This is a genomic window from Caulobacter sp. GW821-FHT12F03, assembly GCF_058806855.1.
In genome coordinates, this window is the sequence record NZ_JBXAQC010000005.1 from 1 (window position 1) to 54,325 (window position 54,325).

The 54,325-nt window shown below is 70.9% G+C and carries 58 protein-coding genes and 1 tRNA gene (1 of these 59 cut by a window edge); 31 read left to right on the plus strand and 28 right to left on the minus strand.

Annotated elements, in window-relative coordinates:
- Window positions 1-257: 257 nt before the first annotated feature.
- On the minus strand, window positions 258-3,149 hold the full coding sequence (gene polA / locus AC1RN0_RS12745; RefSeq protein WP_492787819.1) for a DNA polymerase I: 2,892 nt from the start codon (window positions 3,147-3,149) through the stop codon (window positions 258-260).
- Between the two features lie 111 nt (window positions 3,150-3,260).
- On the opposite strand from polA, the gene AC1RN0_RS12750 reads away from it, so the two are divergent.
- Together AC1RN0_RS12750 and AC1RN0_RS12755 are read left to right on the plus strand one after the other, a co-directional pair.
- Window positions 3,261-4,265, plus strand: coding sequence for a TonB family protein (locus tag AC1RN0_RS12750; RefSeq protein ID WP_492787820.1), 1,005 nt, complete (start codon window positions 3,261-3,263; stop codon window positions 4,263-4,265).
- Window position 4,266: 1 nt separating this feature from the next.
- On the plus strand, window positions 4,267-5,076 hold the full coding sequence (locus AC1RN0_RS12755) for a hypothetical protein (RefSeq protein ID WP_492787821.1): 810 nt from the start codon (window positions 4,267-4,269) through the stop codon (window positions 5,074-5,076).
- Here AC1RN0_RS12755 and AC1RN0_RS12760 read toward each other — a convergent pair whose 3' ends face one another.
- Window positions 5,077-6,480, minus strand: coding sequence for a UDP-N-acetylmuramate--L-alanine ligase (locus tag AC1RN0_RS12760; protein WP_492787822.1), 1,404 nt, complete (start codon window positions 6,478-6,480; stop codon window positions 5,077-5,079).
- Between the two features lie 59 nt (window positions 6,481-6,539).
- Here AC1RN0_RS12760 and AC1RN0_RS12765 point away from each other — a divergent pair, with 59 nt between their 5' ends.
- Window positions 6,540-7,376: an LD-carboxypeptidase gene (locus AC1RN0_RS12765; protein WP_492787823.1), complete on the plus strand. Its 837-nt coding sequence runs from the start codon at window positions 6,540-6,542 to the stop codon at window positions 7,374-7,376.
- Here AC1RN0_RS12765 and AC1RN0_RS12770 read toward each other — a convergent pair.
- The gene (locus AC1RN0_RS12770) at window positions 7,369-8,169 is read right to left on the minus strand and encodes an isocitrate lyase/PEP mutase family protein (RefSeq protein ID WP_492787824.1); all 801 of its coding nucleotides are present in this window, start codon (window positions 8,167-8,169) and stop codon (window positions 7,369-7,371) included. The genes AC1RN0_RS12765 and AC1RN0_RS12770 overlap by 8 nt on opposite strands.
- Before the next feature lie 60 nt (window positions 8,170-8,229).
- Window positions 8,230-8,517, minus strand: a complete 288-nt coding sequence (locus AC1RN0_RS12775; protein ID WP_492787825.1) for a zinc-finger domain-containing protein — start codon at window positions 8,515-8,517, stop codon at window positions 8,230-8,232.
- A 102-nt stretch (window positions 8,518-8,619) separates the two neighbouring features.
- On the opposite strand from AC1RN0_RS12775, the gene AC1RN0_RS12780 reads away from it, so the two are divergent.
- From AC1RN0_RS12780 to AC1RN0_RS12790, 3 genes are read left to right on the plus strand one after another with little or no spacing between them, the layout of a single operon-like run.
- Window positions 8,620-9,582 carry an ABC transporter ATP-binding protein gene (locus AC1RN0_RS12780; RefSeq protein WP_492787826.1) on the plus strand — a complete coding sequence of 321 codons (963 nt, stop codon included), beginning with the start codon at window positions 8,620-8,622 and terminating at the stop codon, window positions 9,580-9,582.
- Window positions 9,583-9,608: 26 nt separating this feature from the next.
- Window positions 9,609-10,202 carry a DUF1214 domain-containing protein gene (locus tag AC1RN0_RS12785; protein WP_492787827.1) on the plus strand — a complete coding sequence of 198 codons (594 nt, stop codon included), beginning with the start codon at window positions 9,609-9,611 and terminating at the stop codon, window positions 10,200-10,202.
- On the plus strand, window positions 10,199-10,735 hold the full coding sequence (locus AC1RN0_RS12790) for a DUF1254 domain-containing protein (RefSeq protein WP_492787828.1): 537 nt from the start codon (window positions 10,199-10,201) through the stop codon (window positions 10,733-10,735). Before AC1RN0_RS12785 ends, AC1RN0_RS12790 begins: the two co-directional genes overlap by 4 nt.
- On the opposite strand, the gene AC1RN0_RS12795 is transcribed toward AC1RN0_RS12790, so the two are convergent.
- Complete coding sequence (locus tag AC1RN0_RS12795; RefSeq protein ID WP_492787829.1) at window positions 10,732-10,914, minus strand: rubredoxin; 183 nt, start codon at window positions 10,912-10,914, stop codon at window positions 10,732-10,734. The genes AC1RN0_RS12790 and AC1RN0_RS12795 overlap by 4 nt on opposite strands.
- Window positions 10,915-10,917: 3 nt before the next feature.
- Complete coding sequence (locus AC1RN0_RS12800) at window positions 10,918-11,562, minus strand: TetR/AcrR family transcriptional regulator (RefSeq protein ID WP_492787830.1); 645 nt, start codon at window positions 11,560-11,562, stop codon at window positions 10,918-10,920.
- Between the two features lie 104 nt (window positions 11,563-11,666).
- On the opposite strand from AC1RN0_RS12800, the gene AC1RN0_RS12805 reads away from it, so the two are divergent.
- The 10 genes from AC1RN0_RS12805 (at window position 11,667) to AC1RN0_RS12850 (ending at window position 21,545) form a co-directional block, all read left to right on the plus strand.
- A complete protein-coding gene (locus AC1RN0_RS12805; protein ID WP_492787831.1) occupies window positions 11,667-12,941 on the plus strand; it encodes a cytochrome P450 in 1,275 nt (424 codons plus the stop codon).
- 79 nt (window positions 12,942-13,020) lie between these two features.
- Window positions 13,021-14,340: an NCS2 family permease gene (locus AC1RN0_RS12810; protein ID WP_492787832.1), complete on the plus strand. Its 1,320-nt coding sequence runs from the start codon at window positions 13,021-13,023 to the stop codon at window positions 14,338-14,340.
- A gap of 46 nt (window positions 14,341-14,386) precedes the next feature.
- Window positions 14,387-14,463, plus strand: a tRNA-Arg gene (locus AC1RN0_RS12815).
- Between the two features lie 188 nt (window positions 14,464-14,651).
- A complete protein-coding gene (locus AC1RN0_RS12820; RefSeq protein ID WP_492787833.1) occupies window positions 14,652-15,467 on the plus strand; it encodes an acyl-CoA thioesterase in 816 nt (271 codons plus the stop codon).
- 84 nt (window positions 15,468-15,551) lie between these two features.
- A complete protein-coding gene (locus tag AC1RN0_RS12825; RefSeq protein ID WP_492787834.1) occupies window positions 15,552-16,202 on the plus strand; it encodes a hypothetical protein in 651 nt (216 codons plus the stop codon).
- Window positions 16,199-17,425 carry a hypothetical protein gene (locus AC1RN0_RS12830; protein WP_492787835.1) on the plus strand — a complete coding sequence of 409 codons (1,227 nt, stop codon included), beginning with the start codon at window positions 16,199-16,201 and terminating at the stop codon, window positions 17,423-17,425. Before AC1RN0_RS12825 ends, AC1RN0_RS12830 begins: the two co-directional genes overlap by 4 nt.
- Entirely contained in the window at window positions 17,412-18,368 is a 957-nt protein-coding gene (locus AC1RN0_RS12835; RefSeq protein ID WP_492787836.1) for an AAA family ATPase, read from the plus strand. Before AC1RN0_RS12830 ends, AC1RN0_RS12835 begins: the two co-directional genes overlap by 14 nt.
- A complete protein-coding gene (locus AC1RN0_RS12840; protein ID WP_492787837.1) occupies window positions 18,365-19,678 on the plus strand; it encodes a DUF58 domain-containing protein in 1,314 nt (437 codons plus the stop codon). The genes AC1RN0_RS12835 and AC1RN0_RS12840 overlap by 4 nt, the downstream gene beginning before the upstream one ends.
- A gap of 9 nt (window positions 19,679-19,687) precedes the next feature.
- Entirely contained in the window at window positions 19,688-20,689 is a 1,002-nt protein-coding gene (locus AC1RN0_RS12845; protein WP_492787838.1) for a stage II sporulation protein M, read from the plus strand.
- The gene (locus tag AC1RN0_RS12850; RefSeq protein WP_492787839.1) at window positions 20,676-21,545 is read left to right on the plus strand and encodes an RDD family protein; all 870 of its coding nucleotides are present in this window, start codon (window positions 20,676-20,678) and stop codon (window positions 21,543-21,545) included. Before AC1RN0_RS12845 ends, AC1RN0_RS12850 begins: the two co-directional genes overlap by 14 nt.
- On the opposite strand, the gene AC1RN0_RS12855 is transcribed toward AC1RN0_RS12850, so the two are convergent.
- On the minus strand, window positions 21,542-22,321 hold the full coding sequence (locus tag AC1RN0_RS12855) for a DUF7847 domain-containing protein (protein WP_492787840.1): 780 nt from the start codon (window positions 22,319-22,321) through the stop codon (window positions 21,542-21,544). The two genes, AC1RN0_RS12850 and AC1RN0_RS12855, sit on opposite strands and share 4 nt — an antisense overlap.
- 60 nt (window positions 22,322-22,381) lie before the next feature.
- Window positions 22,382-24,352 carry an AsmA family protein gene (locus tag AC1RN0_RS12860; RefSeq protein ID WP_492787841.1) on the minus strand — a complete coding sequence of 657 codons (1,971 nt, stop codon included), beginning with the start codon at window positions 24,350-24,352 and terminating at the stop codon, window positions 22,382-22,384.
- Window positions 24,353-24,673: 321 nt separating this feature from the next.
- Here AC1RN0_RS12860 and modA point away from each other — a divergent pair, with 321 nt between their 5' ends.
- A complete protein-coding gene (modA, locus tag AC1RN0_RS12865) occupies window positions 24,674-25,447 on the plus strand; it encodes a molybdate ABC transporter substrate-binding protein (RefSeq protein ID WP_492787842.1) in 774 nt (257 codons plus the stop codon).
- Here modA and AC1RN0_RS12870 read toward each other — a convergent pair.
- Together AC1RN0_RS12870 and AC1RN0_RS12875 are read right to left on the minus strand one after the other, a co-directional pair.
- Complete coding sequence (locus tag AC1RN0_RS12870; RefSeq protein ID WP_492787843.1) at window positions 25,444-25,974, minus strand: hypothetical protein; 531 nt, start codon at window positions 25,972-25,974, stop codon at window positions 25,444-25,446. The genes modA and AC1RN0_RS12870 overlap by 4 nt on opposite strands.
- Before the next feature lie 60 nt (window positions 25,975-26,034).
- Window positions 26,035-26,400, minus strand: a complete 366-nt coding sequence (locus AC1RN0_RS12875; protein WP_492787844.1) for a VanZ family protein — start codon at window positions 26,398-26,400, stop codon at window positions 26,035-26,037.
- Between the two features lie 107 nt (window positions 26,401-26,507).
- On the opposite strand from AC1RN0_RS12875, the gene AC1RN0_RS12880 reads away from it, so the two are divergent.
- Window positions 26,508-27,149: an HAD-IA family hydrolase gene (locus AC1RN0_RS12880; RefSeq protein WP_492787845.1), complete on the plus strand. Its 642-nt coding sequence runs from the start codon at window positions 26,508-26,510 to the stop codon at window positions 27,147-27,149.
- Window positions 27,150-27,288: 139 nt separating this feature from the next.
- On the opposite strand, the gene AC1RN0_RS12885 is transcribed toward AC1RN0_RS12880, so the two are convergent.
- Window positions 27,289-27,684, minus strand: coding sequence for a hypothetical protein (locus AC1RN0_RS12885; RefSeq protein WP_492787846.1), 396 nt, complete (start codon window positions 27,682-27,684; stop codon window positions 27,289-27,291).
- Between the two features lie 104 nt (window positions 27,685-27,788).
- Between AC1RN0_RS12885 and pseB the strand changes: the two genes are divergently transcribed.
- On the plus strand, window positions 27,789-28,826 hold the full coding sequence (pseB, locus tag AC1RN0_RS12890; protein WP_492787847.1) for a UDP-N-acetylglucosamine 4,6-dehydratase (inverting): 1,038 nt from the start codon (window positions 27,789-27,791) through the stop codon (window positions 28,824-28,826).
- Complete coding sequence (gene pseC / locus AC1RN0_RS12895) at window positions 28,823-29,983, plus strand: UDP-4-amino-4,6-dideoxy-N-acetyl-beta-L-altrosamine transaminase (protein ID WP_492787848.1); 1,161 nt, start codon at window positions 28,823-28,825, stop codon at window positions 29,981-29,983. Before pseB ends, pseC begins: the two co-directional genes overlap by 4 nt.
- Here the strand turns inward: pseC and AC1RN0_RS12900 are convergent.
- Window positions 29,980-31,692, minus strand: a complete 1,713-nt coding sequence (locus tag AC1RN0_RS12900) for a hypothetical protein (protein WP_492787849.1) — start codon at window positions 31,690-31,692, stop codon at window positions 29,980-29,982. The genes pseC and AC1RN0_RS12900 overlap by 4 nt on opposite strands.
- A 146-nt stretch (window positions 31,693-31,838) precedes the next feature.
- On the opposite strand from AC1RN0_RS12900, the gene chvI reads away from it, so the two are divergent.
- From chvI to AC1RN0_RS12925, 5 genes are all read left to right on the plus strand, one after another.
- A complete protein-coding gene (chvI, locus tag AC1RN0_RS12905; protein WP_492787850.1) occupies window positions 31,839-32,546 on the plus strand; it encodes a two-component response regulator ChvI in 708 nt (235 codons plus the stop codon).
- Complete coding sequence (chvG, locus tag AC1RN0_RS12910) at window positions 32,515-34,095, plus strand: two-component sensor histidine kinase ChvG (RefSeq protein WP_492787851.1); 1,581 nt, start codon at window positions 32,515-32,517, stop codon at window positions 34,093-34,095. Before chvI ends, chvG begins: the two co-directional genes overlap by 32 nt.
- Window positions 34,092-34,526 (plus strand): HPr kinase/phosphorylase, encoded by a 435-nt coding sequence (locus AC1RN0_RS12915; RefSeq protein ID WP_492787852.1) that lies wholly within the window; start codon window positions 34,092-34,094, stop codon window positions 34,524-34,526. Before chvG ends, AC1RN0_RS12915 begins: the two co-directional genes overlap by 4 nt.
- Window positions 34,527-34,614: 88 nt before the next feature.
- Window positions 34,615-35,019: a PTS sugar transporter subunit IIA gene (locus AC1RN0_RS12920; protein WP_492787853.1), complete on the plus strand. Its 405-nt coding sequence runs from the start codon at window positions 34,615-34,617 to the stop codon at window positions 35,017-35,019.
- Window positions 35,016-35,288 (plus strand): HPr family phosphocarrier protein, encoded by a 273-nt coding sequence (locus AC1RN0_RS12925; RefSeq protein ID WP_492787854.1) that lies wholly within the window; start codon window positions 35,016-35,018, stop codon window positions 35,286-35,288. The genes AC1RN0_RS12920 and AC1RN0_RS12925 overlap by 4 nt, the downstream gene beginning before the upstream one ends.
- On the opposite strand, the gene bioB is transcribed toward AC1RN0_RS12925, so the two are convergent.
- Entirely contained in the window at window positions 35,285-36,286 is a 1,002-nt protein-coding gene (gene bioB / locus AC1RN0_RS12930) for a biotin synthase BioB (protein WP_492787855.1), read from the minus strand. The genes AC1RN0_RS12925 and bioB overlap by 4 nt on opposite strands.
- Before the next feature lie 83 nt (window positions 36,287-36,369).
- Here bioB and AC1RN0_RS12935 point away from each other — a divergent pair, with 83 nt between their 5' ends.
- On the plus strand, window positions 36,370-37,869 hold the full coding sequence (locus AC1RN0_RS12935; protein WP_492787856.1) for a CYTH and CHAD domain-containing protein: 1,500 nt from the start codon (window positions 36,370-36,372) through the stop codon (window positions 37,867-37,869).
- Window positions 37,870-37,957: 88 nt separating this feature from the next.
- Window positions 37,958-39,349, plus strand: a complete 1,392-nt coding sequence (gene ahcY, locus AC1RN0_RS12940) for an adenosylhomocysteinase (protein WP_492787857.1) — start codon at window positions 37,958-37,960, stop codon at window positions 39,347-39,349.
- On the opposite strand, the gene AC1RN0_RS12945 is transcribed toward ahcY, so the two are convergent.
- On the minus strand, window positions 39,346-40,068 hold the full coding sequence (locus AC1RN0_RS12945; protein WP_492787858.1) for an SH3 domain-containing protein: 723 nt from the start codon (window positions 40,066-40,068) through the stop codon (window positions 39,346-39,348). The genes ahcY and AC1RN0_RS12945 overlap by 4 nt on opposite strands.
- A 9-nt stretch (window positions 40,069-40,077) precedes the next feature.
- A complete protein-coding gene (locus tag AC1RN0_RS12950; RefSeq protein ID WP_492787859.1) occupies window positions 40,078-41,334 on the minus strand; it encodes a hypothetical protein in 1,257 nt (418 codons plus the stop codon).
- 122 nt (window positions 41,335-41,456) lie between these two features.
- Between AC1RN0_RS12950 and AC1RN0_RS12955 the strand changes: the two genes are divergently transcribed.
- The gene (locus tag AC1RN0_RS12955; protein WP_492787860.1) at window positions 41,457-42,308 is read left to right on the plus strand and encodes a PfkB family carbohydrate kinase; all 852 of its coding nucleotides are present in this window, start codon (window positions 41,457-41,459) and stop codon (window positions 42,306-42,308) included.
- On the plus strand, window positions 42,305-43,432 hold the full coding sequence (locus tag AC1RN0_RS12960) for a serine hydrolase domain-containing protein (RefSeq protein WP_492787861.1): 1,128 nt from the start codon (window positions 42,305-42,307) through the stop codon (window positions 43,430-43,432). Before AC1RN0_RS12955 ends, AC1RN0_RS12960 begins: the two co-directional genes overlap by 4 nt.
- A 34-nt stretch (window positions 43,433-43,466) precedes the next feature.
- Here AC1RN0_RS12960 and AC1RN0_RS12965 read toward each other — a convergent pair whose 3' ends face one another.
- From AC1RN0_RS12965 to AC1RN0_RS12990, 6 genes are all read right to left on the minus strand, one after another.
- Complete coding sequence (locus tag AC1RN0_RS12965; RefSeq protein WP_492787862.1) at window positions 43,467-44,753, minus strand: serine hydrolase domain-containing protein; 1,287 nt, start codon at window positions 44,751-44,753, stop codon at window positions 43,467-43,469.
- A gap of 22 nt (window positions 44,754-44,775) precedes the next feature.
- Entirely contained in the window at window positions 44,776-45,675 is a 900-nt protein-coding gene (gene rarD, locus AC1RN0_RS12970) for an EamA family transporter RarD (protein WP_492787863.1), read from the minus strand.
- 80 nt (window positions 45,676-45,755) lie between these two features.
- The gene (locus AC1RN0_RS12975; protein WP_492787864.1) at window positions 45,756-46,793 is read right to left on the minus strand and encodes an aspartate-semialdehyde dehydrogenase; all 1,038 of its coding nucleotides are present in this window, start codon (window positions 46,791-46,793) and stop codon (window positions 45,756-45,758) included.
- Window positions 46,794-46,948: 155 nt separating this feature from the next.
- Entirely contained in the window at window positions 46,949-47,479 is a 531-nt protein-coding gene (locus tag AC1RN0_RS12980) for a hypothetical protein (RefSeq protein WP_492787865.1), read from the minus strand.
- Window positions 47,479-47,679, minus strand: coding sequence for a hypothetical protein (locus AC1RN0_RS12985; RefSeq protein WP_492787866.1), 201 nt, complete (start codon window positions 47,677-47,679; stop codon window positions 47,479-47,481). Before AC1RN0_RS12985 ends, AC1RN0_RS12980 begins: the two co-directional genes overlap by 1 nt.
- A 52-nt stretch (window positions 47,680-47,731) precedes the next feature.
- The gene (locus AC1RN0_RS12990; RefSeq protein ID WP_492787867.1) at window positions 47,732-48,643 is read right to left on the minus strand and encodes a LysR family transcriptional regulator; all 912 of its coding nucleotides are present in this window, start codon (window positions 48,641-48,643) and stop codon (window positions 47,732-47,734) included.
- Between the two features lie 96 nt (window positions 48,644-48,739).
- On the opposite strand from AC1RN0_RS12990, the gene AC1RN0_RS12995 reads away from it, so the two are divergent.
- On the plus strand, window positions 48,740-49,741 hold the full coding sequence (locus tag AC1RN0_RS12995) for an aldo/keto reductase (protein ID WP_492787868.1): 1,002 nt from the start codon (window positions 48,740-48,742) through the stop codon (window positions 49,739-49,741).
- A 5-nt stretch (window positions 49,742-49,746) separates the two neighbouring features.
- Here AC1RN0_RS12995 and AC1RN0_RS13000 read toward each other — a convergent pair whose 3' ends face one another.
- On the minus strand, window positions 49,747-50,094 hold the full coding sequence (locus tag AC1RN0_RS13000; RefSeq protein ID WP_492787869.1) for an antibiotic biosynthesis monooxygenase family protein: 348 nt from the start codon (window positions 50,092-50,094) through the stop codon (window positions 49,747-49,749).
- The gene (locus AC1RN0_RS13005; RefSeq protein WP_492787870.1) at window positions 50,091-50,399 is read right to left on the minus strand and encodes an NIPSNAP family protein; all 309 of its coding nucleotides are present in this window, start codon (window positions 50,397-50,399) and stop codon (window positions 50,091-50,093) included. Before AC1RN0_RS13005 ends, AC1RN0_RS13000 begins: the two co-directional genes overlap by 4 nt.
- Before the next feature lie 78 nt (window positions 50,400-50,477).
- Between AC1RN0_RS13005 and AC1RN0_RS13010 the strand changes: the two genes are divergently transcribed.
- Complete coding sequence (locus AC1RN0_RS13010; RefSeq protein WP_492787871.1) at window positions 50,478-51,149, plus strand: ArsR/SmtB family transcription factor; 672 nt, start codon at window positions 50,478-50,480, stop codon at window positions 51,147-51,149.
- Here AC1RN0_RS13010 and AC1RN0_RS13015 read toward each other — a convergent pair.
- The 5 genes from AC1RN0_RS13015 to AC1RN0_RS13035 all read right to left on the minus strand — a co-directional run.
- The gene (locus AC1RN0_RS13015) at window positions 51,146-51,865 is read right to left on the minus strand and encodes an EcsC family protein (RefSeq protein ID WP_492787872.1); all 720 of its coding nucleotides are present in this window, start codon (window positions 51,863-51,865) and stop codon (window positions 51,146-51,148) included. The two genes, AC1RN0_RS13010 and AC1RN0_RS13015, sit on opposite strands and share 4 nt — an antisense overlap.
- Before the next feature lie 79 nt (window positions 51,866-51,944).
- Window positions 51,945-53,000: a 3-isopropylmalate dehydrogenase gene (gene leuB / locus AC1RN0_RS13020; RefSeq protein ID WP_492787873.1), complete on the minus strand. Its 1,056-nt coding sequence runs from the start codon at window positions 52,998-53,000 to the stop codon at window positions 51,945-51,947.
- Window positions 53,001-53,007: 7 nt separating this feature from the next.
- Complete coding sequence (locus AC1RN0_RS13025; RefSeq protein WP_492787874.1) at window positions 53,008-53,307, minus strand: putative quinol monooxygenase; 300 nt, start codon at window positions 53,305-53,307, stop codon at window positions 53,008-53,010.
- Window positions 53,304-53,915: a 3-isopropylmalate dehydratase small subunit gene (gene leuD / locus AC1RN0_RS13030; protein ID WP_492787875.1), complete on the minus strand. Its 612-nt coding sequence runs from the start codon at window positions 53,913-53,915 to the stop codon at window positions 53,304-53,306. The genes AC1RN0_RS13025 and leuD overlap by 4 nt, the downstream gene beginning before the upstream one ends.
- Window positions 53,912-54,325: the final stretch of a VOC family protein gene (locus AC1RN0_RS13035; RefSeq protein WP_492787876.1), read on the minus strand. It continues 435 nt past the right edge of the window; 414 of the gene's 849 nt are visible here — the last part of the coding sequence; its start codon lies off the right edge, out of view — the gene reads right to left on this strand; it ends in the stop codon at window positions 53,912-53,914. Before AC1RN0_RS13035 ends, leuD begins: the two co-directional genes overlap by 4 nt.

Sequence of the window (54,325 nt, forward strand, 5' to 3'; positions counted from 1 at the left end):
GAGACGGTCCAGGACGATGAAAAGGGATCGTTGGAAGACCGTGAAACCATCAGCCGGTCCTCCCCTCGGCTCCACCAGGAGGTGGAGGTTCCCCTAGATTCCGACCTGCATGAATTTCAGCAGGACCAGCGCGGCGATGGCCGTGAGCGGGACGGCGAGCGTCCAGTACAGCACCTGTTTCATTGTCAGCCCTCTACGCTACAGCCCGATGAGCGAACGTGACGGCGAGGGGGAGGTTCCGGTCGTGGCGGACGAGGTCAGTGCGCCTCGTCCCAGTTGGCGGCGGCGCGGGCCTCGACCACCAGCGGCACGGACAGGTCCACCGCCGGCAGGGCGGCCTTTTCCATCACCGCCTTGGCCACGCGCATGGTCTCATCGGCCTGTTCGACCGTGGTCTCGAAGACCAGTTCGTCGTGCACCTGCAGCAGCATGCGCGAGCTGAGGCCCGCGTCGGCCAGGGCCGAGGGCATGCGGGCCATGGCCCGGCGGATGATGTCGGCGGCGGCGCCTTGCAGCGGCGCGTTGATCGCCGCGCGCTCGGCGAACTGGCGCATGCCGACGGCCTTGCCGCGGATGTCGGGGATGTTGATCCGGCGGCCGAAGATCGTCGTGACGTAGGCGTTCTCGCGCACCTCGGCGCGCATCCGGTCCATGTATTCGCGGATGCCGGGGAAGCGCTCGAAGTAGGTCTTGATGTAGGCCCCGGCCTCGGACTGGTCGATGCCCAGCTGGTTGGCCAGGCCGAAGGCGCTGATGCCGTAGACGATGCCGAAGTTGATCGCCTTGGCCCGGCGGCGGATGTCTGACGGCATGCCCTCGATCGGGGTGTTGAACATCTCCGAGGCGGTCATGGCGTGGATGTCGAGGCCCTCGCGGAAGGCCCGCTTGAGCTGGGGAATGTCGCCCACATGGGCCAGCAGCCGCAGCTCAATCTGGCTGTAGTCGGCGCTGATCAGCACATGGCCCGGCTCGGCGATGAAGGCCTTGCGGATCTTGCGGCCTTCCTCGGTGCGGATGGGGATGTTCTGCAGGTTCGGATCGGTCGAGGCGAGACGGCCGGTGTTGGCGGCGGCCAGGCTGTAGGAGGTGTGCACCCGGCCGGTGTCCGGATTGATCGCGGCGATCAGGTTGTCGGTGTAGGTGCCCTTGAGCTTGGACAGCTGGCGCCAGTCGAGCAGGGTGCGCGGCAGGTCGTGGCTGGCGGCCAGCCGTTCGAGCACGTCCACGTCGGTGGCCCACTGGCCGGAGGCGGTCTTCTTGCCGCCCTCGAGGCCCAGTTCGCCGAACAGGATGTCGCCGATCTGCTTGGGGCTGCCCAGGTTGAACGGCCGGCCGGCCAGCTCATGGGCCTTCGCCTCGAGATCGACCATGCGCATCGAGAATTCGTGGCTCAGGCCGCGCAGCAGGTCGGGGTCGACCTTGATGCCGTGGTTCTCCATCTGCGCCACCACCGGCGGCAGGGGGCGCTCGGTGGTCTCGTAGATGGTCAGCAGGCCTTCGCGCGCCAGCCGCGGCCGCAGGATCCGCCAGAGCCGCAGGGTGACATCGGCGTCCTCGGCCGCGTAGGCCGTGGCCGGCTCCAGGGCGACGTGCTTGAAGCTGATCTCGCTCTTGCCGACGCCGCAGACCTGCTTGAACGGGATCGGCTTGTGGCCCAGCCAGAGCTCGCTGAGCTCGTCCATGCCGTGACCGTGCAGGCCGGCCTCCAGCGAGGCGCTGATCAGCATGGTGTCGTCGATCGGCGCGACCTGGATGCCGTAGCGGCTGAGCACGCCGAGGTCGTACTTGGCGTTCTGGGCCACCTTCAGCACCGAGGGGTCCTCGAGCAGCGGCTTCAGCGCCGCGAGCGCCTGGTCGAGCGGGATCTGGGTCAGGTCGGCGCCGCCGTCGCCGCCGAACAGGCCCTCGTCCTTCCCGCAGTGGCCCAGCGGGATGTAGCAGGCCTCGCCCGGGGCGACGGCCAGGGACACGCCGCACAGGCCGGCGACGGCCGAGCCCAGCGCGTCGGTCTCGGTGTCGAAGGCGACCACGCCGGCCTCGCCGGCCCGTTTCACCCAGGATTCCAGGGTCGCGAGGTCGCGCACGCAGACGTACTTCGCTGTGTCGATCTGTACGGCCTCGACCGGCGCGGCGGGTTCCCGCTCGCCGGCGCTGTAGCCGCCCCCGGGGGCGGGCCGGGGCGCGCCCATCTTCGGCATCGGGGCGCCGGGCATGCCGTTGCCCGCCGCCGCGTCGCCGACGCGCCGGGCCAGGCCGCGGAACTCCATCTGCTCGAGGAAGGCCGCCAGCGTCGGGCCGTCCGGCTCGCGCACGGCCAGCGCCTCGACGGGCTCGGGCAGCGGCGTGTCGCAGTCCAGCTGCACCAGCTGGCGCGACAGGCGGATCTGGTCGGCGAAATTGATCAGGGTCTCGCGGCGCTTCTCCTGCTTGATCTCGTGGGCGCGGCTGAGCAGCGTCTCCAGGTCGCCGTACTCGTTGATCAGCAGGGCGGCGGTCTTGATGCCGATGCCGGGGGCGCCGGGCACGTTGTCGACGCTGTCGCCGCACAGGGCCTGGACCTCGACCACCTTGTCGGGCGTCACGCCGAACTTCTCGAACACCTGGTCGGGGCCGATCAGCACGTTCTTCATCGTGTCGAGCATCGACACGCGATCCCCGACCAGCTGCATCAGGTCCTTGTCGGACGAGATGATCACCACCTCGCCGCCGGCGTCGCGCACCTTGCAGGCATAGGCGGCGATCAGGTCGTCGGCCTCGTAGCCGGGCAGCTGGATCGACGGCACGCCGAACGCCCGGGTCGCCTCGCGCACCAGCGGGAACTGCGGGATCAGGTCCTCCGGCGGCGGCGGGCGGTGGGCCTTGTACTGGTCGTACAGGTCGTTGCGGAACGTCTTCTCCGAATGGTCGAAGATCACCGCCAGGTGGGTCGGCCCGCCCTCCTTCATGTCCCGCAGCAGCTTGAACAGCATGTTGCAGAAGCCCTGCACCGCGCCGACGGGCAGGCCGTCCGACTTGCGCGTCAGCGGCGGCAGCGCGTGGTAGGCGCGGAAGATGTAGCCCGAGCCGTCGACCAGGTAGAGGCGCACGGGCGGGCCGTCCTGGGTGTGGGCGCGGACGTCGGGCAGGGCGGGGGCGTCGGTGTCGGTCATGGACGCAAGATAGTGTCGCCCGGCGCGCGGGTCATCCGGCGTTTGGCGCCTTTGCAGCGCGGCGTCGGGATGCGACTATGGCGCGAGTGACAGGGGGCGGTGATGCGAAGCGTGGCGTTGGGTATCGGGCTGGCCGCCGTTCTGCTGGGACCGGCGTCGGCGCAGACCGTGACCGATCCCGACTGGGCGGCGATACCGTCCGCCGAGGAGATGACCCGCTATTTCCCCGAGGAAGCTACCGACAAGAGCGTCAGCGGCATGGTGACGCTCGTCTGCCAGGTCGCGATCACCGGCCGGCTCAGGGACTGCGTCGCCGATCGCGAATCGCCGGCCGGCATGGGCTTCGGGGCCGCCGTGGTGAAGATGGCCGAAGCCATCTTCCGGATGAAGCCGGGGACGGTCGATGGAAAGCCCGTCGACGGCGCGACCATCCGCATTCCGATCCGGCTGGTGTCGCCGACCGTCTCCGCCCGCACGGTGGTCACCGAGGCGGTCTGGGCCCAGGCGCCGAGCTTCGAGGACATGGCCGCCGCCTGGCCGGCCGGGGTCGGGGACCTGGCGGTCGGCACCTCCGTCCTGCGCTGCCGGGTCGGGTCGGACGCCGGGCTGCGCAACTGCACCATCGCCGGCCAGACCCCGAAGGGCGCGCCGTTCGGCGAAGCCGCCCGCGGACTGGTGGACAGGTTCCGGCTCAAGGCGACGGCCGATGACCTGAAGCGCTACGGCGGCGCCGACATCGCCGTCAGCTTCCGCTTCTACAACCCCGCCACCCCGGCGGGGCAGGCGAAGAAGGTCGAGAAGCCCGACTGGATCGTGCGCATCAACCCCGACAAGGTCGTCGCCCTCTATCCGACGGCGGCGGCCGATGCGGGGGTGAAGGAGGGCGTCGGCGTCGCCGACTGCCTGGTCGCGCCGGACGGCAGGATGACCGACTGCCGCGTCGCGCGCGAGGCGCCCGAGGGCCTCGGTTTCGGCCAGGCGGCCGTCACGGCCGTCAGCCTGATGCAGATGGACCCCTGGACGCCCGAGGGCCGCCCGGTGGCCGGGGCGCGCGTCAATGCGCCGATCAAGTTCAGCCTGTCGCCGGAGGGCGAGGCCCCGGCGGGGGGGCGCTGACATGGCCGGACGGAACCCGCGCGCGGTGATCGCGGCGCTATTCGTGCTGGCGGCGACGGGCGGCGTGACCGTCGCGGCGGCGCAGTCCAATCAGCCCAGAAGCCTTCCCACCCCATCCTGGCAGCAGCCACGGCTACCTGGCATGCCGCGACTGGTCACCCAGTCTTCGTCCTGGCCATCAAGCCGAGGGGATTCGGGTTTCTATCCGCGGGAGTCATTCGACCTGTCGATCAGCGGCGAGGCCACGATCGCCTGTCTGCTCGTGGCCGACCGGCTTCGGGACTGCACCATCGTCAGGGAAACGCCGCCGGGACTGGGCTTCGGCCGAATCGCCCTTGAGCAGGTTCAGAAGCAGTGGCGGCGCAAGCCCCGTAAAGTCAGCGGCTCCGTCACGGGCGACACAATCACCTTTTCCTATTCCATCAGCGCGGCAGCCTACGGCGAGCGCAAGGTCACCACGGCCGTCGAGTGGGCCCACACGCCGACGGGCAATGACATTCGCGCCCGCTGGCCCGCGGCCCTGTCCGGTGTTTCCGGCGGCTACGGGGCGATCCGTTGTCGGGTAGAGGCGGACGGTCGGCTTTCGCGTTGCCGCGCGGCGGGGCAGTCGCCCCTGCGCTCCGGGTTGACCCAGGAGGCCTTGAAGCTCGCCCCCGAGTTTCGCGTCGCCCTGCCGCCCGGCGGCGGCGACTTCGCCTATACCGACGTGCTGGTGAGCATCCGCTTCGCCAATCCGGGCAATGCGAGCGAGGCGGAGCTGCGCGCCGTCGATGACCAGTGGTCGCGCCCAGAGGGTCTCCCGCCGCCCTGATCAGTCCGCCAGCCGCGCCAGCACCTCGGCGGCGAAGACCGACAGGGTGTCGTCACGGGCGCCCATGATGATGATCCGGTCGCCGGGCCGGGCCAGCGCCACCAGACGGTCGCCGCAGGCGGGACGGTCAGGCAGGGCCTCGGCCGCGCGGCCGCCGGCGCGGACGTCGGCGGCGATGTCCTCGCTGGTCACCTCGCGGATGGTCGTGCCGCCGAAATAGACCGGCTCGGGCATCAGCAGCACATCGTCCGCTGACAGACCGTCGAGGAAGCCGCGCACGAACTCGCGACGCATCAGCCGCAGCGGCCCGAAGCCGTGCGGCTGGAACATCACCAGCAGCCGGCCGGGAAAGGCGTGCAGGGTGTCGAGCGTGGCGGCGATCTTGTCCGGGTTGTGGGCGAAGTCGTCGATGACGGTGACGCCGCCCTTCGAGCCCACGACTTCCAGCCGCCGCTTGACCCCCTCGTAGTCCTCGATGGCGGCGATCGCCTCGGCCAGCGGCACGTCCAGCGCCCGCACGGCCCCGAGCGCGGCCAGGGCGTTGGCGACATTGTGCCGGCCGGGGACCTTGAGCCGCACCGGAAGCATCTCGTCGCTGATCTGCTCGTGCAAACGGAAGGCGATCGAGTCGGGCGCCGGCGCGATATCGTCCGCATACAGATCGGCCGACGGATCGTTGAAGCTCCAGCTGATCTGGCGCTCGCGCGGAAGCTCGTGGGCCAGCCGCGCCGTCTCGTCGTTGTCGAGGTTCAGCACCACGGTGCGGGCCTTCAGGGCATAGTCGCGGAACAGCACCCGCAGCTCGTCCATCGTCTTGTGGTCTTCGCTGATGTTGTTGATCACCGCCACCTGCGGCCAGTAGCGGGCGATCGAGCCGTCGCTTTCGTCGACCTCGCTGACGAACAGCCCGCCCTGACCGACCAGGGCGCTGGCGAAGGGCGTGTCGTCGGTGACGAAGTTCTTCATCACCGCGCCGTTCATCACCGTCGGGTCGCGGCCCGTGCGGTGCAGGATCCAGCCAATCATCGCCGTGGTCGTCGACTTGCCGCTGGTGCCGGCGACCCCGACCGACTGCGGCGCCGCATTGAACAGGTCGGCCAGCAGTTCGGCGCGCGACAGCATCGTCGCCCCGACCCGCCGGGCCGCGACCACGTCGGGCACGGTGTCCTCGACAGCGGCGGTGGCGACGATGATCTGCTCCGGCCGTGTCACGCCGCTGCCGTCCTGGGCGAACAGACGGATGCCCCGGGCGCGCAGGAACTCGAACTTGGGCGCGGTGCGGCCCTGGTCGAGGGCCCGGTCGGAGCCTTCCACCGTGGCGCCGGTCGCCTGGACGATCAGGGCCAGGGGGAGCATGCCGCTGCCGCCAATCCCGCAGAAGAAGTAGGGTCTGTCCTGAATCATCCCCGGGAAATATACGGTCAGGGGCAGGGTGACAAACCGCCCGACGGGTTCGCGAGCAGATGGTCAAACCGGTCAGGATCGGCGTCGTCGCCCCCTCGTCGCGCATGGACCCCGCCGTGCCGGCCGAGGTCGAGGCCCTGGTCGCCCGCCTCTACCCCGACGGCCGGGTCCAGGTGGTGTTCGACCCGCAGTGCTTCCTGACCCACAACCACTTCGCCGGCGATGACGCCGCCAGGGCCGAGGGCTTCCTGCGGGTGGCCAACGACCCGGCGTTCGACGCCCTGTGGGTGGCTCGCGGCGGCTACGGCTCCAACCGTCCGGCCGAGGCGATCCTCGCCGGCCTGACCGGCGCGGCCCGCGACAAGATCTACATGGGCTACAGCGACACGGGCTTCGTGCTGGCGGGCCTGCACAGGGCCGGGATCGGCCGCCCGACCCACGGTCCCGTGGCTCACGACATCCGCCGGCCGGGCGGCGAGGCGGCCATCGCCCGGGCCCTGGCCTGGATCGCCGACGGCGACCGAGCGGCGCTCGAGCCCGGCCTGACGCCCGGCCGCAAGGCGGCGGCGTTCAACATCACCGTGCTCAGCCAGCTTGTCGGCACAGCGTTGCAGCCCGACCTGACCGACCACGAACTGCTGCTCGAGGATGTCGGCGAGTACATGTACCGCCTCGACCGGGCGCTGTTTCACATCACGGGCAATGCAGGGATCCGCAGGGTGGCCGGCATCCGGCTCGGCCGTTGCAGCGACATCCCGCCCAACGATCCGGACTTCGGCATGACCGCCGAGGAGGTCTGCCGGGAGTGGTGCCAGCGGTCGGGCATTCCCTACCTGGGCGCGGCCGATATCGGCCATGACGCCGACAACAGGGTCGTGCCGTTCGGTCTCAGCTGAACAGCGTGTTGTAGTCCTGGCTGACCGGGCTGGCGGCCGCCAGGGCGTCCGAATCCCCGGTGGCCAGGAACTCGGTTGTCGCCGCGTTCAGCGCCGCCAGCGCCGCGCGGGCGAGGCCCGTCGCCGAACTGATCCGTCGGGCGCCCAGCGCCTGCAGCTCGGGCCCCTTCGGCAGGCCCGGCCGGGCCATGACGTTCAGTGGCAGGCCGCATCCGGCCGCGATGGCGGCGATCTCGTCCGCAACGACCACGCCCGGCGCGAACAGGCCGTCGGCGCCGGCCGCACGATACAGGGCCGCCCGGCGCAGCACCTCGGCCACCGCCGCCTCGCCCTCGGCCAGCCGCCGAAGGTAGACGTCGGCGCGGGCGTTGATGAACAGGGCCACGCCCGCGCGGTCGGCCGCCTTGCGCACGGCCTCGATCTTGGCCGCCAGAAGCTCCGGCGCGCCGCCGCCGTCCTCGATGTTGATCCCGACCGCCCCGGCGTCGATGACCCTGGCGACGTTGTCGCCGACCGTCGCGGGGTCGTCGGCGTAGCCGCCCTCGAAGTCGCAGGTCAGCGGGATGGCGATGGCGCGGGTGATCTCCCGCACCGTGTTGATCAAAAATTCGACGGGCAGATGGTGGCCGTCGGCATAGCCGTGGCTCCAGCAGACGGCGGCGCTCGAGGTGGCCACGGCCTTCGCGCCGAGCGTCTCGATCAGGCGGCAGCTGCCCGCGTCCCAGCCGTTCGGCAGGATCAGCAGCTCGGGACCCGCGTGCAGGTCGCGGAAGGTGTTGGCGGTGGTGCTCATGAGGCGAGACTAGAACCGTCCCGCCGGATCGTCAGCCCCGCCGGTGGCGGGAAACGGACCTCAATGGCCGGCGGAGCCTTCGTAGACGCCCGGGGCCAGACGCTCGTCCTCGTCGCCCGGCGCGGTGGCGGCGATGAAGCGGCGGTCGCAGTAGGGGCAGTCGACGAAGCCGGCCGCGCCCATCTCCAGCCAGACGCGCGGATGGCCCAGCGCCCCGCCGACGCCCTCGCAGGCGATGCGGTGCGAACGGACGGTCACCGACTCCGGCGCGGGGAAGGCCGCCGCCGCCGCGGGCGTCGCGGTGGGGGTCGTCCCGCTGGAAGTTTTCGCCGTGGTCTTGCGGGCCATTGATCTCTTCCCAATCCCGCCCTTGGCGTGGCGGCGTCTGGCGCATACCTATGCGAGGCCCCGCCGGGGCGTCAATTGATCCGGACCGTCAAGAAAGCCCGAATGGACCTGCCCGACTACGCCATCGAGGCCACCGGCCTGGTGAAGCGCTACGCCGCGACGAAGACCACGCCTGAAAAGCTGGCCCTGAACGGCATCGACCTGAAGATTCCGCGCGGCTCGATCTTTGGCCTGCTGGGCCCGAACGGCGCCGGCAAGTCGACCTTCATCAACATCCTCGCCGGCCTGACCCGCAAGTCATCCGGGACGGTGAAGATCTGGGACCGCGACATCGACAGCCGCCCGCGCGACGCCCGCGCCGCCATCGGCGTGGTGCCCCAGGAGCTGGCCGCCGACGTGTTCTTCACGCCGCGCGAGTCGCTCGAGGTCCAGGCCGGCATGTACGGCGTGCCGAAGAAGGAGCGTCGCACCGACGAGCTGCTCGCCGCGCTCGGCCTGACCGACAAGGCGGACGCCTATGTCCGCCAGCTGTCGGGCGGCATGAAGCGCCGGCTGATGGTGGCCAAGGCCATGGTGCACAATCCGCCGGTGCTGATCCTCGACGAGCCGACCGCCGGCGTCGACGTCGAGCTGCGCCGCCAGCTGTGGAACTATGTGGTCGGCCTCAACCGGCTGGGCGTGACCATCGTCCTGACCACCCACTACCTCGAGGAAGCGCAGGAGCTCTGCGACCAGATCGCCATCGTCAACCGCGGCGAGGTGGTCGCCTGCGAGCCGACCAGCACCCTGCTGCAGCGGCTCGACACCCGCAATGTCGTGGTCACGCCCGACGAGCCGGTCGCCACGGCCCCCGACCTGACGGGCTTTGAGACCAGACTGCGCAGCGGCGGGTCCTTCTCTGTGACCTACAAGACCGGCCAGTCCAGCGTCGAGCAGGTGCTGGCGGCGGTGCGGGCCAGCGGCCTGCACATCAAGGACATCGCGACCGAAGATCCCGATCTCGAGGACGTCTTCCTGGCCCTGACCTATGATGCGCCGGACGGACGGGATCCGACGAAGGACTAGGGCGAAGACGCCGGGGGGCGGGGACCATGATATTTCGACGGATCGTCTTCGTGGCGACGGCGGCGCTGGCGGGCGGGGTGCTGGGCCTCGCCTCGCTGGCCGGGCTGATCGCCGGCGGCGGCGGGTTCAAGGGCGTGCCGCACGCCGGGTGGAGCTACAATCCGCTGGCCGGGTCGAAGGGGGCCGATCCCTACACGCGTCTGAAGGTCGCTGTCGGCGGGCTGCTCGCGCTCGACCGCTCCGAGACGATCTACTTCACCACCGCGACCGATTCGACCGGCGCCGCCCTGCGCGCCGGCTGCCGCTACCGCATCGTCGGCGGCCCCATGCCGGTGCGCTGGTGGTCGATTACCCTGTACGACAAGGGTTACCTGGCGCGGAACAACGACGGCGCGCCGTCGATTGACAAGACCCGCGCGGCGTCGGACGCGGCCGGCCGCTGGTCGGCCCAGCTGGGCGGACCCCGCCCGGCGCAGGGGCTGTGGATCTCCAGCGCGACCGCCACCGATGTCTCCCTGCTGCTGCGGTTCTACAATCCCGATCCGGCGGTGGTGAAGGATCCGGCGCTGGCGCCGATGCCCATCGTCACCCGCGAAGCCTGCGCGGGAGGCGCGTCATGAAGCCGTTCGTCCGCTGGGGCCTGCTGACCCTGGCCATCGCCGCGACCGTCCATGCCGTGGCCCTGTTCGCCGGGCCGACGGTCATCATGTCGATCGCCATGAAGCGTATCGCCGCCGCCGGCGGGGCCGGTCACTGGAACTTCGCGCCGCGCACCACGCCGGAGACGCAGCGCGTCGTCCGCTCCTCGCCCGATCTCGCCTACGCGGCCTGCGCCTGGGACGTGGGCGAGGGCCCGGTCCGCATCCGCGTCGCCGGGGCGACCGACTATGCGTCGCTGTCGCTCTACGCGGCCAACACCGACAACTTCTTCTCGCTCAACGACCGGACCATGGGACCGGACGGCGCGGAGATCGTGCTGGTCGCGAAAGGGGCCAGGCCGCCCGCCGGCGTCGATCCGGCCAGCGTCGTCGTCGCGCCCAGCCGTCGCGGCCTGGCGCTCGACCGCCGGCTGGCGCCGACGGCGGAAGCCTTCGCCAGGGTCGACGCCGCCCGTCGCGCCGGGGATGTCTGCGAGCCCCTGGTGAAGGGCTAGAGCTCGATCATGTCGAAGTCGGCCTTGGGCGTGCCGCACAGCGGGCAGACCCAGCTGTCGGGAATGTCGGACCAGCGCGTGCCGGGCGCCAGGCCCTCGCCGAGGTCGCCCTCGGCCTCGTCATAGATGAAGCCGCAGGTGCGGCACTGCCAGGTCTTGTACGGCGCGGCGTCGGCCATGGGTTATCCCTCCGGAGGGGCGACCGCGGCGAAGCTGAGCCGCAGGGTCGCGAGGCTGGTGGTGCGGATCGGTTCGAGGTCCATGTCCGGGTCGATCAGGCACTGGATCGAAAGCCCGAGCAGCAGGCTGCCGACGATCAGGGCCGCGGCGTCGGCGTCGAGGTCGCGACGGATGGCGCCCTCGGTCTGACCGCGCAGGACCATCGCCTCGAGCCGGCGCTCGACCCGTTCATGGGACACCGCGAAGGCCGCGCGCAGCGACGACAGGTCGGCGATGGCGCTGGCCAGCAGCATGAAATAGGCGCGGCCCTCGCCCTTCAGCGACAGGTCGCGCAGATACAGGTCGACATAGGTCAGCAGCGCCTCGAGGCCCGGCATGGCGTCGATGCCGATGGCGCCCAGCACCGCGTCCTGCCGGGCATGGAGGTGGGCGATGAGCGCCTCGATCATGCCCTGCTTGGAGCCGAACTTCTGGGTGGCCAGACCCCGGCTGTAGCCGGCCTGGGTGCCGATCGCCTCGAAGGTCGCCGCCGTCACGCCCCGCTCGGCGATCACGTCGCCCGCCGCCCGCAGCAGCTTCTGCTCGGATTCGTCCCGGCGTTGCGCCTGGGTCCGGCGCGTTCGGTCGAGGGGCGTGGACTGAGCCATGTCAATTCTCTAACTTACTTGTTGGCTGTATAGCAAGTGAGTGCTAGCGTTTTCGAGACAGCCGCCGGGGACAGGCGGCGAGGACTGATCAGGAAGCCAGACCCATGATGATTCCCCAGGACGTGGCCAACACCATCGTTGACCCGAAAGCCTACGCCGACGGCAAGCGCGTCGACGACGCCTTCAAGTGGCTGCGCGAGAACGCGCCGCTCGCCCAGGCCCAGCCCGAGGGGTTCGATCCCTTCTGGGTCGTGACCCGCTTCGCCGACATCCAGGAGGTCGAGAAGCAGAACGACCTGTTCCACAACGGCGACCGCGCCACCGTGGTGACGCCGATCGTCATGGACCAGAAGGTCCGGGCCATGACCGGCGGCTCGCCGCACCTGGTCCGCTCGCTGGTCCAGATGGATAACCCCGACCACATGAACTACCGGCGCCTGACCCAGGCCTGGTTCCTGCCGCAGAACATCCGCGGCCTCGAGGCGCGCATCCGCGAGATCGCCAGGGGCTTCGTCGACCGCATGGCCGCCAAGGGCGATTGCTGCGACTTCGCCCGCGACGTGGCCTTCCTCTATCCGCTGCACGTGATCATGGAGGTCCTCGGCGTGCCGGAGATCGATGAACCGCGCATGCTCAAGCTGACCCAGGAACTGTTCGGCAGCGCCGACCCGGAACTGAACCGCAGCGGCTCGGCCATCACTGACGCCGACGCCGGCCTCGCCGCCGTGCAGGCGACGGTCATGGACTTCATGACCTACTTCAACGCCATGACCGAGGACCGCCGGGCCAACCCGCGCAACGACCTCGCCAGCGTCATCGCCAACGGCCAGATCGAGGGCAAGCCGCTCGGCCACCTGGAGGCGATGAGCTACTACATCATCGCCGCCACGGCCGGCCACGACACCACCTCCAACACCACGGCCGGCGGCATGTGGGCCCTGGCCCAGAACCCCGACCAGTTCGCCAAGGTGAAGGCCGACCTGTCGCTGATCCCGGGCCTGGTCGAGGAGTCGATCCGCTGGGAGACGCCGGTGAAGCACTTCATGCGCACCGCCACCGACGACGCCGAGGTCGCCGGCCAGAAGATCGCCAAGGGCGACTGGCTGATGCTCAGCTACCCTTCCGGCAACCGCGACGAGGCGGCCTTCACCGACCCGTTCAAGTTCGACATCGAGCGCAGCCCCAACAAGCACGTGGCCTTCGGTTACGGCGCCCACGTCTGCCTCGGCCAGCACCTGGGCCGCATGGAGATGCGGGTCCTGTGGGAAGAGCTGCTGCCGCGCCTCGAAAGCGTCGAACTCGACGGCGAGCCCAAACGCATGGAAGCCAGCTTCGTCTGCGGACCCAAGTCGGTGCCGATCCGCTTCAAGATGACCTGACCGGCCTCGCGCCCCGGCCGTTTGCCGGGGCGCGTCCCGCCGGGTTAGGCTGCCCTGCTGTGGCGACAGGGGGGGTGGGATGCTGGAACGGCTGTTCAGGCTCAAGGACAACGGCACCGCCGTTCGCACCGAGGTCATGGCGGGCCTGACGACCTTCCTGACCATGGCCTACATCATCCTGGTCAACCCGACGATCCTCGCCGACGCGGGCATGCCGGCCGCGGGCGCGGCGGCGGCGACCTGCCTGGCGGCGGCCTTCGGCTCGATCATGATGGGGCTGGTGGCCAACTATCCCATCGCCCTGGCCCCCGGCATGGGGCTCAACGCCTATTTCACCTACACCGTGGTCAAGGGCATGGGCCTGCCCTGGGAGACGGCGCTCGGCTGCGTCTTCCTCTCCGGCGTGCTGTTCCTCATCCTGACCGTCACCGGCGTGCGGCGGCTGATCGTCGGGGCCATCCCGACCTCGCTCTACGCCGCGATCGCCGCCGGCATCGGCCTGTTCATCGCCTTCATCGGCCTGAAGGGCGCGGGCATCGTCGTGGCCGACCCGGCGACCACCGTGGCGCTCGGCGACCTGACCACGCCGACGGCGGCGCTGGCGCTGTTCGGCCTGGTGCTGACCGGGGCCCTGCTGGCCTGGCGCATCCGCGCGGCCATGCTGGTGGGCATCCTCGCCACCACCGCCCTGGCCTGGGCCGTCGGAGCCGTGCACTGGACCCCGGTCGACTACAGCGTCGAGGCCCTGACCTCGACCGCCTTCCGCCTCGACATCCCCACGGCCTTCGGCGTCGGCGGCCACGGCGCGGCCATGGCGATGATCGAGATCGTCGTGGTGTTCCTGTTCGTCGACCTGTTCGACAACGTCGGCACCCTGGTGGCGGTGACCCAGCGCGCGGGGCTGGCCGCGCCGGACGGCTCCATTCCGCGCATCAACCGCATCCTGCTGACCGACGCGGCGGCGGCCATCTTCGGCGCCCTCGCCGGCACGACCACCACCACCAGCTATATCGAAAGCGCCGCCGGGGTCGCCGCGGGCGGCCGCACCGGCCTGACCGCGGTGGTCGTCGGCCTGCTGTTCCTCGTCGCCCTGGTGTTCGCGCCGTTCGCCCAGATCATCCCGGCGGCGGCCACCGCCCCGGCCCTGATCCTCGTCGGCGCCCTGATGATGGCCCCGCTGGCGGCCAGCGACTGGGACGACCCGCTGGTCGCCATTCCAGGCTTCCTGACCCTGGTCGCCATCCCGCTGACCTTCTCGATCGCCAACGGCCTGGCCTTCGGCATCGTCGCCTACGCCCTGCTGAAACTGGCCCGCGGACAGGCCCGCGTGGGCGACTGGATGCTCTACCTGCTGGCGGCCCTGTTCATCGCCCGCTTTATCTGGCTGGCGGTGGGGTAGCGCCGGGCCGATCTTTCCGCTATTGACCCGCCTCCGCCAGCGATCCGCACCCGTAGCTCAGCTGGATAGAGCGTTGCCCTCCGAAGGCAAAGGTCACACGTTCGAATCGTGTCGGGTGCGCCACTTTTCCGAAAAGGCCGAACAGGATCAAACGCCCTCCGGGGCGCGCACGGTCTGTTGTGCGAGGAATGATCGACGGGGACTCGCGGACCCACGCGGGTTTCCGCTACAGGCTGGGGGCCGCGCCGGCCGGTCTTCCCGCCGCCGTCACGGCGCGCATGTCCTCGCGGCCGTCCGGAGCGCCCTGACCCTTGTCCCTGTTCGACGCCCTGAAACTCGAGCGCATCGAGGTGAACCTTTTCCGCGGTCGGAGCGTCGATCTGGCCGCGCGCCGCATCTTCGGCGGCCAGGTGATCGCCCAGGCGCTGCTCGCGGCGTACGAAACGGTCGAAGCGCGCCTGTGCCACTCCCTGCACTGCTATTTCATTCGTCCGGGCGACCCCTCGATCCCGATCCTCTTCGAGGTCGACCGCGCGCGCGACGGCGGCTCGTTCACCACGCGGCGGGTCACGGCCATCCAGCACGGGCGGCAGATCTTCAACCTGTCGGCGTCGTTCCAGGACGCCGAGACCGGCTACGAGCACCAGACGCCTATGCCGGCCGCCCGCACGCCCGACGAGGCCCTGCGGCCGCGCCGTGACCCGACAAGGCCGCCGCGCCGGCCGCGCCCCGTCGAAGTCCGCCACCTCGACAGCTTCGGCGTCGGCGGCGACATCGCGCCCCGGCCGGCGACCGCCGCGCTCTGGATGCGGGCGAACGATGCGATCGACGACGATCCCCGCGCCCATCAGGTCGCCTTGGCGTACGCCTCGGATCTCGACCTGCTGCCCGTGACCACCCGGCCCCACGGCGTCGACTGGCGCCTGCCCAACTTCCAGCCGGCCAGCCTCGACCACGCCATGTGGTTTCACCGGCCGGTGCGGTTCAGCGAGTGGCACCTGTTCTCGATGGACAGCCCGTCGGCCTCGGGCGGCCGGGGCTTCGTGCGCGGGGAGGTCTTTTCGGGAGACGGCCAGCTGGTCGCGTCGGTCGCCCAGGAAGGCCTTATCCGCATGAGGGCGCCCTAGGCCGGGCGAAATCGGCGCCGGACGGCGCGAAGGTCTCCCCTCCCGATTGTGCCCGCCCCCGGCTCGCGTGTATGCAGGCGGGGTATGGGGCGTGAACAGGGTCTGGTCGGGGCTGGCGTGACGGACGGGGCGACGCCCGACCGGATGGCCCGGGCGCATGAGCGGATGCTCGCCGACCGCACGCTGCAGTTCGACTTCCCCGCCATCACGCCGCCCCGGCCGCCGGCCTGGCTCAAGGTCGTCGGCGAGGTGCTGGAGGCGATCGCCCCCCTGCTCGGCTACCTGTTCTGGATCGCCGTGGCCGCCGGGGCCGGGCTGATCCTCTTCATGATCGTACGCGAGATCCTCACCCGCACCGGCGTGGTCGCCGCGCCGGCGCGGCGCGAAATGATCGCCGAGCTCGACCTGCGCCCGACGGCCGAACAGGCGCGGGTGCTGCTGGCCGACGCCGACGCCCTGGCCGCCGACGGCCGTTTCGCCGAGGCCGCCCACCTGCTGCTGCTGCGGGGCGTGCAGGACATCCGCGACCAGCGGCCGGGCCTGGTGCAGCCGTCCCTGACCAGCCGCGACATCGCCGCCCTGCCGGAGCTGCCGGACGGCGCGCGCGGGGCCTTCGCGGCAATCGCCGTGGTCGTCGAGCGCAGCTTCTTCGGCGGCCGCGACGTGGGGGCCGACGACTGGAGCCTCTGCCGGCGGACCTACGAGGCCTTCGCCCTTGACGGGGCGCCGGCATGAGCGCGGTCCGCGAGCGCGAGGCCTTCCGCGGCCGCACCGTGTTGATCATGATCCTCGTCGGGGTGCTGGCCTTCATCGGCCTGGCCGTGCTGTCGGTCTACGCGCCGCAGCTGAGCAGCGGCGACGACGGCGGCGGCCATCCGCTGTCCCGCTCGGCGGTCGGCTTCGGCGGCGCGGCGAAGCTGTTCCAGGCGCGCGGCGACACGGTGATCATCAGCCGGGGGCCGATCCGCACGGAAGGCCGCGGCCTGCTGCTCCTGACGCCCCGCGCCGAGATGAAGCGCAAGACGGTCGACGACGTGGTGTTCGGCGGCGCGCGGCTGATCATCCTGCCCAAGTGGGAGTTCAGGCCGCATCCGTTGCACAGGGGCTGGGTCGCCCGCGGCGGCCTGCTGTCCCCCGACGCGCTCGGCAAGGGCTTTCTGGCGGCGTTCGCGCCCGGCGCGAAGGTCGTCCGCCGGCCGGGCCGGGCGACGCGCGTGCTGTGGCGGACCTGGCCGGACGGCTCGGCCTCGCGGCTGGGCGCCAGCGGGCCGCTCGAGGACCTGCAGGTGCTGCAGTCGACCCGGCTCACGCCGGTCCTGACCGATGACGCCGGCGGCGTCCTGCTGGGCCGGATCCCCAACACCCGCACCTGCATCCTCGCCGATCCGGACCTGCTCGACACCCAGGGCCTGAAGAGCCTGGCCACGGCCCGCCTGGCCGGGGCGATGGTCGACATGATCCGCCCGCAGGGGCCGCTGATCTTCGATGTCACCCTGCACGGCTACAAGCGCAGCCGCAGCGTGCTGGCGCTGGCGCTGGAGCCGCCGTTCCTCGGCGCGACCCTGTGCGCCTTCGCCGCCGCCCTGCTGGCCGGTCTTGGCGCGGCGGTGCGGTTCGGGCCGGTGCGCCGGGCGCCGCCGCCGTTCGCGCTGGGCAAGGCCGCGCTTGTCGACAGCACCGCCGGCCTGATCCGCATGGCCGGCCGCGAGCCGCGCATGGCCGAGGGGTACGCCCGGCTGTGCCGCGCCCTGGCCGCCCGCGCCGTCGGCGCCCCGCGCCAGCTGGAGCCCGAGGCGCTGGAGCTGTTCCTCGACCGCCTCGGGGCCGGGCGGGGCGTGACCGACCGCTTTTCCGACCTGATCCAGGCCGCGCGCGAGACGCGCGACCTGCCGGCCCTGATGGCCGTCACCCGCAAGCTGTACGACTGGAGACTGGAGATGACCCGTGAACATCGCTGAGGTGAGCGCGCTCGCCGACCGTGTGCGTGGCGAGATCGGCAAGGCCGTCGTCGGCCAGGCGGACTCCGTCGACCTGTTGCTGACGGCCCTTTTCGCGGGCGGCCATGTGCTGCTCGAGGGACCGCCGGGCACGGCGAAGACCTTGCTGGCCCAGGCCTTCGCCGCGACGCTGGGGATCCGCTTCGGACGGGTGCAGTTCACCCCCGACCTGATGCCCGGCGACATCATCGGGGCCAATGTGTTCAACTTCCAGACCAGCAGCTTCAGCCTGACGCGCGGGCCGATCTTCTGCGACCTGCTGCTGGCCGACGAGATCAACCGCACCCCGCCCAAGACCCAGGCCGCGCTGCTGGAAGCCATGCAGGAGCGGCAGGTGACCCTTGACGGCGTGCGCCATCCGCTCGGCGAGCGGTTCATGGTGGTGGCGACCCAGAACCCGATCGAGCAGCAGGGCACCTATCCGCTGCCGGAAGCCCAGCTCGACCGGTTCCTGTTCAAGCAGACCCTGTCCTGGCCGAGCGCGGCCGAGGAACAGGCCATCGTGCTGATGCACGGCGCGCGCAGCGGCCTGCCGGACACGGTCGACCTCGGCGTCAGCCAGGTGGTCACCGCGGATGAGATCGCCGCCGCGGCGCAGGCGACCAGCGGCGTGCGGCTGACGCCCGAGATCGCCGACTATGTCGTGCGGCTGGTGCGGGCCACGCGCGAGACCGGCGACATCGAGGCCGGCGCCTCGCCGCGCTGCGCGGCCATGCTGGCGATCGCCGCCCGGGCCCGCGCCGCGCTCGACGGCCGCGACTACGTGATCCCCGACGACGTCAAGCTGCTGGCCCCGGCCGCCCTGCGCCACCGGATCATCCTGTCGCCCTCGGCCGAGATCGAGGGGCGGCGCGTGGACCAGGTGGTGCGCGGCCTGATCGACCAGGTCGAGGCGCCGCGGTGATCTATCCCACGCTCAGGGCGGTCGTCATCGCCGCGCTGGGCGCGCCGGTCGCGCTGGTCGTGGGGCTGCTGGCCTCGGACTACTGGCTGGCCGCGCCGGCCTGGCTGGCGTTGCTGGCCGGGGCGGTGCTGCTCGACGCGGCGCTGGCGCGCTGGAACGGCCGGGGCCTGACGGTGCGGCTCACAGCGCCGGGGGCCATCGGCGCCGGGGCCTTCGCCGACGCGGGTCTCGACCTGGCCTTCACCGGCCGGCCGGGACGCCGGGTGGAGCTGGCGCTGGACGCGGACGCGCGCGTGGCGGTCGCCCCTGACCGGTTCCGCGCGCCGGTCGAGAATGGCCGGGTGCGGGCCGAGGTGCGGCTGACTCCGCGCCGCCGCGGGCAGGCCGATCTGAAGACCCTGTGGGTGCGCTGGAGCGGTCCGCTGGGCCTGGTCTGGGCGCAGCAGCGGCGGGCGCTCGACCATGCCCTGGCGCTGACCCCCGACATCGCCGGCGTCCAGGCCGAGGCCATGCGCCTGTTCGCGCGCGACGCCCTGTTCGGGGTCAAGGCGCAGCTCGATACCGGCGAGGGCGCCGAGTACCACGCCCTGAAGGACTTCCTGCCCGGCATGGACCGCCGCTCGGTCGACTGGAAGCAGACGGCGCGGCACGGCAAGCTGCTGTCCAAGGAATACCGGACCGAGCGCAACCACCACATCCTGCTGGCGCTCGACACCGGCCGCACCATGTGCGAGCCGCTGGCCGGCCTGCCGCGCGTCGACCGGGCGATCAACGCGGCCCTGACCTTGGCCTTTGTCAGCCTCAAGATGGGCGACCGGGTCGGGCTGTTCGGCTTCGACGCCGAGCCGCGGCTGGTCACCGGCGTGACGGCGGGCGTCGGGTCGTTTCCGCTGCTCCAGCGTCAGGCCGCGTCGCTCGACTACTCGGACCTTGAGACCAACTACACGCTCGGCCTCAGCCAGCTGGCCGGCTCGCTTGAGCGGCGCTCGCTGATCGTGGTGTTCACCGAGTTCGCCGACCCGACCAGCGCCGAGCTGCTGATCGAGAACGCCGCCCGCCTGGCGCGCCGCCACCTCCTGCTGTTCGTCGTCATGCGCGACGAGGAGATGGAGACCATCGCCCAGTGCGATCCGGTCGAAAGCGTCGACGTCTCGCGCGCCGTCACGGCCGCCGCGATCCTGCGCGAGCGCGAGGTGGTCATCGCCCGCCTGCAGCGCGCCGGGGCGCTGATCGTCGACGCCCCGGCGAACGCGGTCGGCCCGAAGCTGCTGAACGCCTACCTCGACCTCAAACGCCGCGATCTTCTGTAGGAGCCGCCGGTGGCCAGTCCTCCCCTCAAGAGCCAGAGCTTCCGCGCCGAGCGCGAATGGGACTGGCGCAAGCTCGACGGTCTGCTGACCCGCGTGCAGGAGAAGTCGGTCAACAGCCTGACCGACGAGGAGCTGGTCTCCATTCCGGTGCTCTACCGTTCGACGCTGTCGTCCCTGTCGGTGGCCCGCGCCATCTCGCTCGACCAGGGCGTGACCGCCTATCTCGAGAGCCTCAGCCTGCGGGCCTACCTGTTCGTCTACGGCGTACGCTCGACGCCGCTGGAGCGGATCGGGCGGTTCTTTTCGCGCGACTGGCCGGCGGCGGTGCGCGGCCTGTGGCGCGAGACCCTGGTCTCGGCGGCCCTGTTCGCCCTGGGCGCGGTCGTCGCCTACCTGCTCGTGCGGCACGACGCCGACTGGTACTACGCCTTCATGCCGGGCGGGATGAGCGGCGGCCGGGACCCCTCGTCCTCGACGGCCGAGCTTCGCGACACCCTGTACGGCGTCGACGGCAAGGACGGCCTGTCGGCCTTCGCGGCCTTCCTGTTCACCCACAACGCCGGGATATCGATCCTCGCCTTCGCGCTGGGCTTCGCCCTGTGCCTGCCGACCGTCTTCCTGCTGGTCTACAACGGCGTGAGCCTGGGCGCCTTCCTGGCCCTGTTCACCAGCCGGCAGCTCGGCGTCGAGGTCGGCGGCTGGCTGATCATCCACGGCGTCACCGAAATCTTCGCCTGCGTGCTCGCCGGGGCGGCGGGCTTCCGCATCGGCTGGTCGGTGATCTTCCCCGGCGACCGCTCGCGGCAGGAGGCGGTCGCCGACTCCGGCCAGCTGGCCGCCACGGCCATGGTCGGGGTGGTCATCATGCTGGGCTTCGCCGGCCTGCTGGAGGGCTTCGGCCGCCAGCTGATCACCCTGGACGCGGCGCGCTACGCCATCGGCCTGACCACGGCGGTGATGTGGGGCCTGTATTTCTACCTGCCGCGGGGAGGGCGCCATGAGCGCCGTTGAGATCGATCCACGCGAGGGCGAACGGGCGCTGATCACCCCCGAGGGCATCGACCTGAAGGTCCGCATCGCCTCGGCCGGCGAGCGGGCGTCCGCCTTCATGATCGACGCCGCCCTGATCGTCGGCGCCCTGATCGTGCTCAGCCTGCTGTCGCTCGGCGGGGCGCTTCTGACCGGAACCCACGCGATGGAGTTCGTGGCGGTCATCTGGCTGCTGGGCGCCTTCCTGCTGCGCAACGCCTGGTTCATCGTCTTCGAGCTGGGCCCCTACGCCGCGACGCCGGGGAAGCGGGCCCTGGGGCTGCGCGTCGCCGCCCGCAATGGCGGCCGGTTGACGGCCGAGGCGGTGTTCGCCCGCAACGCCATGCGCGAGCTGGAGGTGTTCCTGCCGCTGTCGTTCCTGCTGTCGGGCGGCTCGGAGGGCGATGTGTCGAGCTGGACCTGGCTGCTGGGCGTGACCTGGAGCGGCATCTTCGTGCTGTTTCCGCTGTTCAACCGCGACCGCCTGCGGCCAGGCGACCTGATCGCCGGCACCTGGGTGGTGCACGCGCCGCGCCGCAACCTGCTGCGCGACCTGGCCGGCGACAGCGCCGCCGACACCCGTTTCACCTTCACCCGCGCCCAGGCCGAGGCCTATGGCGTCAAGGAGCTGCACGTTCTCGAGGATGTGCTGCGCCAGGGCGACCGGCGGGTCATGCGGGCGGTGGCCGATCGCATCCGCGCAAAGATCAAATGGGTCGAGGGACCCGACGAGGCCGACGCGGACTTCCTGTCGGCCTACTACGCCGCCCTGCGCGGCCGGCTGGAGTCCCGCCTGCTGTTCGGCAAGCGCAAGCGGGACAAGTTCGACCAGACCTAGTCGAACACCGCCGCCAGGGCCGCCGGGCCGATGCCTTCGCGGGCGACCCGCAGCTCGTAGTAGATCGCCGCCGCGCCGACCGCGCCGATCAGGCTGCTGGCGGCGGAGACCACCGGATTGATCACCACCTGCATCAGCGGGCTGGCGGCCATGCCCGTCAGGCCCCCGGAGAGCGCCCCGCCGACGCCGACGACCACGATGCCGAAGATCCAGGCGAGCACGACGTAGAGGACGAACAGTCCGAAGATCGACCAGCGCGACCCGCGCGTCAGCTCGCGGCTGCGGTCGAAGCTCTCGAAGATGCCGCGCTTCTCAACCACCTGCGCGGGGATGGTCACGCACCACATGACCATCAGGATCAGCCCGGGGATGATGAGCAGAATGAAGCCGACCATCAGGCCGAGCGCCATCAGGATCGAGATCAGGATCACCGGACCGAGCGCGCGGAAAGCGGTCGTCAGGGAGGCGCCGAGCGAGGCCTTGCGCCCGTTCAGGTCGGCCACCGCGCCGTGAATCACCGCCGCCTGCAGAATCCAGCTGAGCAGGGCGCTGATGATCCCGCCGACGAGCTTGACCGGCCAGCCGCTGAAGGGGGCGGCGCCGGCCTCGAGCGCGGGGTCCGCCAGACTGATCAGCGCGATCACCGCCTGTGGAATGGCGACGAACAGCAGCGCCAGGGCCCCGAACGGGACGATATTGCGGCCGATCGCCCCGAAGGTGGCGCTGAACACGCCGGCGATCTCGAACTGTGGCCGCTGCATGGACTCCAGTGTCATCGAACTCTCCCTCAACCCTGAGGGCAGGCTACACGGGATTCCCGCGCGCGAAAGCCCGGATCAGCGGGCGGTCGGCGTGCGGACCGGCGCGCCCTTCGCCCGGCCCTCGGCGACCAGGGCGGCGCAGTTGGCGTCCTTGGCCAGCCCCGGCTCGACGAACGGCAGGATGGCCGCCACCGGCGAGAGCAGGGTCGCCAGCACGGCCGCCACGCCCCCCTGCGCCACGGCGTCGCCGGTCTGCAGGTCAAGGCCCGGCTTTGTCAGCGGCCCCTCGACCTTGATCGGGATGAACAGCCGGAGCAGCCGGGGCTTCTTGGACTGGCCTTCGAACGTCAGGTTTAGCCGCTCGGTCTTCAGGTTCACCACGCCAGAGCCCTCGACGCGCACCACGCCGGTGTCGACGATGATGCGGTTGGCCCGCGCGATGCCGTCGGTAACCCGGAAGTCGGCCACGGCGCAGCGGATCGGCGTCTGTCGCGGGTCTTCGGACAGCAGCAGGAACAGGCCGCGGAAGACATTCACCCCGAGCAGTTCGGCGAAGGCCTGACGCATCTGGCCGCTGGGCGCGACGACGGTCAGGGCGCCGTTGGCGCTGGCGGCGGTCTTGCGCACGGAGTCGCCGTAGCCGGTCAGCTTCGCGCGGGCGACGATCTGGCCCTCGATGGCCGGCCGGCCGGCCGACTGGACGGTGATCCAGTCCTCCAGCCGCGCGCCGGTCAGGCGCAGGTCGAGGTCCGTCCGCGGGGTGTCGCCCTGGGCGTTGAGCCGCACCAGGCCGCGCACCGCGCCGCGCCGGAACGTCACCGCCACGGGGTCGGCGGTCAGCACCCCGTCCTTGAGGTCGAGATCGAGCCGCACCTGGGTCAGGGGCAGGCCGGGGGCGTTCACCGTCTCGGCGCGATAGGTAACCTTCGCGTCCATCGCCCGGATGCGGTCGACCTGCAGGGTGGCGTCCGGGAAAATCCGCCGGGCGGCCTGCATCCGGCCCGCCACGGCCGCCTGTTCCGGCGAGACGGTCTCGCCCTTGCGCGTCGAGGGCGCGCCGCCGAACAGGCTGCCGAGATCGTCGAAATCGAGCCGGTGCGAGCGCAGGTCCGCGGTCAGGAACGGCCGCTCGCCGCGCGTCTGCACCGACAGGGTTCCGGCCAGGTCGCTGTCGCCGATGCGGCCGGCGGCCTGTTCGAAGCTGTACAGCGTCCCGCGTCGGGTCAGCCGCGCCTTGAGCCGGTAGGGCGGCGTGTTGGGCAGGGCCAGCCCCGTCAGGGCGTAGAGGTCGTTCAGGTCGGCGCCGCTGACCATCACGTCGCCGTCGAAGCCGCCGAGGTCGAACGGCTTGAGGATCCGGGCGGTCGCCACGATGTGGGTCGATCCCGCGCGGACGTCGGCGCGAAACGGCCAGGGCCGGTCCGGCGAGATGTTCAGCAGCGGATCGCCGGTCACGTCAGCCAGGAAACCCGCCCCGTTCAGCCGGCCCTCGCCACGCAGGGCGAATACGCCCCGTCCCGCGCCGCCGGCGGTCTCGTCGGTGTAGACGCGCCCGGCGAAGGTCGTCTTGCGCCGCGCGTCGTTTAGGGTCAGCTGGCCGTCAATGATGGTGAAGTGGCGGATGGCCGGCAGTTTCGCGCCGCCGCCCCCGCCGTGGCCGAAACGCCAGTTGCTGCGGCCGTCGGCCAGCCGGATCAGGCTGACCCGCGGGCGGACGATCTCCAGCCGCGGCAGCACGGCCCGGCCCGTGAACAGGGGGAGAAGCTCGATCCGCACGCTGATCCGCCCGAGACGGGCCATGTCGCCGCCCGCCTTGACCCAGCCCGGCTGGGCGATGCGCACGTCATTGGCCTCGACGCGCGGCTGCAGGGACCAGGGGTGGACGTTCAGATCGCCGGCGATCACCACGGTGCGGTTCAGGCGCGCCGAGGCAAGCGCCCCCACCGGCCCGCGCAGCCAGTTCCACTGGAACACCCAGAGAAACAGGATCAGGCCGAGGATGATGACGGTGATGACGCCGAAGCCGATGCGCGCGCGGGGCGACATGGCGGTCCACCCGCGGACGGGGTGCGACAGGACGGCGGATGCGGCGCTGGGCCAGCGGATCGGCAAACTCAAACCTCCGGCGACCCCCGGGCTCTAAGCGCGGGGGCGTCGGAGGGGTTCCGTCCGGAAGGTCGGTCAGTAGACCAGCTTGAGCCCGGCCCAGGCGGCCGCGGCCGTCAGAAACGCCACGATGGCGATGATTTCGTAGGTCTTGAACAGCGGCCCGTTTGGCGAACGCATATGATCTCCCCCTTGTCCCGTTTCGATCCAGCGACCAGATGGATCGCAAGGCGCGGGCCATGGCCGGACGGGAGCGGGCGGATGCGGACGAGACGACTCTTCCTCGCGGGCGCGGCGACGCTGCTGGCGCCCGCGCTCGCCCGGGCCGGCCAGCCGATCACGGTGTTCGCCGCCGCCTCGCTGCAGGACGTCCTGACCGCCGCCGGGGCGGCCTGGACGGCCCAGGGCGGAACGCCGGTGCGCTTCAGCTTCGGCGCCTCCTCGGCCATGGCCCGCCAGATCGGCCAGGGGGCGCCGGCCGACCTGATCCTGACCGCCGATGAGGAGTGGATGGACTGGCTGGCCGGCAAGGCGCTGATCGTGCCGGCCTCGCGCCGCCGCCTGCTGTCCAACCAGCTGGTGCTGATCGCGCCGGCCGGCGCGAAGGCGACCCTCGCGATCAGGCCCGGCTTCGCCCTGGAAAAGGCCCTCGGCGGCCGGCGCCTCGCCGTGGCGGACCCCACGGCCGTGCCCGCCGGCAGGTACGCGCGGGCGTCGCTGACCAGTCTCGGCGTCTGGGACGCGGTGTCGGACCAGCTGCTGCCGGCCGAGAACGTGCGCGCCGCCCTGGCCTGGGTGGCGCGCGGCGAGGCCCCGCTGGGCATCGTCTACGCGACGGACGCGAAGGCCGAACCCCGGGTGCGCGTGGTCGGGGTGTTCCCGGAGTCGAGCCATCCGCCGATCGTCTACCCGGGCGCGGTGACGGCGGCCTCGCGCAACAGCGCGGCGGCGGGCTTCCTCGGCTTCCTGCAGACCCCGAAGGCCTCGGCGATCTTCCGGCGTTACGGCTTCGGCGTGCTGGCCAGGCCGGCCTAGTCCTCGACCTTGCCCGGCCACTCGAGCCAGCCGCCCGGGGTCGTGCTGGCCGACTTGTAGCGGACGTAGGGTTGCTGCGGCGCGCCGGTCACGGCCAGGCCGCCGCCCGACGCCGAGCCATAGGCGTAACCGCTCGACGATTCACGGTAGCTGTAGCGTTCGGAGGAGGACTCGCTCTCCTGCACCGAGACGCGGACGCCGCCGGCGGCATAGCCGTCGCCACGGCTGCCGTAGCGACCGCCGTAACCGCCCGACAGGCCCTCGTCCGACGCCTGATAGCCATAGGCGCGGGTCTCGCGCACGACGACCGGTTCGGTGCGCACGCGATACGTCCGGGCGCCGCCCGAGGCGCGCTGACGCGGGGCGGCGGCCCGGGCCGTGCGAACCGGGGCGGCGGCGGGCGGCGTCGCCGTCGCGGGCGTCGGACAGGCGCAGGCGACCTTCCGCGCGGCCGCATCGAACGGATTTCCGTCGCAGGCGGTCAGGGCGAGGCAGGAGACGGCGAGCAGGATCAGCCGAGCAGACATGGGACTCTCCGGAGGAGATCAGGAGCGTTACCCTATTCAGGTCGCGCCCCGCTCACCCGGCTATTCACCCCCGGCGGGAGCCTTAACCTTGATCAGAGCGCGCAGGGCGAGCGTCGCCAGCAGGCCCAGCGCGATGCCGAAGGTGTTGGCCAGGGCGTCGGCCGGATCGCCCTGCCGGCCCAGGGCCATCAGCGACTGGGCGATCTCGATGGCCACGCCGGCGCCGAACAGGCCGGCCGCCAGCCGCGACAGGCGATGCGGAAAGGCCCAGGCGCCGATGACGGTCAGGCCGAAATAGGCGGTCAGATGCTCGACCTTGTCCCACAGGCTGACGCTCGGCAGCGCGCTGCTCGGGACCAGCGAGGCCCAGGCCACGAAAAGGCAGGCCAGGCCGAAAACGGCGATGCGAAACGGGCGGGGAAGCATGCGGAAAGAGCCTGCGGGTTGCGTCCTGGACCACCCGTCTCTAGAGCGCGTTGATCCGGTGATGGAACAGGTTTCGCGCGCCGGGGCGCGAAAAGGGGATTGTGAACGTGGTTGCAGCAGTGATCTGGGATTTCGGCGGCGTCATCACGTCCTCGCCGTTCGAGGCCTTCAACCACTTCGAGGCCGAGCGCGGCCTGCCGCGCGATTTCATCCGCAAGGTCAACTCGACCAACCCGCATGACAATGCCTGGGCGCTGTTCGAGCGCAACGAGATCGACACGGCGACCTTCGACGTGAAGTTCCTCGAGGAGGCCACGGCGCTGGGCCATCCGGTGCGCGGTGGCGATATCCTGCCCCGGCTGTCGGGCGACGTCCGGCCCCGCATGGTCGCGGCGCTGAAGGCCTGCAAGGACGTCTTCAAGGTCGGCTGCATCACCAACAACGTCCAGACCGGCCACGGCGCGGGCATGGCGGGCACCAGCGACAAGGCCGCCCAGGTGGCCGGGATCATGGAGCTGTTCGACGCGGTGATCGAAAGCTCCAAGGCCGGGGTCCGCAAGCCGGACCCGCGCATCTACCAGATGATGTGCGAGCTGCTGGACGTCGACCCGGCCGACTGCGTCTACCTCGACGACCTGGGCATCAACTGCAAGCCGGCCGCGATGCTGGGCATGCGGGCGATCAAGGTCGGGGGCGTCGACCAGGCCCTGGCCGAGTTGTCGGCCGCGACGGACCTGATTTTCGAATAGGTGCGTCCTTCGAGACGCGGACCTGAAGGTCCGCTCCTCAGGCGGACGAGCCTTGGTGGATTGCACTTCTGTTCGTCATGGTGAGGAGCGAGCTTCAAGCGACCCCGGACTTGATCCGGGGCTCGAACCCCGCACCCACCTAGTTCACCAGGATGGTGCCCAGCAGCAGCTTCGCGCCCTTCTTGCGGAGGGTTTCGTCGGTGAGCTGCTGCAGCTGCCGCGAGATGTAGTCGGCGTCGGGGACGCCCGCCGCCGGCAGGCCGCTGGCGTAGCTCTGCACCCAGCCGGCGTAGGCCGCGCGTAGCCGCGGCTGGGATTCCGAGGCCAGGGTGCGCAGGCGCTCGTCCTGCACGTCGACGCCGCATTCGACGGTGATCACGCCGCGGCTGCCGTCGCGGTGGATGATGGTCGCGGCGATGGTCTTGATCTGCAGGAAGGTCGCGCCGCCGCCCTTTTTCTTTTCTTCGCCGCCGTTGGCGGAGGCGACGGCGGGAAGCAGGGCGAGGGCAGCGGCGAGGGCGAGGCGGCGATCCATGCGGCCAGATGACCCGAACATGGTTGACGCGGCGTTTACACATTCGCGCCAAGCGTAGGACGGGCGGAATTCAATCGGGAATCAGCGCCCGTTCTGGAATGCCCATGACCGCGTTCGCGCCCGACAACCTCGACCTCGACGGCAAGGTGATCCTGATCACCGGCGGTACCGGCTCGTTCGGCCGCCGCTTCGTCGACACCGTCCTGACCCGCTACGCCCCGCGCAAGGTGATCGTCTATTCGCGCGACGAGCTGAAGCAGAGCGAGATGCAGCAGGAGATGCGCGAGCGATTCCCGCCCGAGATCCTGTCGAAGATGCGCTTCTTCCTCGGCGACGTACGCGACCGCTCGCGCCTGACCCTGGCCCTGCGCGGCGTCGACATCGTCATCCACGCGGCGGCGCTCAAGCAGGTGCCGGCGGCGGAATACAATCCGTCCGAATGCATCCAGACCAACATCATCGGCGCCGAGAACGTGGTCTGGGCCAGCCTGTCCAACCACGTGAAGCAGGTCGTGGCCCTGTCGACCGACAAGGCCTGCAACCCGGTCAACCTGTACGGCGCGACCAAGCTGGCGTCGGACAAGACCTTCGTCGCGGCCAACAACCTGTCGGGCGACATCGGCACGCGGTTCGCCGTGGTGCGCTACGGCAACGTGGTCGGCTCGCGCGGCAGCGTGGTGCCGCTGTTCCGGCGGCTGCTGGCCCAGGGCGCGACGGAGCTGCCGGTCACCGACCCGCGCATGACCCGCTTCTGGATCACGCTCGACCAGGGCGTCGACTTCGTCCTGTCGTCGCTGGTGCTGATGCGCGGCGGCGAGATCTTCGTGCCGAAGATCCCCTCCATGACCATGCCGGACCTGGTCCACGCCATGGCGCCGGGTGCGGGCGTCAAGGTGGTCGGGATCCGGCCGGGCGAGAAGCTGCACGAGACGATGGTCGGGGCTGATGACTCCCGCCAGACGGTCGAGCTCGACGACCGCTATGTGATCGAGCCGTCGTTCGTCGAGTACATCCGCACGCCGTTCGGCCCCGCCGACGGCGGCCGGCCGGTGGCCGAGGGCTTCTCCTACGCCAGCGACAACAACGACGACTGGCTGACCGCCGACCGCCTGACCGCGATGCTGGAGGAGACCGGCGCGTGAGCGAGGGCTTCCTCCCCTACGGCCGCCAGACCATCGAGGAGGATGACATCGCGGCCGTGGCCGCCGCCCTGCGCGCCGACTTCCTGACCACCGGCCCGACGGTCGAGGCGTTCGAGACGGCCTTCCGCGCGGTCGTCGGCGCCGAGCACGCCGTCGCCTGCAGCAACGGCACCGCCGCCCTGCACATGGCCATGCTCGCCGCCGGGATCGGCCCGGGCGACGTCTGTATCGTCCCGGCGATCACCTTTCTCGCCACCGCCAACTGCGCCGTCTACGTCGGCGCCGACGTGGTGTTCGCCGATGTGGATCCGGACAGCGGCCTGATGACGCCGGACACCCTGGCCGAGGCGCTGGACCGGGCGAAGGGCCGCCGCGTGCGGGCCGTGCTGCCGGTGCATCTGCGGGGCGACGTCTGCGACCTGCCGGCGCTGGCGGCGCTGGCCGGGCAGGCGGGCGCCGTCCTCGTCGAGGACGCTCCGCATGCGCTCGGCTCGACGCTCAAGGTCGGCAATCACGTGGAGCGGGTCGGCGACTGCGCCCATTCGGCCATGGCGACCTTCTCGTTCCATCCGGTGAAGACCATCGCCACCGGCGAGGGCGGCATGGTCACGACCAACGACGCCAGCCTCGCCGACCGCCTGCGCCGCGCCCGCAGCCACGGTATGACCCGGACGCCGGGCGCCGATCCGTGGCTCTACGAGATGGCCGAGCCGGGCTTCAACTACCGCCTGCCGGACATCAACTGCGCCCTGGGCCTGTCGCAGCTGGCCAAGCTGCCCCGTTTCATCGACCGTCGCCGGACCCTGGCGGCGCTGTACGAGACGGCGCTGGCGCCGCTGGCCCCGGTCGTGCGGCCGGCGAGGCGGCCGGAGGGCTCCGACCCCGTGCTGCATCTGCTGACCGTGCTGATCGACTTCGCGGCGGCCGGCAAAACGCGGCGCGAGGTTGTCGACGCCCTCGCCGCGCGCGGCGTCGGCAGTCAGGTCCACTACATCCCCGTGCACACCCAGCCCTACTGGCGGACGCGCAACGGCCCGCTCGCGCTGCCCGGGGCGAACGCCTGGTACGCGCGGTGCCTCAGCCTGCCGCTCTATCCGGCGATGGACGACGGCGACGTGGCGCGGGTCGTGGACGCCCTGGGCGAGGCGCTGGCCTAGGCGGCCATCCCGGCCGACTGCATCATCCCGCGGACCTTCTCGACGGCCTCGGGGGACCTGGCCAGTTCTTCGCGCAGCTCGGGATTGCGCACCAGCTTGAGCGCTTCGCTGCGGGCCCGGTCCGCGGCCGGACCCAGCGGCGCGGCCTCGCCGACGGCGAGGCGCAGCAGCAGGTTCAGGCGGTGCACGGCCGGCGCGGGCGCGCGGGCGATCAGGGCGACGATCTTGCCGTCGGCCTCGATCATGCCGCCGATCTCGCCGATCTTGGCCTGGACCGGACCGGCGTCTTCGGCCACGAGCCCGGCGCGCAGGATGGTCTTCTGCAGAGTGGCGAGGGTGGCCATGCGCGTGGCCGGGGAGTCGGCCCCGTAGCGCAGCTCCTTCTCGAACCGCAGGGCCGAGACATTGGCCGACAGATAGCGGGCGGCCTGGCGCTTGTTGGCCGCGCCGGTGACGTTCTCGGCCAGGTAGATCAGGGCCTCGACCTCTTCGCGCGCGGACATGTGCTCGCCGAGCAGCGCCTCCACGAAATCGCTGGTCACCAGCATGCGCGACCGGGCCGAGAAGGCCTCGTGGATGTCGTCCAGGCTCAGCACCCGGTCGCCCGACGCGGTCAGGGCCATGGCCAGGCCGCGCAGCAGTTCGATCTCGGCGGCGGCGTCGCCCGGCTTCAGGCGGCGGGGGCCGGTCAGCTCACGCAGCACCCGCTGGGCGATCGCGCTGCGGCAGGTTTCGAAACCGCCGTCCGACAGCCACTGCGCCAGGCGCTGCGCCGGGGGGGACAGCTCCGGCATGATCCGGGCGACCTTGCGATCCATCCGGACCAGAACCTCGACGCCGTCGGCCCCGGCGACCCGGGTCATGGCGGCCAGCTGGCCGCCGAGGTCGAGATCGGGGCCCAGCAGGTCGGTCAGGCCGGCGCGTGCGCCGAGAATCTCGGCCAGCGGCTGTTCGATGACCTGCAGCGCCATGGCCCGCGCGGGCCCTTCGGCCGGCGCGGCGTCGGCCAGGTCGAGCAGGCGGGCGACCTTTTCGCTCCAGGTGCGGGCCGGGCCGATCGAGGCGGCGACGCCGGCTCCGAGCAGATAGCCCCGGTCCGGATCCCCGGCCAGCCGCTCGGCGGCGGCCGCGAAGCCCTCGCGGTCGAGGTTGGGTAGCAGCCCCTTGCGATGGTCCTTCATCAGCCGTTCGATGGCCCGCTCGGCGAGCTGCTGGAACGACCGGATGATCTCGTGCACGCCGATGCCGCGGGCCTGGGCCTCGGGGATGGCGACCTTCTGGATGGCGTGCTGCAGCTCGATACCCGAGGCTTCCAGCTTCTCGACCAGGTCCGGCCGGTGCAGCAGTTCGAACGGCGTGGCCTTGTTGCGCTGCAGCCAGTTGTCGAGCAGCCGGCCGATCCGCTCGCGCGCATGACAGGTGTAGAGGTCCGACGGACTGACGCAGAGCGGCTCGGTGTCCTCGCGGACCTTGCGGGTCCGGGTCCGCTCCGGCGCGCCCTTGCTCAGGATGGTCACGGAGCGGAATTCGCGGGTCTCGGGGTCCAGCGTCTCCTTGGTCACCCGCACGGCGGCGACCCGGCCGTCCTCGAGCGCCTGCTCGGCGGTCTCGATCGCGCGCGCCCGGTCCTCGGTCGCGATCTCGAGCGACCAGCCCGAGCCAGGCTGGCGGCGCACGAACAGCTCGTAGTGAACCTGGCCTCGTTCCATGGACCTCATCTATGTGGGTAAGGCCCTAAGGTCCGGTTTACGATGCGAAAGCGCCGCAATGGGGCCATGCTGACGGGCGAATTCCTTGCGCCGGGGCCGGACCACGGTAGGGTCGCCCGCACGACACACTGAGACGAAGGACTGAAATGGCCAATATCACTCTGGTGGACGACGACGAGAACATCGTCGCCTCTGTTTCACTGGCGCTGGAAAGCCATGGTCACACCGTGACCGCCTGCCATGACGGGGTGGCCGGACTCGAGTCGCTGCAGAACAATCCGCCCGACCTGGCCATTCTCGACGTGAAGATGCCGCGCATGGACGGCATGGAGCTGCTGCGCCGGCTGCGCCAGACCTCCGAGGTCCCGGTGATCATGCTGACCAGCAAGGACGAGGAGATCGACGAGATCCTCGGCTTCAACCTCGGCGCCGACGACTACATCCACAAGCCCTTCAGCCAGCGGCTGCTGCTGGAGCGGGTCAAGGCCGTGCTCCGGCGCGGCGGGGTGGACGAGGCGATCAAGGCCGGCGGCCCGGTCGATCCGGGCGCGCGCTCGATGAAGCGCGGCAAGCTGACCCTCGATCCGGAGCGCCACGACAGCCTGTGGGACGGCAAGCCCGTCCGGCTGACGGTCACCGAGTTCCTGCTCCTGCAGAGCCTCGCCCAGCGGCCCGGCTTCGTGAAGAGCCGCGACAACCTGATGGACGCCGCCTACGACGATCAGGTCTATGTCGACGACCGCACGATCGACAGCCACATCAAGCGGATGCGCAAGAAGTTCCGCCAGGTGGACCCGACCTTCGACGCGATCGAGACCCTGTATGGCGTCGGCTACCGCTATCGCGAATCCTGACCCCGAGACGTCCGAACGGCGACGTCTCTGGCCGCGCGGGTCCCGTCTCGGGCGGCTGATCATCGTCCTGAACTTCGTCGGCCTGGCGATCCTGATCATCGGCGCCCTGACGCTGAACGAGCTGCGGCGCGGGCTGGTCAACGCCCGCATCGACAGCCTGATCACCCAGGGCGAATGGGTCGCCCGCCTGATCGACGAGGCGGCGACCGTCGGCGAGCCCGAGCCGGCCCTGCAGGCCAATGACGCCGCCCGGCTGCTGCAGCTGCTGCACCTGCCGCGCAGCCAGCGCGTCCGGCTGTTCGACAAGGACGGCCGGCTGATCGCCGACTCCTACGACGTCGCCGACCGCGTCGACTGGAAGCCGCTGCCGCCGGCGCGCAAGCCCGGCCAGGCGCCGCCGGCCGCGCAGAAGAATCCCACGGCCGAGCGCGCCGCCCGCGCGCTGAAGGCCGAGCTGGACGCGGCCCTGCGCGGCGAACAGGTCAAGGGCCGGCGCATCGGCGAGAACGGCGAGCAGCTGGTCTCGGTCTCCCTGCCCATCCAGCGGGTGCGGGCGGTGCTGGGCGTGCTGACGCTCGAGGCCGGCGATGTCGACGCGATCATCGCCGCGGAACGCATGGCGCTGATCCCCTTCATCCTCATCGCCATCGGCGTGACGACCCTGTCGTCGTTCATGATCTACGCCCTGGTCGCGCGGCCGGTCCTGCGGCTGGCCCGGGCCGCCGACCGGGTGCAGCAGGCGCGCGCGCGCTCGATCTCCATGCCCGATCTGGCCCGGCGCCAGGACGAGATCGGCGACCTGACCCGCTCGCTGGAGCAGATGACCGACAGCCTGTCGGAACGGATGGACGCCATCGAACGGTTCGCCGCCGACGTGGCCCACGAGATCCGCAATCCGCTGACCTCGATCCGCTCGGCGGTCGAGACGCTGGATCTGGTCGGCGACGGCCCGGCGCGGGTGCGGCTGATGGGCATCCTCAAGCAGGACGTCGGCCGGCTGGACCGGCTGGTCACCGACATCGCCAACGCCTCGCGGCTGGACGCGGAGCTCTCGCGCGACGAGCCGCGGCCGGTCGATCTGGTACGGCTGATCGGCGACATCGTCGGCCTCTACGCCGGCGCGAACGGCCCGAGCGGATCCGGCGTGACCGTGCGCATCACCGAGCCGGGCGACGCCATCATCATCGCCGGGCGCGAGGGCCCGCTGGGCCAGGTGTTCCGCAACCTGATCGACAACGCCCGCTCGTTCAGCCCGCCGGGCGGCGAGGTCCGGGTGACCCTGACCCGGGCGCGCGGCGCCGCCGAGGTGGTTGTCGAGGACGACGGCCCCGGCGTCCCGCCGGACAACCTCGAAACCGTGTTCGAGCGGTTCTACACCTCCCGGCCCAAGGGCACGGCCTTCGGCAGCAACTCCGGCCTCGGCCTGTCGATCGCCCGGCAGATCGTCGAGGCCCACGGCGGCGAGATCCACGCCGAGAACCGGACGGACCCCGACGGCGCCATCGTCGGCGCGCGATTCATCGTCCGTCTGCCGGAGCGTGGCGGATGATCCGCCATGCCGGACTGGTGGCCCTGCTCTGGCGCGGCGACTGGCGCGGCGTGCTGATCGAGGGACCGTCCGGCAGCGGCAAGAGCGATCTGGCCCTGCGATCGCTCGCTGAGGGGTTCCGGCTGGTGGCCGACGACCGGGTGCTGGTGTGGACCTCGGGCGGCCGGCCGTGGGGCCGCGCGCCTGATTCGCTGGCCGGCCTGATGGAAAGCCGCGGTCTCGGCGTCCTTCCGGTCGCGACCCGGCCGTTCGCGCCGATCGTGCTGGCGATTCGCTGCGAGCCCTCGCCGGAGGCAGTCGAGCGCTTCCCGGCCCATGAAACCCTCGATCTCCACGGATCGGCTGTGCCGCTGCGCCCGCTGTGGCCTTTTGATCCCGCCGCCCCCGCGAAATTGCGTCGCAGCATCGAGTGTCTTGGAGCCGAACATTAACGGGCGTATCTAGGCGCCTTCGCGGCCGCCGCCGCGACCGTCGGGCAGGGGTTCCCGGTTTGATCGAGACAGGGTTTCAGGCTCGCGCATGATCGGCCTCGTGATTGTTACGCATGGCCGGCTGGCGGAAGAATTCGTCTTCGCCATGGAGCATGTCGTGGGCCCGCAGACGGCCGTGGCCGCGATCTGCATCGGCCCTGACGACGACATGGAAAAGCGCCGCAAGGACATCCTCAAGGCCTGCGCCGAGGTAGATTCCGGTCAGGGCGTGATCCTGCTGACCGACATGTTCGGCGGCACCCCGTCCAACCTGGCCATCAGCGTGATGGAACAGACCCGCGCCGAGGTCATCGCCGGGCTGAACCTGCCGATGCTGATCAAGCTGGCGTCCCTTAGAACCCGGGAGCCGCTCGAGGCTTGCGTCCACCACGCCCAGGAGGCGGGCCGCAAGTACATCTCGGTGGCCTCCTATGTGCTGGCCGGCGAGAAGTGAGCGCCTGCCGCTCCGTCGAAATCATCAATGAGCGCGGGCTCCATGCTCGCGCCTCGGCCAAGTTCGTCCGCCTGGCTTCCGGCTTCGACGCCGAGGTGACCGTGTCGCGCGACGGCACGAGCGTCGACGCCCGCTCGATCATGGGCCTGATGATGCTGGCCGCCGGCATCGGCTCGACCATCGAGATCAGGGCCGAGGGCGCCGAGGCGGAGCAGGCCGTCGACGCGCTGTGCGAGCTGGTGGCGAACCGGTTCGACGAGGAGCGTTAGGCGCTCGCGCCCATCGCCATCGGCTTCATCCCCAGGTCCTTCAGCAGCAGGCTGTCCTCGTCCTGGCCGGGCAGGGGGGTGGTCAGCAGCTTGCCGCCGATGAAGATCGAGTTGGCGCCGGCGAGGAAGCACAGGGCCTGGGTCTCGCGGCTCATGTCGTCGCGCCCGGCCGACAGGCGGACCATCGATTTCGGGCAGACCAGCCGGGCCACGGCCACGGTGCGCACGAACTCCAGAGGGTCGATCTCGCCGTCGCGCCTGACCTGGTCGCCCAGCGGCGTGCCGGCGATCGGCACCAGGGCGTTGACCGGCAGGCTGTCAGGGTGGACCGGCAGGGTGGCCAGCTGGTGCAGGAAGCTGGCGCGGTCCTGACGGCTCTCGCCCATGCCGACGATGCCGCCGCAGCAGGTCGAGATGCCGGCGTCGCGCACGTGCTGCAGCGTTTCCAGCCGGTCGTCATACGTCCGGGTGGTGACGACCTTGTCGTAGTACTCCGGCGAGGTGTCGAGGTTGTGGTTGTAGTAGTCGAGGCCGGCGTCCTTGAGGGCCACGGCCTGTTCGGCCTTGAGCATGCCCAGCGTCACGCAGGTCTCCAGGCCCATGGCCTTCACCCCGGTGATCATCTCGGCCACGCGCGGCAGGTCGCGGTCCTTCAGGTCGCGCCAGGCGGCGCCCATGCAGAAGCGCTGCGCCCCGCCGTCCTGGGCCCGCTTCGCGGCGGCGAGCACCTCGTCCAGCTCCATCAGCTTCTCGGCCTTGAGCCCGGTCTTGAAGCTGGCCGACTGGCTGCAGTAGCCGCAATTCTCTGCGCAGCCGCCGGTCTTGACCGACAGCAGCTGCGACAGCTGCAGCTCGGTCGGGTCGAACCATTCGCGGTGGACGGCGGCGGCCTGGAAGACGAGTTCGGTGAATGGCAGGGCGAACAGCGCCTCGATCTCCTCGCGGGTCCAGTCGTGGCGCGGCTGGGCGGGATCGACGAAGCGGGCGGGGGCGTTCATGCGGGATAACTCCGGTCTGACCGGAGCCTTCTAGCCAGTCTCTGGCGCTTGCGCGACCCGGAATGAGGGACCAGAGACGAGGAATGACCAAGCCCGCCAACGAGATCGAACTGAAGTTCCTGCTCGACCCGGATCAGGTGGCGGGCGTGCTGCCCCTGCTGGCCGGCGGCGAACGCGACGACCTGGCGGCCGTCTATTTCGACACGCCGGACCGGCGTCTCGCCCGGACCGGGTTCGGGTTGCGGGTGCGGCGGTCGGCGAAGGGGCTCACCCAGACCCTGAAGGCCGCCGCCACGGTGGAGGGCGGGCGCTCGGAATGGGAATGGCCGGTCGCGACCGAGGCCCCCGATCCGGCATTGCTGGCGAGCACCCCCGCCGTCCTGGCCGAAGGTGAAACCCTCGAGCCGGTCTTCGCGGTGCGGGTCGAGCGCATGACGCGCCGCGTCGACCACGGCGGCGGCGAGATCGAGCTGGCGCTGGATCGCGGCGAGATCGTCGTCGGCGACCGCGCCACGCCGGTGCTCGAGCTGGAGCTGGAGCTCAAGGCCGGCGCGCCGGCGGTGCTGTTCGATCTCGCGCGCGGTCTGATGGAGACCACGCCGCTGCGTCTGTCCGCCGTCAGCAAGGCCGAGCGCGGCTATCGCCTGGCCTCGGGCGAGGCGCTCGCGCGGCCGCGGCACACCGTTCCGGCCCTGTCGTCCGATGACACGGCCGGCCAGGCGTTCCAGGCGGTGGCCGGCGCGGTCCTGGCCCATCTGGCGGCGGGGGCGGAAAGCCTGCGCGCCACGCCCGGGCCCGAGGGCGTTCACCAGGTGCGCGTCGCGGTGCGGCGGCTGCGGGCGCACATGTCGATCTTCCGGCCGGTGATTGAGGGCCCGGAGGCGGCCGACATCAAGGCGCGCCTGAAGTGGCTGGCGGGCGAGCTGGACGAGGCGCGAAATCTCGATGTCTTCATCGCCGATGTCTGGCGGCCCGCGGCGGCGGCCCATCATGATCTGGCGGGGCTGGCGGCGTTCGGGCAGGACCTGCTGTCCGCCCAGACCCGCGCCTACAGACGCGTCGCGGCCGCGATCGACAGCGCGACCTTCCGGCGGCTGGTTCTCGACGCCACGGCCTGGGTCCAGCTGGGCGACTGGACCGGACCCCTCGGCGACGCGTCCCGTCGCGACGCCCCGGCCCGCGACATGGTCGCCGACCGGCTCAGCCGGCGCCGGCGCCGGATTCTCAAGGCCGGCCGCCATCTGGCCCGGCTCGACCGCTCGGCCCGGCACGATGTGCGCATCCAGGCCAAGATCCTGCGCTACGCGGTCGAGGACCTCGGCGGGCTGTTTCCGGACCATCCCCGGCGGCGCGACCGGCTGACGGCGGCGCTCAAGCAGCTTCAGGACAGTCTGGGCGTCCTCAACGACCTGGCGTTCAGCGAGGACCTGGCCCGCGATCTGGTCCTGGGCGACGGCGAGGCCCGGGCGGCGCTCGCGGCCGGCTGGCTCGTCGGCGAGCGCTCGACCGGCGAGGCGGCGCTGCTAAAGGCCGCCCAGGCCGACCTGGACGCCTTCGCCGGGGTCCGTCGCTTCTGGGTGTGACATAAAGATATCTTTATGCGTTTCTTGCGATAGCGGGGCGAGGCCGCTATACAGCGCGCTCGCCCCCCAGTGGACAGGAGTCCCCCGCGTGACCGACAGCATCGTGCGCGACATCGCGCTGGCCGACTACGGCCGCAAGGAAATCGCCATCGCCGAGACGGAAATGCCCGGCCTGATGGCGCTCCGCCACGAGTTCGGCAAGGACAAGCCGCTCAAGGGCGCGCGGATCGCCGGCTCGCTGCACATGACCATCCAGACGGCCGTGCTGATCGAGACGCTGAAGGACCTCGGCGCCGATGTGCGCTGGGCCAGCTGCAACATCTTCTCGACCCAGGACCACGCCGCCGCGGCCATCGCCGCCACCGGCACCCCGGTCTTCGCCATCAAGGGCGAGACCCTCTACGAGTACTGGCAGTACACCCACAAGATCTTCGAATGGTCGGACGGCGGCTATCCGAACCTGATCCTCGACGACGGCGGCGACGCGACCCTGCTCTGCGTGCTGGGCCCCAAGGCCGAGCTGGATCCGACCCTGCTCGATCACCCGACCAATGAAGAGGAAGAAGCCCTCTATGCGGTGATGAAGACCTATCTGAAGGAGAAGCCCGGCTTCTATTCGGCCATCGCCGCCTCGATCACCGGCGTTTCGGAAGAGACCACCACAGGCGTGCACCGCCTGTACCAGCTGGCCGCCAAGGGCGAGCTGCCGTTCCCGGCGATCAACGTCAACGACAGCGTGACCAAGTCCAAGTTCGACAACCTCTATGGTTGCCGTGAAAGCCTGGTCGACGCCATCCGCCGCGGCACCGACGTGATGCTGTCCGGCAAGGTGGCCGTGGTCTGCGGCTACGGCGACGTGGGCAAGGGCTCGGCCGCCTCGCTGCGCCAGGGCGGCGCCCGCGTCATCGTCACCGAGATCGACCCGATCTGCGCCCTGCAGGCGGCCATGGAAGGCTACGAGGTCCAGACCCTCGACGACGTCGCCGGCAAGGCCGACATCTTCGTCACGGCCACCGGCAACAAGGACGTCATCACCGTCGACCACATGCGGGCGATGCGGAACAACGCCATCGTCTGCAACATCGGCCACTTCGACAGTGAGATCCAGGTCGCCGGCCTGAAGAACTTCAAGTGGGACGAGATCAAGCCGCAGGTCCACCACGTGGAATTCCCGGACGGCAAGAAGATCATCCTGCTGTCCGAAGGCCGGCTGGTGAACCTCGGCAACGCCACGGGCCACCCGTCGTTCGTGATGTCGGCCTCGTTCACCAACCAGACGCTGGCCCAGATCGAACTGTGGACCAACCTCAAGGCCTACGAGCATCAGGTCTACACCCTGCCCAAGCACCTCGACGAAAAGGTCGCCATGCTGCACCTGGGCAAGCTGGGCGCGAAGCTGACCGTGCTGCGCAAGGACCAGGCCGACTACATCGGCGTGCCCGAGCAGGGTCCGTTCAAGCCGGACCACTACCGGTACTAGGGGCCGTTCCGGCCCGGCATGTGCTCGGGGGGCTCGAAAAAGTCCCCCTCCGCGCCGCCGTCGCAGGTGGTCTCCTGGTTGTTGCAGACGCCGCGGGCCCAGGCCGGGCTCTCCCTGCCCTGCCGGTCGGTGACCAGCAGCCTGACCCATCGCCCCCGGCATTCGCTCGGATAGCGATAGCCGAAGGCGTGAATGCCGTCGGCGGTCTCCCAGGCGGAGGCGATGAGCCGTGATTTCGGATCGGGCGCCGCGAAGGCCTTGTCCGACTGCAGGTCGAACCCGACGTAGCGCGCGCTGATCCAGCCGGCCGGCGGCCTGGGATAGGCCGGACTCCAATCGTCCGGGTTCTTCATGCCGATCCGCACCCAGCCGTCGCGGATCTCGAGGATGTCGAAGTCGGCCTTCATCTCCCGCTCGAAGTCGGGATCGTAGCGCGGGGGCGGCAGCTTGCCGACGATCGGCGCCGTCGGCGACGGCCCGGCGCGAACGTTCAGACCGGCCGGGTCCTTGTCCTCGGACCAGCCGCCGCGGATGTCACAGGCCGTTCCGGCCGGCACGGGAAACACCTCCGGAGGCTCCGGCGGGCCCGGGCCTGCGTCGGGCGCCGGCGCCGGCGCGTTTGACGCCGGTTCGGGAGACGGCGCCGTGACGACCTCCGTGCCCGGCTTGCAGGCCGCCGTCAGCAGCAGCGCCGGGAAAATGAGGGCGGCGATACGCATGCGTCCTGACTAGCCTCCCGCCGCCGGCGCGCCGACGGCCAACGGTCCGAGCACCTTGCGCCCGGTGTTCGTCTCCAGACGAACGTCATAGGCGCCCGGTCGCAGGAAGAAGACCGCCTCCCTCGCCCCGGGCCGGGCCATGTACTGGTCGGCGGGAACGACGTTGGGCGCGGCCAGGGCCTCGGCCGCCGGAGCCGCCTGCAGCAGGGCGCCGGGCGGCGCCGGTCGCCGGAGCGCGAACACGGCCCGCTGCCGACCGTCCCCGGCCAGCCAGGCCGGACGACCATCGGCGTCATCCGGCAGCCGGGGATGAAAGACGGTCAGGTCGACGGCGCCCCTGAAGATCCCGAAGGCCAGCGAGGAGCCGTCGGGCGCCCGCACGATGATCGGTTCGGTCGGTTTGAAATGCACGAGCACGGCCGTGATGGTCGGCGACTCGAAAACGCCGGCCGGCGACGGAAGGCCCAGGGACTGATCAATCGTCAGGGGGTCGATGCCGGTCGCCGCCTTCAGCCGGGTCGCCATCACCGTGTTGGCGCCCATTGTCTTCTCCGCCAGATGTCCATGGCCGCAATAAACGACCAGGCGGGCGTCGGGATTGTCATGCACAAGGGCCGCGAGGTTCGCGGCCTCCGCCGCCTCGCGGGTCGCGACGCGGGTCGGACCGTCGGCGTCATTCGGCGGCCGTTGGGCCGGAGTCATCTCGTAACAGGCCAGCCGATAGCCCCCTGCCCGGGCTCTGCGGATCAGCTCGGCGTAGACGGGGTCGCGGCCATAGTTGGAAAGGTCGGTGGTCACCGGATCGCCATTGGCCATCCGCTCGGCGAAGCGGACTTCCGGATCACTGGTGAAATCCTCGGCGGCCAGCAGGTCGAATCCTTCGTCGCGAAGGCGGTCCAGAACCCGGGCGGCGAAGGCCCGGCAACGCGAGGCGTGATGAGCCTCGTTGATTATCACCAGCCGCCTGCCGCGCGCGGCCGCGACGATGGCGTCCAGCGCCGGCTCGGCCCGACAGGGTTCATAGTCGGTGGTGTCCGCCGGCGGGACGGGGGCGGTGGACGATCGCTGGGCCATCCATTCGCGCATCGCGCCGGCCTCGTCGCCCAGCGTGGCCCGGTACTGCGCCAGGACCTGCCGCTGGATCGGGCTGGACTTCACCGCCTCCAGAAGCCGGCCCAGCTCGGGCAGGTAGAGACCCTGTTCCGACAGGGCTTCGTCCGGCGTGAGCGGCGTCTGCCCGCGGCCAACGCCTGGCGCGGCCAGCACAAGTCCCGCGAGTAACGCGCGTCGCCGGTTTATCATCACGAGAGCTTCGGTTTGTGGTCGCGGACTGTCAATCCACCGTCGCCCCCTACCCAACCTCCCCCGCCTCCGCTAAGCCCCTCGCCATGCCCATGGCCCTCATCATGTCGAGCCACGTCGCGGGGAGCCGGGTTGGCGGCTCCGCCCAGGCGCTGGCGCTGACCCAGTTCAAGATCGATCCGGTGGTCATCCCCACCGTGCTCTACGGCCGTCACCCCGGCTGGGGCGCCCCCGGTGGCGCGCAGGTGCCGATCGAGGCCTTCGAAGGCATGCTCGACGGGGTCGAGGCCAACGGCCTGTTCGGCATGACCGACCTGGTCCTGACCGGCTATTTCGCCAGCGTCGACCAGGTCAAGGCCGCGGCCCGGGCCATCGACGCGGTCAAGGCCGCGCCGCGCGACGGCGCCTTCGCCCGCAAGCCGATGATCGTCGTCGATCCGGTGATCGGCGATTCCGGCAAGGGCCTGTTCGTCCCGGCCGAGGTCGCCCAGGCGGTCATCGACCATCTCATCCCCAAGGCCGATCTGGTCGCGCCCAACAGCTGGGAGCTGCAGCGGATCACCGGCGCCGACGCCCGCAGCCCGGAGGCCGCCGTGCGCGCCGCCCGCCTGCTCGGCAAGGCCGTCCTGGTCTCCTCCGTCATTCGCGGCGCCGAGATCGGCGTGGTCTACGCCGACAAGCGCGAGGCCTGGCTGGCCGCGCACCAGAAGGCCGGCGAGACCGTGCCCAGCGGCACGGGCGATCTGCTGACCGCCCTGTTCGCCGCCGCGCTGCTGGAAGGGCAGACGCCGTCCTACGGCCTGGCCCGCGCCGTCGGCGGTCTGGCCGAAACCATCGCGTCCGCCGGCATCTGGGCCTCGCCCGAGCTGCCGATCGTGGCCATGGGCGCGCGGATCAAACAGGCCAGTCCCACCGTCCGCATCGAGAGGCTGGCGTGAGCATCGACATCCACGGCATCTGCGAACCGCGCTTCGAGCCCGTCCGCGATGCGTTCGCGGCCAACTTCGCCGAGGGCAAGGAGCTGGGCGCCCGGTTCGCCTTCTCCGTCGAGGGCGAGATCGTCGTCGACCTGTGGGCCGGCTGGGCCGACAAGAAGCAGACCGTCCCGTTCGACGCCCGCACCCTGACGCCCGTCTATTCGACGACCAAGGCCGTGGCCGCGACGATGATCGCCCGGCTGGTCGAGCAGGGCCGCCTGCGCTGGACCCAGCCGGTCGCCGAGGTCTGGCCGGAGTTCGCCGCCGAGGGCAAGGGCGCGGTCACCGTCGAGCAGATGATCTCGCACCAGGCCGGCCTGCCCGGCTTCGTCGAGCCGATCGATCCGACCCTCTGGTACGATCCGCCGGTCATCGCCGCCATGCTGGCCGCCAAGGCCCCGCTGTGGCCGGTCGGCTCGGCCAGCGGCTATCACGCCCTGACCATCGGCTATCTGGTCGGCGAGCTGTTCCGCCGCGTCGACGGCCGCACGCTGGGAACCGCCCTGCGTGAGGATATCGCCGAACCGGCCGGCCTCGACCTGTGGATCGGCCTGCCCGACAGCGAACACGCCCGCTGCGCCGAGCTGAAGCCGCCCTCGGCCCTGCCGCAGTTCGGCGAGGTCACCGACCCGAAGAAGGCGGCCTTCCTCTCGCCCTGGGCCGCGCCCAGCGGCCGGGGCTCGGCTGACTGGCGGCGCATCGAGATCCCCTCGGCCAACGGCCACACCACGGCCGAGGCCCTGACGCGCTTCATGGGCGCGCTGGCCACTGACGGCGAGGTCGACGGGGTGCACATCCTCTCGCCGGCCTCCGTGGCCGAGGCCGGCCGTGAGCGCATCCGCGGCCAGGATCTGGTCCTGCCGTTCGAGATGAGCTGGGGCGCCGGCTTCATGCGCAACGAACCGAACTTCTTCTACGGCCCGACCCCGACGACCATCGGCCACAGTGGCTGGGGCGGCAGCTGCGCCTTCGCCGATCCGGACCGCCGCCTCGCCGGCGCCTATGTGATGAACCGGCAGGACGTCCACCTGATCGGCGACCCGCGCTCGACGCGCCTGATCGAGGCGGCGTACGCGAGTCTGTAAAAGGGGACACGTACCGAAGGCGGTACATGGCCCCTCAGACTCCCGCCAGCACCCCCGCCAGCCGCTCTTCCTGACGGGTGAAGCCTGACCGGCCCCTGTTGGCCTTCAGCGAGCGCGCCTCGCCGGTGATGACGTAGGTGAACCAGCGGCCGGTCTCCGGATTGACCCACAGGCCGGAGGTCAGGCCGTAGGCGTCGCCGGCGTGGCCGATCCAGCCCGCACAGCCGTCGAACAGGCGGTCGCCCGCCGCGCCGGTCAGGGTCTGGCAGGCGAGGCCATAGGCGAGGATCGAGCCGCCATAGGCGTCGCCGTTCGGCCGCTTCGGGTCATACCGCCAGACCGGCGTCGTCATGCGCGCCAGCGTCGCCGGCTTGAGGATCGACCCGCCGCCGCGGGCCATCAGCGCGGCGATGCGGGCCAGGTCCTCGGTGCTCGCCCGCAAGCCGCCCTGCGGTGAGAAGACAAAGCCGTTCTCGCCGGGCCGGTAGCTGTCCAGCGGCCGGTCGCCGGCCTCCGGCGCACGCGGATGCGGAATGACCGGGGCAGCGGGCACGCTGTCGTCAAGCTGGGCGATCCATGGCCCGGCAGGATCATACGGCCCCTCATCCGACGGCGCCTTGCGGTACAGGACTGCGGCGCGGTCGCGCGCGGCCTGGCCGACGCCGCTCCAGTTGTAGCCGCAGTCCAGGCCCAGCGGCCGGAACAGGCGCTCGGTCATGAACCGGTCGAACCGCTGGCCGCTGACCCGCTCGATGACCTGGGCGATGACGGCGACGTTCACGTCGGCGTAGGCGAACCAGTCGCCGGGGGGCTCGCTCGCCGGGCTGAACCAGGCGCCGTCGTCCCACTGCGCGCCGCCGGGCGTCAGGGCCGCGCTCAGCGGGCGGCCGAAGCCGACCGGATAGCTCGGCCCGTTGCGCAGGCCGGCGGTGTGGGAGAGCAGCCGCCGCGGCGTGATCCGTTCGGCCGGAAACAGCGGGTGGCGCAGGGGGAAGCCGAGGATGTCGCCGGCGTCGTCGTCGAGCCCGACTTTGCCCGCCTCGACCAGGGTCATGAAGCCCAGGGTCGCCACCAGCTTGGAGATCGAGGCGATGCGCACGGGCGCATCGACGGTCATGGCGCGGCCGGCGGTGATGCTGGCCAGTCCGTCGGCGCGGGCGAAGGCCGGCCGGTCGCCCCGCGCGGAGCCCGCCGTGGCGGCCCAGGCCGGGACCGCCAGGCCGGCGTCGCCGTCGCCGGACAGCAGCCCGGCCAGCGGATCGGGCGCGCCGGCCGTCATCGCCGTCGCCGCGCCGCTGGTCAGGACTGTCCGCCGGGTCATCACAAGGCGACCCTAACCGGTTTCAGGCGATCGCCAACCGTCGGGTGCGTCGCCAGGCGCCATAGGCGAACACGCCCGCCCCGATCCAGATGAAGGCGAAGGCGACCGCCCGCAGGGGTGTGAACGCCTCGCCCGAGGCCACGCCGACTAGGAATTGCAGCGTCGGGGCGACGAACTGGATGAACCCCAGCCAGACCAGCGAAATCCGCCGCGCGGCCCAGGAGAACAGCGCCAGCGGGGCGATGGTCAACGGGCCCGACAGCAGCAGCAGCGCCGTCGCGGCCGGGCTGGATCCCAGGTGGCCGAGGCCCTGGCGCTGCAGCCAGATGACATAGAGCGTCGCGGGGACGGCGAGGATCGCGGTCTCGACCAGCAGCCCGGTTTCGGCGTCGGCGCGCACCTGTTTGCGGATAAGGCCGTAGCCGCAGAAGCTGAACGCCAGACCCAGCGACAGCAGGGGCGGGTGGCCGACGGCGGCGGTCTGCACAGCGACCCCGACGGTCGCGAGGGCGATGGCGGTCATGCCGAACCGGTCGATCCGGTCGCGGAAGAACAGCGCTCCGGCGGCCATGTTGAGCAGCGGGTTGATGTAGTAGCCGAGGCTGGCCTCCAGCGTCCGCCCGCTGTTCACCGCCACGACGTAGAGCAGCCAGTTGATGCTGATCAGGATCGCCGAACCGAGCAGGAGGCCGAGGGTGCGGGGCTCGCGCAGGATGCGCGCCAGATCGCCCTGCTTGCGCGCCACCAGGACCAGCCCCGCCGCCCAGAGCACGGCCCAGGCGGCCCGCTGGGCGGTGATCTCGAGTGGGCTCACCCCGGCGTGACCGAGGGCGTGCATGTAGATCGGGAACAGGCCCCACAGGGTGTAGCAGGTCAGCGCCGCCAACAGCGCGGCGCGGCCTTCGTCCTTCGCCGGCGGCATGGCGAAACTCCAAAAAACAAGGGGCCCGGAAGCTGGTCCCGGGCCCCTGATCATTCCACCCGCTTCTTGCGGGGTTGTCGTCAGGCCAGGGCGCGCTGCTTGATCAGTCCACGGTCGTGGAGCAGCTGGGCGATCTGGATGGCGTTGAGCGCGGCGCCCTTGCGCAGGTTGTCGGAGACCACCCACAGCGACAGGCCGTGCTCGAGCGACGGGTCATTGCGGATGCGGCTGACGTAGACCGGGAACTCGCCCTGGATGTCCTTGGGCGTGGCGTAGCCGCCGTCCTCGCGCTTGTCGATGACCACGACGCCGGGCGCCTCGCGCAGGATTTCGCGGGCCTCGTCGTCGCTCAGGGCGCTCTCGAACTCGATGTTGACGCTCTCGCCGTGGCCGACGAACACCGGCACGCGCACGCAGGTCGCGCTGACCCGGATCGCCGGGTCGAGCATCTTGTGCGTCTCGTCGGCCATCTTGCGCTCTTCCTTGGTGTCGCCGGAGTCGTCGTCGATGAACGAGTCACACTGCGGGATCACGTTGAAGGCGATCTGCTTGGGGTACTTCTTGGGCTCGGGCGCACCGAGGACGAAGACGCCCTTGGTCTGGGCCCACAGCTCGTCCATGCCCTCCTTGCCCGAGCCGGACACCGACTGGTAGGTCGAGATGACGATGCGCTTGATCTTCGCCGCGTCATGCAGCGGCTTGAGCGCCACCAGCAACCCGGCCGTGGTGCAGTTCGGGTTGGCGATGATGTTCTTCTTCGTGAAGTCCACGACCGCGTCGGGGTTCACTTCCGGCACGATCAGCGGCACGTCCGGGTCCATGCGCCAGGTCGAGGAGTTGTCGATCACGACCGGGCCGGCCTTGCCGATCCGCTCGGCCCAGGCCTTGGAGACGGCGCCGCCGGCGCTCATCAGGACGATGTCGACGGTCGAGAAGTCGAACTGCTCCAGGTCCTCGCATTTGAGGATCTTTTCGCCGAAGGACACTTCGACACCAATGGATTTGCGGCTGGCGATCGCGTGAATCTTGTCCACGGGGAAGTTCACTTCCTCGAGGATGTTGAACATCTCACGGCCCACATTGCCCGTGGCGCCGACCACGGCGACCCGGTATCCCATCGGTCTTCTCCTTCACTGAAAACGGGTTTCCGTTACGCCTGCGGGCCTTTCGGCGCAAGCAAAGGAAACCTCACGGCGGCTTCAGGGCCCCTTTTGGGTCCGGTTCTCCATCGCGTCCGCACCGGTTCTGCACGCACGGTCCGTCCGGCGCGAGATCAGTCGGCGGTCCTGGAGGGCCGGTAGGTGAAGTCGAAGTTCGGGGCCCAGGTCTTGCCCCCGTCGGTGGACGCCTCGCCGAACTGGCGCACCGATCCGTCCGGGCTGGGCGTGTAGGTCATGCGCACAAGGGCGTCCTGGCCGGGCTTCACCGCGCCGGGCCACGCGCCGGTGATCACCATGGCGACCCCGTTCCAGCCGCCGGTGAACTCGACCCGAGCGCCGCTGGAGTCGAGCCAGGTCTGACGCCAGCCCTTCTCCCGCGCGACGTAGTTGCTGAGGCTGCCGCCCTCGCCGCCGCTCAGCGGCATCCAGTTCTCGCGGATCGCGCAGCCGCCGTAGAGCCGCTCGATGAGGCTGTGGGCGACCAGCTTCGCCTGGCCGGTGGGATAGACGTCCCAGCGTCCGACCCAGAAGTCGAACTGCCGATGCTCCGCCGCCGTGCAGGCCGCCGCCGGCGCCGTCGCCGTCTGGCCCGCCGCCGGCCCCGCCAGCAGGGCCAGCGCGATGAACGCTCCCCGCGCCGGCATCACTTTCCCTGCTGGCTCTGCACGCCGAACACGATGCCGACGGCCAGCACGGCGAGGCCCGCATAGGCCATCGGGGCGCTGTGCAGGACCGTCTGGCCGACGCCCATCAGGCCGATGCCGGCCCCGATGAAGGCTATGGCGATGGGGCCCCGGTTGGCCGGCGGCGGCGGGAAGGGGGTTTCAGGCGGCTCTTCGGCCATGTCGCATCTCCGGAAGGGGTCAAGGATCGGCCCGCTCGCGTCGGGACGCAAGTTACGGATTGCCGGCCCGCGCCGGCCGGCGCGCGCGCAGGAAGTCCACGAAGGCCCGCAGGGGCGCGGGCATCTGCCGCCGGCTGGGATAGTAGAGGAGAGGGCCGGTGAACGGCGGCGACCAGTCATCCAGTACGGTCTCCAGTCGACCGGCCGCCACGGCCGCCGCGGCAAAGCCCTCGAACGTCCGCGCCAGCCCCAGCCCGGCCTGGGCCGCGGCGAGGCCCAGGTCGGCGACATTGCTGACCAGCGGGCCGATCGGCACGACGCGCACAACCACGCCGTCCTTCTCGAATTCCCACGGCAGCGAGACGCCGCTGAGAAAGCGGTGACGAATGCAGGCGTGCCCCAGCAGTTCGTCGGGATGCGCCGGCCGGCCGTGACGGGCGAAATAGGCGGGGGACCCGACCGTGACATAGCGCTCGGGCGGGCCCAGCGGCACGGCGATCATGTCCTTCTCCAGCCGCTCGTCATAGCGCACGCCCGCATCGAAGCCCGCCGCCAGAACGTCGACGAGGCTGTCCTCGGCGACGACCTCCAGGGTGATGCCGGGATGGGCGGCCAGAAACGGCGTCACCAGACCGGGCAGGGCCAGCCGCGCCGCGACCGTCGGCACGTTGATGCGCAGGGTCCCGGTCGGGCTGTCGCGGAAGGCGTTGACCTCGTCGAGCGCCAGCGCCAGTTCCGTCAGGCTCGGCGCCAGCCGGGCCAGCAGACGTTCGCCCGCCTCTGTGGGGGTGACGCTGCGCGTTGTGCGGTTGAGCAGCCGGACGCCGAGGCGCTCCTCCAGCCGCCGCACGGCCTGGCTCAGACTGGAGGGCGACACGCCGCGGAGCGCCGCCGCGCCGCGGTAGCCGCGCGCGCGAGCCACGGCGGCGAAGGCGTCCAGGTCGGCGAGATCCGGTGTCTGCATTGTGCGCAAATCGAAACGACTTGTGTTGATGAGGCTGGATTATCGCACAGCCCTCCGGCGCGCATAGTCGCCTCCACGTAAGACGGAGACCTGCTCATGAAAACCCTCAAACTCGGAACCACCGGCCCGGCCGTGTCGGCCCTCGGCCTCGGCTGCATGGGCATGTCGACCGACTGGTATGGCCAGAGCGACCGCGCCGAGAGCCTGGCCACCTTCCAGGCCGCGGTCGACGCCGGCGTCACCCTGATCGACACCGGCGACTTCTACGGCATGGGCCACAACGAGATGCTGGTCGGCGAGGCGCTGAAGACCGTGGACCGCGACAAGGTCGTGCTCAGCGTCAAGACCGGGGGCTTGCGCGACCCGTCCGGCGGCTTCCTCGGCCAGGACTGCCGGCCGGCGGCGATCAAGAACTTCCTCGCCTATTCGCTCAAGCGTCTGCAGGTCGACTACATCGACGTCTATCGTCCCGCGCGCCTCGATCCCGCCGTGCCCATCGAGGACACGGTCGGCGCCATCGCCGACATGATCAGGGCCGGCTACGTGCGCCACGTCGGCCTGTCGGAGGTCGGCCCCGAAACCCTGCGGCGGGCGGCGGCCGTCCATCCGATCGTCGACCTGCAGATCGAGTACTCGATCATCTCCCGCGGCATCGAGGACGCCATCCTGCCGACCTGTCGCGACCTCGGCATCGGCGTCACGGCCTACGGCGTGCTGTCGCGCGGCCTGATCAGCGGCCACTGGACCAGGGACAGGCCGGCGGCCGAGCGCGACATCCGCGCCTTCAGCCCGCGCTTCCAGGGCGACAACCTCGATCACAACCTGGCCCTGGTCGAGGCCCTGCGGACCATCGCGCAGGACAAGGGCGTGTCCACCGCCCAGCTGGCCATCGCCTGGGTGGCGCAGCGGGGCGACGACATCATCCCGCTGGTCGGCGCCCGGCGACGTGACCGACTGGCCGAGGCGCTCGGTGCGGCGGACGTGACCCTCACACCCGCTGATCTGGCCGCCATCGAGGCGGCGGCCCCGCGCGGCGCGGCGGCCGGCGAGCGCTATCCGGCGGCGGCGCTGCAGTTTCTCGACAGCGAAAGGGCCTGACGGCGTCAGCCGGGGCGCGGGGCCCGCCCGTCCGTCGGCGCCTGGTCCCGGTCGGCCATGCCGTAGTCCCGCGTCACCGCGGCCACGCGCAGACGATAGTCCGTGAAGATCCGGGCGCGCCCGTCCGCCTGGGCCGCCCGGTGCTCGTCCTGGCCGCGCCAGGCGGCCACCGCCGCCTCGTCGCGCCAGAACGACAGCGACAGCACCTTGCCCGGCTGCGTCAGGCTCTCGAACCGCTCGATCGACAGGAAGCCGTCGACCTCGTCCAGCAGCGGCCGAAGCCGGGCCGCCGTGGCCAGGTAGTCCTCGCGCAGCCCCTCGCGCGGATCGACCTCGAAGATCACCGCGATCACGCCGTCACCGGCGTCAGGAAGGTCCGCTCCTCGCTGAGGATGAACCGCTGGTCCCGGGCGAGGCGGAAGTTGGCCATGCCGGCGGGATCGGCCTTCAGCCGTGCGCGATAGGCCTCGTAGGCGGCCAGGCTGTCGAAGCCGATCATCGCGTGGGCGATGGTGTTGGTCCCCTCGTGCGGCAGGAAGTAGCCCAGCAGGTCGCCGCCGCAGGCGGGGATGATGGTCAGCCAGTTGCGCGCATAGGCTTCAAACGCCTCGCGCTGGAAGGGGTCGATGACGTAGCGGATGTGGCAGACGACGGACACGGTGACTCCGGGGATGGTTCGATGAGGCTCGAACCCTAACCGCTTGTCCTTCGGCAACGTTTCGCTCAGGGTCGAAGTATGAAAGTCGGACCCGACATCGCCCTCGTCGCCGCCCTGCTCGGCGACCCGGCCCGCGCCAACATGCTGACGGCCCTGCTGGCCGGACAGGCGCTGACGGCCGGCGAGCTGGCGCGCGAGGCCGGGGTCACCCCGCAGACGGCCAGCTCCCATCTGGCGCGGCTGGAGGCGGGCGGGCTGATCACCGGCCGCCGGCAGGGCCGCCACAGCTACTTCGCCCTGTCCGGCGACGACGTGGCCGGGGTGCTGGAAGGCCTGATGAGCCTCGCGGCCCGCACCGGCCACGCCCGCACCCGGCCGGGTCCCCGTGAGCCGGCCCTGCGTCGCGCCCGCGTCTGCTACGATCACCTGGCCGGCGACCTGGGGGTGGCGATGCTGGAAGCGCTGGTGGCCCGGGGACGCCTCGACGACACCCTGGCGCCGACGGCCGACGGCGAGGCCTTCTTCCGCGACTTCGGCGTCGACCTCGCGCCCCTGCGCGCCGGCCGCCGCCCGCTTTGCAGGGGTTGTCTCGACTGGAGCGTCCGCCGCAGCCACCTGGCGGGGTCGCTCGGCGCGGTCCTGCTGGCGCGGATCTACGCGCTGGGCTGGGCGAAGCGGGTCGAGGGCGAGCGGGTGGTGACCTTCACGCCGGCCGGAGAGCGGGCGTTCGCCAGTACGTTCGGGCTCTAGCGGGTCGCGAACCAGCGCAGCCGGTAGGCGTTCATCGCCGTCTCGCCGAGCTGTTCGACCAGTCGCCAGTTGACGATCGCCCCGATCGGCGCGCCGACGACCGGCAGCAGCTGGGCCAGCTTCGCCAGGTCGATGTAGTCGCGGTACTCCTGCTGGAAGCGGCGCCAGTCGAAGTCTTCCGGCGAGGCCGGGGCGCGGCCCTCGACCATGGCCCGGTAGACGTCCTTGCGGTGGTCGGCGCCCGAAAAGGCCAGCTGGAAGATCGCCAGGATGTACAGCCGCTCGCGCCAGTCGCTCGTGTCGTGGCCGTAGAGGCCGGCGATCTCGAACAGCAGCTTGATCTTGATGGCGATCAGGGCCGGGAAGTCCGCCGCCGCCAGCAGGAAGCCGCCGGCGCCGGTGGCCCCGCCCTCGACGGTGGCGACGTTGCGATAGCCCTTGATCGCCTGGCGCACGCGGGTCTCCCGCACCTGCAGCGAGCCGGTCGCCAGCGGCGCGCCGCCGGTGAAGTCCGAGCCGGCCAGGATGCCGCGGGTCATCTGCTCGATGACCTTGGTCACGGCGGCGTGGATCTTCTCCGGGATCATCCGGTTGACCTGCATCTGCAGGTCCTTGGCCGCCTTCGCGAACTTCGACGGCTCGGCCAGCATCGCCGCCCGCCAGGTCTCCAGCTCGCTGCGGGCGCGGGTCTCGTAGTCGGCGTCGGCGGTGGTCATGGAGGAGACTTAGGATCGGGACACGCCAGAGTCATCCCGCCTCACGACAATCCTCTCCCGGAGGGAGAGGAAGGGCCGCTCAGAGCGCCTTCAGCACCGCGTCGCCCATCTCGATGGTCGAGAGCGTCCCGCCCAGGTCTCGCGTACGGGCGCCGGCGGCCAGGGCCGCTTCCACGGCGGCGAACAGGCGGTCGGCCTCGGCCGGCCGCTTCAGCGACCAGCGCAGGGCCATCTCGAACGACAGGATGGCCGCCAGCGGATTGGCCACGCCCTGGCCGGCGATGTCAGGCGCCGACCCGTGGATCGGCTCGTACAGACCCGGCGCGCCGGCCGCGCCCAGCGCCGCCGACGGCAGCATGCCCAGCGACCCGGTCAGCTGCGCCGCCGCGTCGGACAGCACGTCGCCGAACAGGTTGTCCGTCAGCAGCACGTCGAACTGGGTCGGCTGGCGGACCAGCTGCATGGCCGCGTTGTCGGCCAGCATGTGCTCGAGCTGGACGTCGGCGTACTCGCGTTTGTGCAGGTCGGTGACCACTTCGCGCCACAGCAGGCCGGACTCCATGACGTTCGACTTCTCGAGCGAATGGACCTTGTTGCGCCGGCCGCGCGCCAGCTCGAAGGCCACGCGGCTGACCCGCTCGATTTCGCTGGTCGTGTAGACCTGGGTGTCGAAGCCGCGCCGCTGGCCGTCGGGCAGGGTCTCGATGCCGCGCGGCTGGCCGAAGTAGACCCCGCCCGTCAGCTCGCGGACGAACATGATGTCGAGGCCGGCGACCAGCTCCCGCTTGAGGCTTGAAGCGTCCGCCAGGGCGTCGAAGCACAGGGCCGGACGCAGGTTGGCGTAGACGTCCATCGCCTTGCGCAGGCCGAGCAGGCCCATCTCCGGCCGCTTGTCGCGCGGGTTGCCGGCCCACTGCGGACCGCCCACGGCGCCCATCAGCACCGCGTCGCTGGCCAGGGCCGTGGCGATCGCCTCCTCGGTGATCGGGACGCCATGGCGGTCGTAGCTGATCCCGCCGAAGTCGCGCTCGTCGAGCGTCAGGTCGGGCGTCAGGGCGGCGGCCACGCGGCGCACCTGGGCGATGACTTCGGGGCCGATGCCGTCGCCGGGCAGGAGGAGCAGGGTCTGGGACATGGAAACTCTAGATCGATTCGGGCTCACCCGCCTCGTAGAGGGACAGGTTGCGGTCGGTGATGTTCAGCGCGGGGAAAACGGCGCGCCAGGCGGCCATGTGGGCGGTCTGGAAGTGGGCCTTCAGGGCGTCGCGGTCGCGCCAGGCCTCGCTGACGCGGATCAGGCCCGGAACCAGCAGGTCCTCGGCATAGGCGTAGTCGAGACAGCCGTCCTCGGCCCGGCTGGCCGTGACCATCGCCTCCATCGCCGGGCGGGCCAGGGCGATGTTCTCCGGCGGCAGCCGGACCGTGCCGACGATCAGGATCATGCCCGCTCCAGCCACGGCCGGCTGAGGGCGGCCTTCGATTCATAGACGTCGATATCCACGCCGTGCTGCAGCGTCTCGCCGATGGCGTCGAGGCCCTTGAGCAGCTTGTGCTTGCGGTCCTTGTCGATCGCGAAGCTGAACGTCGCGCCCGACGGGGCGGTGACCGTCTGGCTCTCCAGGTCGACCGTGAACAGGTGGTTGCCGCCCTTGGCCTCGTCCATCAGCGCCTGGACTTCCTCCGGCTTCAGCTCGACGGTCAGCAGGCCGTTGTTGAGGCAGTTGCCGCGGAAGATGTCGGCGAAGCTCGTCGAGATGACGCACTGGATGCCGAAATCCTGCAGCGCCCACGGTGCGTGCTCGCGCGAGCTGCCGCAGCCGAAGTTGTCGCCTGCGATGAGGATCTGCGCGCCCTTGTAGGCCGGGTCGTTGAGCACGAAGCCGCTCTTCTCGCGGCCCTGCTCGTCGAAGCGGAAGTCGTAGAACAGCCCCTTGGCCAGACCCTCGCGGTCGACGGTCTTGAGGAACTGCTTGGGGATGATCTGGTCGGTGTCGACGTTGGCCAGGCCCAGCGGCGCGGCGCGGGCGTCGAGACGGGTGAAGGGCTTCATGCTGCGGGTCCGATGACGAGGGTCGGCACGCCGCCGGGGGCGTCCTTGAGGGTGAAGACGGCGGTCCCGGGCTTGCGGCCGGTGCGGACCTCCGAGACGTCGGCGCCGGCGGCCTTGAGGCGGGCCTGGGCGGCGGCCACGTCGGCCACGCGCCAGCTGAGGCCCCAGAACGAGTCCGGTCCGTCCGAGACGCCGGCCTTCAGGTCATGGGCGATCTCGACCACCAGGTCGCCGAGGCGGAAGAACATCAACCGCGTTCCCCAGTCGGGGTTCGAGCGGTCCAGCCGCATGTCGAGACCGAGCCGCGCGCCGTACAGGGCCGCGGCGCGGTCCGGATCGGGCGTGCGCACCACGACGTGGTCGAGGCCGCTGACCGGCGCCGCGCCGACCGTGTCGGCTTCCGGCCAGGT

Bases quoted from the DNA above. Each gene is read 5' to 3' on its own strand.
- polA (WP_492787819.1), bottom strand. From the start codon at position 3,149: ATGACCGACACCGACGCCCCCGCCCTGCCCGACGTCCGCGCCCACACC.
- AC1RN0_RS12755 (WP_492787821.1), top strand. From the start codon at position 4,267: ATGGCCGGACGGAACCCGCGCGCGGTGATCGCGGCGCTATTCGTGCTG.
- AC1RN0_RS12760 (WP_492787822.1), bottom strand. From the start codon at position 6,480: ATGATTCAGGACAGACCCTACTTCTTCTGCGGGATTGGCGGCAGCGGC.
- AC1RN0_RS12765 (WP_492787823.1), top strand. From the start codon at position 6,540: ATGGTCAAACCGGTCAGGATCGGCGTCGTCGCCCCCTCGTCGCGCATG.
- AC1RN0_RS12770 (WP_492787824.1), bottom strand. From the start codon at position 8,169: ATGAGCACCACCGCCAACACCTTCCGCGACCTGCACGCGGGTCCCGAG.
- AC1RN0_RS12775 (WP_492787825.1), bottom strand. From the start codon at position 8,517: ATGGCCCGCAAGACCACGGCGAAAACTTCCAGCGGGACGACCCCCACC.
- AC1RN0_RS12780 (WP_492787826.1), top strand. From the start codon at position 8,620: ATGGACCTGCCCGACTACGCCATCGAGGCCACCGGCCTGGTGAAGCGC.
- AC1RN0_RS12785 (WP_492787827.1), top strand. From the start codon at position 9,609: ATGATATTTCGACGGATCGTCTTCGTGGCGACGGCGGCGCTGGCGGGC.
- AC1RN0_RS12790 (WP_492787828.1), top strand. From the start codon at position 10,199: ATGAAGCCGTTCGTCCGCTGGGGCCTGCTGACCCTGGCCATCGCCGCG.
- AC1RN0_RS12795 (WP_492787829.1), bottom strand. From the start codon at position 10,914: ATGGCCGACGCCGCGCCGTACAAGACCTGGCAGTGCCGCACCTGCGGC.
- AC1RN0_RS12800 (WP_492787830.1), bottom strand. From the start codon at position 11,562: ATGGCTCAGTCCACGCCCCTCGACCGAACGCGCCGGACCCAGGCGCAA.
- AC1RN0_RS12805 (WP_492787831.1), top strand. From the start codon at position 11,667: ATGATGATTCCCCAGGACGTGGCCAACACCATCGTTGACCCGAAAGCC.
- AC1RN0_RS12810 (WP_492787832.1), top strand. From the start codon at position 13,021: ATGCTGGAACGGCTGTTCAGGCTCAAGGACAACGGCACCGCCGTTCGC.
- AC1RN0_RS12825 (WP_492787834.1), top strand. From the start codon at position 15,552: ATGGGGCGTGAACAGGGTCTGGTCGGGGCTGGCGTGACGGACGGGGCG.
- AC1RN0_RS12830 (WP_492787835.1), top strand. From the start codon at position 16,199: ATGAGCGCGGTCCGCGAGCGCGAGGCCTTCCGCGGCCGCACCGTGTTG.
- AC1RN0_RS12850 (WP_492787839.1), top strand. From the start codon at position 20,676: ATGAGCGCCGTTGAGATCGATCCACGCGAGGGCGAACGGGCGCTGATC.
- AC1RN0_RS12855 (WP_492787840.1), bottom strand. From the start codon at position 22,321: ATGACACTGGAGTCCATGCAGCGGCCACAGTTCGAGATCGCCGGCGTG.
- AC1RN0_RS12860 (WP_492787841.1), bottom strand. From the start codon at position 24,352: ATGTCGCCCCGCGCGCGCATCGGCTTCGGCGTCATCACCGTCATCATC.
- modA (WP_492787842.1), top strand. From the start codon at position 24,674: ATGCGGACGAGACGACTCTTCCTCGCGGGCGCGGCGACGCTGCTGGCG.
- AC1RN0_RS12870 (WP_492787843.1), bottom strand. From the start codon at position 25,974: ATGTCTGCTCGGCTGATCCTGCTCGCCGTCTCCTGCCTCGCCCTGACC.
- AC1RN0_RS12875 (WP_492787844.1), bottom strand. From the start codon at position 26,400: ATGCTTCCCCGCCCGTTTCGCATCGCCGTTTTCGGCCTGGCCTGCCTT.
- AC1RN0_RS12885 (WP_492787846.1), bottom strand. From the start codon at position 27,684: ATGGATCGCCGCCTCGCCCTCGCCGCTGCCCTCGCCCTGCTTCCCGCC.
- pseB (WP_492787847.1), top strand. From the start codon at position 27,789: ATGACCGCGTTCGCGCCCGACAACCTCGACCTCGACGGCAAGGTGATC.
- AC1RN0_RS12900 (WP_492787849.1), bottom strand. From the start codon at position 31,692: ATGGAACGAGGCCAGGTTCACTACGAGCTGTTCGTGCGCCGCCAGCCT.
- chvI (WP_492787850.1), top strand. From the start codon at position 31,839: ATGGCCAATATCACTCTGGTGGACGACGACGAGAACATCGTCGCCTCT.
- chvG (WP_492787851.1), top strand. From the start codon at position 32,515: ATGGCGTCGGCTACCGCTATCGCGAATCCTGACCCCGAGACGTCCGAA.
- AC1RN0_RS12915 (WP_492787852.1), top strand. From the start codon at position 34,092: ATGATCCGCCATGCCGGACTGGTGGCCCTGCTCTGGCGCGGCGACTGG.
- AC1RN0_RS12920 (WP_492787853.1), top strand. From the start codon at position 34,615: ATGATCGGCCTCGTGATTGTTACGCATGGCCGGCTGGCGGAAGAATTC.
- bioB (WP_492787855.1), bottom strand. From the start codon at position 36,286: ATGAACGCCCCCGCCCGCTTCGTCGATCCCGCCCAGCCGCGCCACGAC.
- AC1RN0_RS12935 (WP_492787856.1), top strand. From the start codon at position 36,370: ATGACCAAGCCCGCCAACGAGATCGAACTGAAGTTCCTGCTCGACCCG.
- AC1RN0_RS12945 (WP_492787858.1), bottom strand. From the start codon at position 40,068: ATGCGTATCGCCGCCCTCATTTTCCCGGCGCTGCTGCTGACGGCGGCC.
- AC1RN0_RS12955 (WP_492787860.1), top strand. From the start codon at position 41,457: ATGCCCATGGCCCTCATCATGTCGAGCCACGTCGCGGGGAGCCGGGTT.
- AC1RN0_RS12965 (WP_492787862.1), bottom strand. From the start codon at position 44,753: ATGACCCGGCGGACAGTCCTGACCAGCGGCGCGGCGACGGCGATGACG.
- rarD (WP_492787863.1), bottom strand. From the start codon at position 45,675: ATGCCGCCGGCGAAGGACGAAGGCCGCGCCGCGCTGTTGGCGGCGCTG.
- AC1RN0_RS12975 (WP_492787864.1), bottom strand. From the start codon at position 46,793: ATGGGATACCGGGTCGCCGTGGTCGGCGCCACGGGCAATGTGGGCCGT.
- AC1RN0_RS12980 (WP_492787865.1), bottom strand. From the start codon at position 47,479: ATGCCGGCGCGGGGAGCGTTCATCGCGCTGGCCCTGCTGGCGGGGCCG.
- AC1RN0_RS12985 (WP_492787866.1), bottom strand. From the start codon at position 47,679: ATGGCCGAAGAGCCGCCTGAAACCCCCTTCCCGCCGCCGCCGGCCAAC.
- AC1RN0_RS12990 (WP_492787867.1), bottom strand. From the start codon at position 48,643: ATGCAGACACCGGATCTCGCCGACCTGGACGCCTTCGCCGCCGTGGCT.
- AC1RN0_RS12995 (WP_492787868.1), top strand. From the start codon at position 48,740: ATGAAAACCCTCAAACTCGGAACCACCGGCCCGGCCGTGTCGGCCCTC.
- AC1RN0_RS13010 (WP_492787871.1), top strand. From the start codon at position 50,478: ATGAAAGTCGGACCCGACATCGCCCTCGTCGCCGCCCTGCTCGGCGAC.
- AC1RN0_RS13015 (WP_492787872.1), bottom strand. From the start codon at position 51,865: ATGACCACCGCCGACGCCGACTACGAGACCCGCGCCCGCAGCGAGCTG.
- leuB (WP_492787873.1), bottom strand. From the start codon at position 53,000: ATGTCCCAGACCCTGCTCCTCCTGCCCGGCGACGGCATCGGCCCCGAA.
- AC1RN0_RS13025 (WP_492787874.1), bottom strand. From the start codon at position 53,307: ATGATCCTGATCGTCGGCACGGTCCGGCTGCCGCCGGAGAACATCGCC.
- leuD (WP_492787875.1), bottom strand. From the start codon at position 53,915: ATGAAGCCCTTCACCCGTCTCGACGCCCGCGCCGCGCCGCTGGGCCTG.